Raw genomic sequence first — 57671 nt, 5'->3', positions numbered from 1 at the left:
TGCCGAGCAATAATAACTGGTTTTCCTTTTAAATCTGGATTCTCACGTTCTTCTACTGAGGCAAAAAAGGCATCCATATCAATGTGTATGATCTTCCTCGTCGTATCTCTTTTCGGTTCATCAAATCTTAATACACCAATATTCATCCTTTTCCACCTCCTTCAACTCTATTATAAGGGAACGTACATTCTTTATCAAGATTCCTTGATGGCGAAAAAAAAGACTCCCTCTAATGAGTTCGTCTTTAAAATGCTAATTTAATTGGTTTTCCAGGGCTTTTTTCAAACTTTTTTGCTGTTTCTTTCTACGTTGCAACATATGAATCAATCCTTTTTTAGGTGAGAATACAAAAACAACTAAAAAGGTCAATCCTGTTACAACTGCAATCATACCGGCTATTGATGCATCAAAATACATAGACAATTGAAAACCAATAATACTGTTCAGCGCACCCAAACCAGCACTGATTCCTAACATGTAACTTAAGCGATTAGTTAATAGGTAAGCTGAAACGGGCGGACCTACCATAAACGCTACCACCAATATCGAACCAACTGCCTCAAATGCTCCAACTGCTGTAACCGATACTAATGACATCAATGCATAGTGCAGCAAGACAGGAGAAAAACCTAGTGAGGCAGCAAGCATGGCATCAAATGAAGTCAATTTCAGTTCTTTGTAAAATAGACCAATAAAGAGTAAGAGAACAACTAAAATAATCGACATGGAATACATAGCTTGTGTACCGATATCGTGTCCGAATAAAATGACCCGATCAAAAGGCGCAAAGGCTAATTCTCCTAATAATACTGAATCTGTATCTAAATGAACATCTCCAGCATAACGAGTAATTAAAATAATTGCGATGCTAAATAATAATGGAAAAATAATTCCGATAGAAGCATCTTTATCTAACAACTTTGTTTGATGAACTAATTCAGTCAGCCAGACTGTAAGAATACCTACCAAAGCAGCACCTAAAATTAATAGAGGCGAATTTAGATCTTGGGTAACAAAGAAAGCTAATACAATTCCCAATAAAATCGTATGTGTGATAGCATCTGTCATCATAGCCATTCCTCGAATCACAAGAAAGACCCCTGGTAAGGCACAAGCAACAGACACTAAAACGGCAATAAGTTGTATTTCAATAACTGGATTCATAATTACCTACCTTTCTTCAATTGAGTTGCAAAATGATTCTTTTGCTGTTTATTTTTAATTAGTTTCCAAACGATTCCTCTATGTGGAGAGAACAAGATACTAATCAATACAATCAAACTGATAACCAATACAATCGTTGGTCCTGTAGGAATCTGTTGGCCCAATGAGCTGATAACTGTTCCAATTATTCCAGCCAAACAACCAAAAAATGCAGCTAAACCTACCATGATCGATAAATGATTAGTCCACTGTCTCGCCGCCACAGCAGGTCCGATCAAAAGAGAACTCATTAGAATAACACCTACTGATTGTAATCCTAATACGATAACAATCACTGTTAATGTTGCTAATAAACTATTCATCCAATAAACAGGTAATCCAATACTACTTGCAAATGATTGGTCAAATGCTAATAACTTAAATTCTTTCCAAAATATACTAACGATTAGCAATAATATAATTCCAGTAATAAACATAATTCGAACATCACGTACCAGCAAAGTGGATGATTGTCCAAAAATAAAACTTTCCAAACCAGCTTGGTTAGAATTAGGCTTCTTTTGAATAAAAGTCATTAGAACTAAACCAAAACCAAAGAAAACAGCTGTTGTCAGGGCCAATGCACTATCAAACTTAACTTTGGAATGTTTTACAATCACCGTAATCAACCATGTCGCTAGTAAACCGGAAATAAGTGCTCCAAGTAAAAGAATTTCCATTTGTTTACTAGACGTAAGAATAAATGCTAGACAAATTCCAGGCAACGCTGCATGACTAACGGCATCTCCTAATAGGCTTTGTTTTCTTAGCACAGCAAAACTACCAATTACACCACTTAATAAGCCTAATATACTAGAACCAAAAACAACTACTTGAAATGTATAATCAAAGAAAAGAGCACTTATTCCACTCATTTACTCTTCCTCCCAAGGTTTAGCTTGATTTTGACGATAAGTTTTAGCAATTAATTCCTTAGTAAAGGTTGTCTCGATTGGACCATTTCCAATCAACTCACGATTGATTAACACAACTTCATCAAAATATTCTGGAACGGTTTGAAGATCATGATGGACTACAACAATCGTTTTTCCTTCAGACTTTAATTCTTTCAATAATTGAATAATAATTTTTTCGGTTTGAGCATCAACACCTTGGAACGGTTCATCCATTAAGTAAATTTCTGCTTCTTGAACTAATGCTCGAGCTAAAAACACGCGTTGCCTTTGTCCACCAGATAATTGACTGATTTGTCTATCTTTGAAATCAGCCATACCTACTTTAGCCAGCATTTCATTTGCCAATGATTTATCCTTCTTTTTAGGTCTCTTAAACCAACCTATGTGACCATATCTTCCCATTACCACAACATCTAATACAGTGGTAGGAAAATCCCAATCCACACTTCCATTTTGCGGTACATATGCTACTAAATTTTTATTTTTTCTATAGTCCTCTTCTGTTGATTGATCAAAAGTGAATTCTACTTCTCCAGCAATGGGTTTGATCAAATTAATTAACGATTTAATCAGAGTAGATTTACCAGCGCCATTTGGTCCAACAACAGCGGTTAAGGTTCCTTTAGGGATGCTAAAAGAAATATCCCACAAAACCGGTTGTGCTTCATAAGCTACAGTTAATTGGTTTAAACGTATGGCTGTAGCTTTTTCACTTATTTCGTTTTCCATAATTGATGCACTCCAGTCTTTTCAATTTATTTCAATGCGTCTACAATTGTATCCACATTAGATTTCACTGTTTTTATATACGTTTCTGTATTTGCTTCACTGTCTCCAAGAGAATCGGAATACAATTCTCCACCGATTTCAACTTCAAAACCCTTTGCTTTTGTAGCTGCTTGTAGAGACTCAATCGTTCTAGTTGGAACGGATGATTCAATAAAAATAGCTTTTATCTTGTTCTCAATAATATAATCAGCTAATTGACTGATATCTCCTGTACCGGCTTCAGCATTTGTATTTAATCCTTGAAGTCCGATGACATTTACTCCATAGCCTTCTCCAAAATAACTAAAAGCATCATGTGCTGTCACTAACATACGATCTTTTTCTGGGATTTCATTTACTCGATCAATAACATATTGATCCAACTCTTCTAGTTCAAGCAGATACAGTTCTAAATTTTCTTGGTAGCTTACTTCATTATCAGGATCTGCCAAAGTAAGTCCTTTGGCTACTTCAACAGCAGCTTTTTGCCATAACTCTACATCAAACCAAATATGCGGGTCCATCGATGTACTGCTATCTTCGCTATAAAGAATATCTTCTTCATCTAAACCATTTTCTAAAGAAATCACTATTTTTTCTTGATTTTCTAATCCTTGAAAAATTTCACCCATTTTTCCTTCTAAATGCAATCCATTATAAGCTACTACATCAGAAGATTGCATAAAAATAACATCTCTTGCACTTGCTTTATATAAATGTGGATCTACCCCGGCAGACATAAGGCCCGTCACTTGGACATGATCGCCACCGATTTCTTTCATTAAATCTGTTAGCATAGTAGTTGTGGTCACTACTTTTAATTTATCAGCGTCTTGACCTGCATTAAAATCATAACACCCTGTCAAAAAAATAAGTGCTGTAACGATTAATCCAAAAAGAGAGTACTTAACTTTTTTCATTTTTCTCCTACTTTCTATGCCTATTCAATAAAAATACTAGTTGCAGCTTTGTAACTTAGAGCTACTTGTTTCCCTTCTGCCTCGAGCGTTATTGGCCCTTCATAAGCACCGATATCTATTATTTTATACACATCACCTATAGCTAGCTCTAGTGAAGCTAAGTAATCTAGTAATTCTTTTTCATCTACTACTCTTTTTATTTTGATCACATCATACACTTGCTTATCCACTAAAGTTGGCAATACCTTTTCATTAATGACGCCAGTCTCAGTAGGGATCATTCCTCCATGAGGACAGACTTTGGGGAAATCAAGATATTTATCTAAACGCCTAGCTAGTTCAATGGAGGTTACATGCTCTAATACTTCAGCTTCTTCATGAACTTCATTCCATGCATAACCTAGATAATTTACTAAAAAAACTTCCCATAAACGATGTTTTCGTACCAAAGCACTTGCTTTTTGAAGACCAGCTTGCGTTAATTGGATGCCTTGATAAGGAACGTGTTCAACGAATCCTTCTTTTAATAACTTCGTAACCATTTCACTTACCGAAGCAGCAGAAACCATAAGTCGTGTAACAAGTTGTTTGTTGCTTACTTTTTTATTGTTTCCACCAAGTTCATAAATCATTTTTAAATAATCTTCTTTATTTGGTGTCATAAAATACCCCTATCTTATTTTTTAGGCAAACCTAACTTCTAATAAAAGTATACCTTGATTTTTTTAAATTGCAAGCCTAAAATACAAAAAAAAGAAGCTAAGATAATCAACTTAACTTCTTTCTTCACATATTTTATTTTAATACTTCAAAAGCATCAATAATGATTTGTTTCAACTCACTGATTAAGGGTTGTTTTGGATTAGCCGTCGTACATTGATCTTGAAATGCTAACTCTGCCAATTCATCAACTGTATCATGTAACCATACAGTCGTTACTCCTTGACCTCTCAAACTCATTTCAATACCGACATCTTTACCTAATTTATTGATTTCTTGGACCAAAGATTCCACTAACTCTTCTGTAGTATTTCCCTTGAATCCCATAAAGCGAGCAATTTCCGCATAATCTTCATGTGCATGGAAATATTCATATTTTGGAAATAAAGCATGCTTTGCAGGATCTTTTGCATTGTAACGTATAACATGAGGCATCAAAATTGCATTAGTACGTCCGTGAGGAATATCATAGGCTGCCCCAATTTTATGAGCGATAGAATGATTGATCCCTAAAAATGCATTTGCAAATGCCATTCCAGCCATGGTTGAAGCATTATGCATTTTTTCTCGTGCTTCTTCTGTCGCATATTCGTAGGAATTACGCAAATTTTCAAACACTAGTTTAATTGCTTGAAGACTTAGTCCTTTAGTATAATCACTGGCCATTACAGAAACATAAGATTCGATGGCATGTGTCAACACATCCATCCCTGTATCAGCTGTAACAGATTTAGGAACACTCATTACAAATTGCGGATCTATAATCGCTACGTCTGGAGTTAGAGAATAGTCAGCTAACGGATACTTCACATGTGTTTCGCTATCCGTTATTACTGCAAAAGGTGTTACTTCTGAGCCTGTACCAGAAGTTGTCGGTATGCAGACAAACTGTGTCTTTGTTAAATCAGGAATTTTGTACGTTCTTTTTCGAATATCTAAAAACTTTTGCTTAGCTCCAAAGAAGATTGTTTCAGGTTTTTCATAAAACAACCACATTCCTTTTGCAGCATCCATTGCTGAGCCTCCGCCAATAGCAATGATCGTATCTGGTTGAAAATGGTTCATCGCTTCTGTTCCGGCTTTTACAGTATCAGTAGATGGATTGGGTTCCACATCTGAAAAAATTTCAATACTTACTTTATTTTTTCGTTGCATCAACATTTGCACTACTTTGTCAGCATAACCAAATTGCACCATTCCTGGATCACATACTAGAAAAACGCGTTCAATTCCTTCCATATCTTGTAGATAAGCAAGAGAATTTTTTTCAAAATAAACTTTTGATGGTAATTTAAACCATTGCATATTGTTTCTCCGTTTCGCTATTGTTTTAACATTCATTAAGTTAACTGCCGTAACATTTTTAGAGATTGAATTTTTTCCATAAGAACCGCAGCCTAATGTTAATGAAGGAATCATGTTATTGTATAAATCTCCAATTCCACCTTGAGCTGTTGGTGAATTCACTAATATACGACAAGCTTTCATTGCTTCGCCAAATTTTTCAGCAAGAGAATCATTTTGAGTATGGATAGCTGCTGAATGACCTAGTCCTCCTAATTCTAACATTTGTTGAGAAAGTTCAAAGGCATGGTCCGTTGTTTCAGCTTTCACCATTGCAAGTACTGGAGATAACTTTTCACGAGATAATGGGTAATCTTTACCTACTCCATTTAGTTCTACAACAATCAATTTGGTTTCTTTGGGTATGCTAACACCTGCTAATTCAGCAATCGTGTACGGAGCTTGTCCAACAATATCGGGATTAACTGCCACTTTTGCCTCATTCATCACGGATTTTTCAAATTTTTCTACTTCGTTTGGTTTTGCAAAATAAACTGAGTGTTTTTGGAATTCATTTTTTACTTCTTGATAGACTTCTTTGTCTACAATAATAGCTTGTTCTGAAGCACATATCATGCCATTATCAAATGTTTTCGAAGCAATAACATCATTAACTGCACGTTTGATTTTTGCAGATTTTTCAATATAACTTGGAACATTTCCTGGCCCAACTCCTAAAGCAGGTTTACCAGTTGAATAGGCTGATTTCACCATGGCAGCTCCACCAGTTGCTAATACGATAGCAACACCTGGATGTTGCATTAAGCTATTTGTAGCTTCTAACGAAGGTTTTTCGATCCATTGAATACAATTTTCTGGTGCCCCTGCTTTTATAGCTGCCTCTTTCAAAACAGTAGCTGCAGCTACTGAACATTTTTGAGCACTAGGATGAAAAGAAAAAATAATAGGATTACGCGTTTTTAAAGAGATAAGTGCTTTAAACATTGTTGTTGAAGTAGGGTTAGTAACAGGCGTTACCCCACAGACTACTCCGACTGGTGTGGCTACTTCTATGAGCTCAGTTTGGCTGTCTTTACTAATGATTCCAACTGTTTTATTATCTTTTATTGAATTCCAGATTGATTCTGTTGCAAACATATTTTTAATACATTTATCTTCATAGATTCCTCTGCCTGTTTCTTCAACAGCCATTTTAGCTAAAGGCATGTGTTCATTTAAACCAGCCATTGCCATTTCGTGAACAATAAAATCTACTTTTTCTTGATCAAATGTTTCTAAAACCGCTAATGCTTTTCGACCTTGATCTACTAATTGATCAATATCCATTGCTACACTATTTGAGTTATTTAACTCACTTTTTTTATTTACTTTCGTTTTTTCTTTCGTATTAGCTTCCATCATTTTAAAACCTCCATTTATTGTTATCAATTTCACAATAATCATACTTTATTTCTTTTTATTTGTAAAGAAAAGATTATGATTTCTTTTTCCAATGAACGAAAACCCTTTTAAAATGTCTATTTTAAAGTATTTATCACAAAATATAATTATTATACATCCAACAAAATACATAATTTCACTAAATTAAAACATTCACAAAAAAAACGAATAAAAAGGAAATCAGCATAATTATCCTGATCTCCTTTAAAATAAATCTTCTAAATCCATCTCATCAAGTGAAGTAACTTTGTAAACTTGAGCTTCTACAGCAGCGTAATCTAAATAATGATTAGGAGTAATTTTCATGATATCATTGATTTGTTGATAGTAATGGGTTGGAATCTTTTTTTTCCAACAGAAGCTTGCAATATAATTCCATAAATCTTCTTCACTTATTTGATGATATCCTAATTGATTAAATTCCCGGATCTTTAACTTTAACCACGGCTCGTACTTTGTAGAGTAAGTAAAGAATTCATTGATCAATAGCATACACTCCTTTTTTAAACCATCTGTTCTTATTTTTTATGTATTCTCACTGTCAGACTTTAAATCAAAGTACCATATTTTTTTTTAAAATACAACTTTTGCATCAAAAAAGAGTGCCGTCAGTTTTTCCTGACAACACCCTTTCAACTTACTTTAGTGCTAAAGATTAAAGCTCTTCATCATTAGTTTCTTCTAATGTGTTTTGTGGTGTATTTGTACCAAGATCTTCTACTGAAGTAGTCACTTCACTACTTGATACACGAGCAATAGCTTTCTTTTCGAATGTTAAGAATATACCATCGCAGTCAAGAACTACAGTGTTATTCGTTGTATTTACTTCATCAATAACTCCATGTAATCCGCCTATTGTAACAGCTGAGTCACCTTTTTTCATAGCACTTAGCATATTTTGTGTTTTTGTAGCAGCTTTTTTTTGCGGACGAATCATCAAAAAGTACATCAAACCCATAATCGCAATAAAAGGTACAAAATTAAGAATTAATTCCATTTTTTTCCCACTCCATTCTTCATTTCAACAACTTAACATACTATACTTTACCAAACATCTAGTCTTTTTACTATCACTTAAATAAGTTTCTTATAAAACCTTTAGAAATTTCTAGCGTTTGGTTTATTATAACCATATTCTTCAAAAAAGCTTTCTCTATATTCCAGTAGATTATCATCCATAATTGCTTGTCTAACGTCTTTCATTACATTTAATAAGAAATACAGATTGTGGTAACTAGTCAAACGTAATCCGAATGTTTCATCTGCTTTGATCAAATGACGAATATAAGCTCTTGTATAATTACGACAAGTATAGCAATCACATTTATCATCCAAAGGCCCAAAATCGCGTTCATATTGTGCATTTTTGATAACCACTCGACCTTTACTGGTCATACATGTCCCATTACGAGCAATACGAGTTGGCAACACGCAATCAAACATATCGACTCCCCTCATAACACCATCGATCAATGAATCGGCAGTTCCTACACCCATCAAGTAACGAGGTTTATCTTCAGGAATAAAAGGAGTAGTGTATTCTAATACTTTATTCATACTTTCTTTTGGTTCCCCAACAGAAAGTCCTCCTATTGAATATCCAGGAAAATCCATGGATACTAAGTCACGCGCACTCTGTTGACGAAGTTCTTTAAACCCAGCACCTTGGATAATACCAAATAAGCCTTGACTGTCTGGTTTTGCATGAGCTTTTAATCCTCGTTCAGCCCAACGACTTGTTCGTTCAACAGATTTTTTTACGTAATCAAAACTTTCGTCAAAAGGCGGACACTCATCAAAACTCATCATAATATCTGGTCCTAATTTATTTTGAATATTGATCGCTTTTTCAGGTGACAAAAACATTTTAGAACCATTTAAATGATTTCTAAAGTGAACACCTTCTTCTTCAATTCTTCGCAGATCACTTAATGAAAATACTTGGAATCCGCCTGAATCGGTCAAAATACCTTTGTCCCAATTCATAAACTTATGCAGTCCACCGGCTTCTTCTACGATATCTTCACCTGGGCGTAACCATAAATGATACGTATTGCTTAAAATAATGCTGGCTCCCATTGACTCTAGTTCTTCAGGTGCAAGACTTTTAACACTTGCTAGTGTTCCAACTGGCATAAACATTGGTGTTGGAAATGTTCCGTGCGGTGTAATAATTTCTCCAAGTCTTGCTCCTGTATGTTTTTCTTTTTTTATTAATCGGTATTTAATTGCTGGCTCTGGCATGTTTCTATTCCTACTTTCATTTTTCTGAAAAATTTTAGTTATTTATCTGTTAAACATTAGAAGTACGATCTATCTTAATGTTTTTAAGATCAACTCAATGACGTCATCTAAGTGGACGGTCATTTCTTGTTCATCATCAGAATATTCTTGTCTAGCTTTATCAACTAACAGACTCATAATGGCACTATTGAAAATATAAATTACCGTTTCATATTGTTGATTCGTTAATAAATGTTCATGTGAAAATTCTTTTAATTTAATGCATAATAATTGTTGAATATATTCTTGCTTATAATTAAAGATTGTTTTTGTTTGTTCATTTCCCACTTCTTTAATGGCACCAATGACGATTTGCCTATGTTTATCAAATATATCCGCAATAAAACGTCCTGATTGTTTCATTAAATCAGTTGTATCCTTAAAACTTTGACAAAAAAACTCATCTACTTCTTTAGTAATTTGCTTAGTATGTTGCTTAAATGCTGTATCTAACAAAACTTGTTTCGATTGAAAATTTTTAAATATAGTGGTTTCATTAACTCCAGCTTTTTGTGCAATCATTTTTGTAGTGGTACTTTTGTATCCTACATGTGAAACTAAATCTAATGCTGCATCAATAATACGTTGCTGAGTATTTGTTAATGCTTCTGCGTTTACATTTACCAATTGACCTTGACCTCCAAATTCAACATACTTTTTAAATCAAGTATGTACTCACTCAATATACTAGTCTATCACATTAGTTTTAGAAAATAAACAATTTTTAAACTTCGAGCCACTTGATTGGTAACCGCTTTCTATTTGTGGTATATTATAAATAGATAGAGAGATGAACATATGAGTGGATCAATTAAATTTCTTTAGTGTTTAGAAGTACAAGAAACAATTAGAATCAACATTCCGTTTTGAGTTACCAGATTCACTGTCCCATACAATTGAATAGAGTTATACCATTTAGTAAGATGTATACCCTAAAAAAGCTAGGCAGTTAAACAAAGTAGTATAGAAACTGTATGTCGTTTTGAAAAGAAGTTCAGTTTAACCAATTACGGGTTCACTCATATCCTCTCTAAAAACCAATAGAAGTTGGCATAAAAGCCGACTTCTATTTTTTTAGTTTTTATTTATTTGACAAACATGGCATCTCCAAAGCTAAAGAATCGATATCTTTCATCCACGGCATGCTGATAAGCTGCTAAAACATTTTCTCTTCCTGCAAAAGCGCTGACTAACATCACCAATGTTGATTTTGGCAAATGAAAATTAGTTGAAAAAGCATCGACAACTTTAAATGTATAACCTGGAGAAATGAAAATATCTGTCCAGCCACTATCGGCTTTTAATTCACCATTAAATTTTGTACCGATTGTTTCTAAAGTACGAATAGAGGTTGTTCCTACAGCAACAATTCTGCCGCCATTTTTTCGAACAGTCGTTAATTCTGCGGCAGATTCTTCTGTTAAACGATAAAATTCTGAATGCATTTCATGATCTTCAATCGAATCAACACTAACGGGTCTGAAAGTACCCAAGCCTACATGCAATGTCAAAAAGACGAGCTGTACGCCCTTTGCTTTAATCTGTTCTAATAGTTCTTGCGTGAAGTGTAGCCCTGCTGTTGGGGCTGCTGCAGAACCATTTTCTTTTGCATAGACAGTTTGGTAGCGCTCGCTATCTTCCAATCTTTCTTTGATGTAAGGAGGAAGCGGCATTTCGCCTAAAGATTCTAAAACTTCTAAGAAGATACCATCGTAAGAAAAGTCAATGATTCTTCCTCCATGGTTTAGTTCTTCTATTACAGTCGCAGTCAGTCTTCCATCTCCAAAAGAAATGACATCACCTACTCTAGCTTTCTTAGCTGGTTTAACAAGCGTTTCCCATTGATCTTTTTCTGTGTTTTTTAATAATAATATTTCAAGATGTGCGCCTGTTGCTGGTTTTATTCCATATAACCGTGCAGGCAATACACGTGTATCATTCATTACTAATGCATCACCTTCATGCAATTCATCAAGAATATCGGTGAAGTGCTTGTCTTCTACTTTACCGGTTTCTTTGTCCAAAATTAATAATTTTGAACTTGAACGGTTTTCTAAAGGTGTTTGAGCAATCAATTCTTCTGGTAAATCAAAATCAAAATCTTTCGTTGTTAACATATTCATACTCCTAATCTGTATAAGTAATAGGGTAACCTAAATGAGTATAGCCCAAATGAGTTACGATTCTTCCACGAGGGGTCCGTTGAAGGAAGCCAGCTTGCAGCAAATAAGGCTCAACCATATCTTCAATTGTTTCAATTTCTTCGCCAATGTTAGCTGCAATCGTAGACAATCCGACCGGACCACCATGATAATTTTCAATCATCGTTTTTAATAATTTTTGATCAACAAAATCTAACCCTTCTTTGTCGATCCGCAACATAGCTAATGCCTCATCTGCTATTTCTTTTTTGATCACGCCATTAGATTGTACTTGTGCATAGTCTCTTACACGTTTTAATAAGCGATTGGCTACACGAGGAGTTCCTCTTGAACGCCTAGCAATTTCGACTGCACCTGATTCGATTATTTCAGTATTAAAGATATCAGCAGAACGCAAAACAATATCGCTCAACTCTTCTACTGTATAATATTCCATGTGTGACACGATACCAAAACGGTCACGCAATGGTGCAGATAAAAGCCCTGCTCTTGTAGTTGCACCCACAAGGGTAAATGGCGGCAAAGGAAAATGAACCGGATGCGCTGTTGGCCCTTGTCCTACAATGATATCTACAAAATAATCTTCCATAGCCGAATACAACATCTCTTCAACTAGCCTTGGCATCCGGTGGATCTCATCAATAAAAAGGACATCTCCAGCTTCTAATTCATTCAAAAGAGCAACTAGATCTCCTGCTTTCTCGATTGCAGGTCCACTAGTCGTTCGTATAGCTACATCCATTTCATTTGAAATGACCATTGCCATAGTTGTTTTCCCTAGCCCAGGAGGACCATAAAGTAAAACGTGATCTAACGCTTCTTCACGATTTTTCGCTGCTTCTATATAAATAGATAATTCTCTTTTTACTTTTTCTTGGCCAATATATTCTTCTAGATAATGTGGCCGTAATGATTTTTCTAACGAAATTTCTTCTGTCGTACTGCTATCGCCTGAAATGATTCGTTCTTCTGGATTCAATTTTTTTCACCACTTTTCTCATTTGCTTATCGCTTATTTCTTCATCAATAGTCGTAAAGCTTCTCGTAAATAAGCATCTGTCGATTCTTTATTTAATTTGCGAATTTGTGGTTCAATTTTTTTGATTTCTTTCGCACTGTATCCTAATGCCTCTAACGCTTCAACGGCTTCAGTAACATGGTTATAATTAGTTGTCAAAACTAATTCCTGCTGATAGTCAGCCGTATTTTCTGCTTGAGTAAGGGTCAAATCAGCTAACTTACCTTTTAAATCTAATACAATTTGTGAAGCAGTCTTTTTTCCTACTCCAGGAAATTTAGTTAAATACGCTGCATCTTCATTTTCAATTGCTTGTACTAGACCTTGGTGATCATCATTTGCTAAAATAGCTAATCCACTTTTTGGACCTATTCCTGAAACACTAAGCAATTTTAAATACAATTGTTTTTCAGTATAATCCTTGAAACCATATAAAGTAATAGCATCTTCTCGAACTGCTTGATGAACATAAATTGTTGCTTCCTCGTTTAATTTACTTGAGAAACGAAACGGGTTAGCAATAAATAGTTGGTATCCTATTCCATTCGTTTCAAGGACAATATAAGCAGGGTTAACAAACGTTATAGTACCTTTAATGTATTCATACATATTATTTCTCCATTCACTCATTCTATCATTTTTCTAGATGTAAAAAGGCACACCTGTTCGCTATTTATTTTACCACATTTGCTTCCATAAAAGGAGCTGCTGCCAAAAAAAGCCTTTGTAAAAAAACATAAGCACCCTCTAAACTGTTGAAACAGTCAGAGAGTGCTTCTTAAATTTTACAGAATTGATTAAGCAAATAATTTACGGTAACTGCTGTATCCTTCTTCATCTAACTTATCAACAGGTACAAATCTTAAAGCTGCTGAATTGATACAGTAACGTAATCCGCCTTTGTCTTGAGGACCATCTGTAAAAATATGGCCTAGGTGAGAGTTTGCTTCTGAACTTCTTACTTCAGTACGACGCATGCCAAATTTTGTATCCATTTTTTCAATAACTTCTTTTTCTTCTATCGGTTTTGTGAAAGATGGCCAACCGCATCCAGCATCGTATTTATCATTTGAAGAAAATAACGGTTTTCCACTTACAACGTCTACAAAAATACCATCTTCATAAAAATCATCATACTCTCCAGTAAATGGACGTTCAGTAGCTTCATTTTGAGTTACTTCAAATTGAATATCTGTAAGTTTATCTTTCAATTCATTTTTATCATAGCTATTCATGAAAATCCTCCTTTTTGTTTCTATTTTTATTTTACACTTTTTAGGGACTTGCTACAATTTATTGAATTTGATTAAGTGATTCAATGAGGATCTTGAATCCGTTTGAACATTTTTTCCATATCTTTATTGGTAAAATGGATCAACACTGGTCTTCCGTGTGGGCAATTATAAGGATTTTCAGTTACCTTTAAATCTCTCAGCAAAGCTCTAGCTTCAGCATCACTTAAATAATGATTAGCTTTAATTGAACCTTTACAACTCATCATTATAGCTGTTGCTTCTCTAAATTTAGCAACACTTATGCTTCCTTGTTCCAAAAGTAAATCAATCAATTCCTTTACGATTGATTCTTCTTCACCATGATTAAACCATACAGGATGACTTCTCAATAAAAAACTATTTTGACCAAAAGGTTCTAAAAAGATACCAATTGTTTCTAAAGCTTCAATATTCTCTTTGATCTTTATTGCATCACTGTTTGGATAGTCCAACATAATAGGCACTAATAAATCTTGTAAATCATTGCTGACTTCGCCAATTTTTTTTCTGAAATATTCGTATTTGATTCTTTCTTGAGCAGCATGTTGATCTAAAATATACAGCCCTTTTTCATTTTGTGCAAATAAATAAGTTCCGTGCATTTGACCAACATATTCAAGTGTAGGGAATTGATTAAGAGAATCAGCCGTTTGTACTTTTTTCTCCATTAATTTTTCAGCTGTTTTTAAAGGAGATTCTTGATGGAAATCCATCAATTCACTTACTATTTCTGTAGATGATTCATTGTTGCTATTTTCTTCTGGTATTTCATTCAAAATTGGATCGTAATCTTTCTCATTTAGAGAGAATTGACCAGTTTCAGTATCTTGGTCTCTTTCTTCTTCAAATGGTCCAGCTTGCTGTTCTGAAAAATAAGAAGATAATGATTGTTTTTGTTCATACACTTGTTTTTCATTATTTCTGCTTAGTCTTTCTTGACTAAACTCAAAAGCTATTTGTTCATTCTTTTCTACTGGAACATTGTTTTTATTTTTAAAAGACAAGTTTCCTAGAGCATCTGGAATCAACTGTTCTTTGCTTAAAGTCTCATAAATAGCTGATTCAATCAGCTTCATTAACTCATTTTCTTTACTGATACGAACTTCTTGTTTGGTAGGATGGACATTTACATCCACTAATAAAGGATCCATTTCAATTTCAATAGCTACAATTGGGTAACGTCCAACCATTAGTTTCGAACGATAACCCGAGATAATAGCTTTATTTAATAAATAATTTTTAATATATCGTCCATTAATGATAATAGACATATAGTTCCGACTGGCTCTTGTAAGTTCTGGTAAAGAAACGTATCCCGACAGTCTAAAATCCAAATCTTCTTTTTTTATTTCTCTCATTTTCTTAGCTGTAGCTACTCCATATATGCCTGCCAATGTTTGTTTTAGATCTCCATTGCCAGCTGTCCTTAACAATTGATTTCCATCATGGACTAAACGAAAAGCAATATTTGGATGACTGATAGCCAAGCGATTCACGATATCTGTTACATTAGATAATTCGGTTTGCAAACTTTTTACATACTTTAACCGTGCAGGTGTATTGAAAAAAAGGTTCTCAACAGTGATTTTACTTCCTTTTCTTGCTTCGTTTGATCTTTCCTCAATAATTTTTCCACCTTTTAAAGAAAGATATGTTCCTCGTTCTATACCCGTCGATGTTTCCAATGTCACTTCTGAAACTGAAGCGATACTTGGCAAAGCTTCTCCACGAAAACCTAACGTTCGAATCCGAAAAAGATCATCTCTTGAGTAAATTTTACTAGTGGCATGCCGCTTAAATGCATTTTCAACTTCTTCTGGTTCAATACCTATTCCATTATCGATAACTTGTATTTTTTTTAATCCAGCTTCTTCAATAAGAATGTCAATTTGGCTACTACCTGCATCCATTGCATTTTCAACAAGTTCTTTTACTACCGAAGCAGGTCGTTCAATTACTTCACCAGCGGCAATTTGATTAGCCAACACATCTGAAAGTTCTTGTATTTTTGCCATCTCCAACATTCCTTTCCACTAACTAAAATCAATTCAATTTTTGTTGCCATTCACTAATACAATTTAAGGCTTCCAAAGGAGTCATTGTAAGTAAATTTGTTTTTCTAACCGCTCTAACAATTTCAGCCTCAGACCCCTCAAGCATGCCAAATAAAGACAGTTGTCCATCATCTGTAAGTTCTTTTGTATTTTCTAATGTAGGTATCTCAGAAGTTACTGAATGATTCATAACTACTGCTTCTTTTTGTTCCAATTGTTCTAAAATGACTGTTGCACGTGAAAGCAATGCATCAGGCAGCCCTGCAAGTTTAGCTACTTGGATACCATAACTTTTATCTGCTGGCCCAGGAAGCATCTTGTGTAAGAAGACCAATTCTCCTTCTTCTTCAACTGCTCCAACATGGATATTTTTTAATCCTGACAACCGCTCATCTAAAACTGTTAACTCATGATAATGAGTTGAGAATAACGTTTTAGCATGGACTTCTTCATGAATATATTCAATGATGGCTTCAGCTAAAGCCATACCATCATAAGTTGCTGTCCCACGACCAATTTCATCAAATAAAATCAAGCTGTTTTTAGAAGCATATCGCAATGCCTCATTGGCTTCCATCATTTCGACCATAAATGTACTTTGCCCTGCAATTAAATCATCAGCTGCACCAATACGTGTGAATATTTGATCGAATATAGGCATTGTTGCTTTGTCTGCAGGTACGAAGCATCCCATTTGTGCCATGATTACTGTCAATGCTAATTGTCTCATATAGGTACTCTTACCTGACATATTTGGTCCAGTGATGAGTAAAATTTCATTATCTTGAGTCATTTCGACACTGTTAGGTACATAGGTCTGTTGTCCCAATACTTTTTCTACAACTGGATGGCGACCTTCTATCAAATGGATTTCTTGGCTATTGGCTACCATTAAAGGACGAGTATAATGATATTTTTCGCTTACTGTTGCAAAACTTTGTAAAACATCAATAGCTGCTACTGTTTTTGCCAACTTTTGTAGTCTTTCAATGTACTGTTTGATTGTTTCTCTTACCTCTGTAAATAAGTTGTATTCTAATGTCATTGATTTTTCTTCAGCTTCTAAAATCAGCGTTTCTTTTTCTTTTAATGCAGGAGTTATAAATCGTTCTGCATTAGCTAATGTTTGTTTCCGCTCGTACCGGCCTTCTGGCAAAATAGCAAGATTCGCTTTAGTGATTTCAATATAATAGCCAAAAATACGGTTGTACCCAATTTTCAGATTTTTGATCCCAGTAGCTGCTTTTTCTTCAGCTTCCAACTGTGTGATCCACTTTTTCCCATTACGCATGGCATCGCGGTAGGTATCCAATTGTTCATTGAAGCCATCTTTAATAATCCCACCTTCCTTTATGGAAAGAGGAGTATCATCATGAATGGCTTGGTCGATCAATTCTACTACTTCAGGAACTTGGTCTAATTCAGTAAGGAGTTGATCCCACTCACCCTTATTCATTAATTGAATAATGTCAATTAGTTGTGGAATTTGAAGCAAAGAGGTTTTCAACTGAATCAGGTCTCGGCCATTAACATTGCCAAAAGCTACTCTTCCAGCTAACCTTTCTAAATCATACACTCTTGTCAATGCTTCATTTAAGTCGGTTCGTTCAAAGAAATGATTAATTAAACTTTCAACTATATTTTGTCTCATGATAATGGCTTGTTCTTTAATCAATGGTTTATCGATCCATTGCTTTAAAAGTCTTCCACCCATGGCAGTTTTGGTTTCATCCAATAGCCACAATAATGTTCCTTTTTTTTGTCCCGTACGAATTGAAGAAACCAATTCCAAATTATGTTTAGAATAATGGTCCATTTTTAAATAATTAGTAGGCAAGTATACTTCTACTTTCTGTAAATGCCCCAGATTTCTTTTTTGAGTAACATATAAATAAGATAATAATAATTTTACAACACCAATCAAATCTTTATTGCCGATATCATCCGTTAAGTAAGAAAATTCTGCACTTTCAATACTATCATTTTGTGTTGAAACCATTATACCTAATGTTGTTTTTAATTTTTCTTGAATTTCTAAGTCCATCGCTTCTTTGAAGACAACTTCTTTTGTTTTCAAGCTCATTAATTCATTCATCACTTCTTCTAATGAAGTTAATTCTGTTGTTTTCAGTTCTCCAGTACTTAGATCAACATAGGCTAAATGAAATTGATTGGTCGGTGTAGTCATTAAAGCAGCTAAGTAATTATTTGTCTTAGCATCGATTGATTTACTGTCCATAGCTGTTCCGGGTGTAATCAGCTGAACAACTTCTCTTTTGACCATGCCTACTGCTTTTTTCGGATCCTCTACTTGCTCACAGATAGCTACTTTATATCCTTTTTCAATCAATGTATCGATATATCCTTTAGCGGCATGATAAGGTACGCCACACATTGGGATAGGCTCATCTGCATTACGATTTCGACTAGTTAATGTTACTTCTAAAAGCTGAGATGCTTTGATTGCATCATCATTAAATAATTCATAAAAATCTCCCAAGCGATAAAACAAAAAAGCATCTGGGTAATTTGCCTTTATTCCTAGATACTGTTCCATCATAGGCGTTTGTTTTGTTTTTTGTGGCACTTTTCCCGCCTCCTTGTGATTAATCTGTCGTTCACTAGTGATATTTATTCAAAACCGCCATTGAACGGTCGGTCATCATTGATGACAATATTTTCAATAGTTTTAGCTTCCCCTGTATTATCATCGATATCAATAAAACAACCTGAAAGAATCTTACGTCCTTCTTTTGGTACTTCAAAACGTGTCGGCATTTGCGTTAAGAATTTTCTTAAAACTGCATCACGATCCATGCCTAACGCACCATCATAAGGACCAGTCATTCCAGCGTCTGTTAAATAAGCTGTTCCATTTGGCAATATGCGTGCGTCGTTTGTTTGCACATGAGTGTGTGTGCCTACTACTGCTGATACTCTACCATCTAAATACCATCCCATTGATTGTTTTTCACTGGTTGTTTCGGCGTGAAAATCTACAAAGATTAACGGTGTTCGTTTTAACGCTTCTTCTACTAGTTCATCTGCTTTTCTAAAAGGATCATCGACATCCGTCATGAAAACACGTCCATGTAAATTGATGACAGCTAATTCAAGCTGATTGACTTTTATATATGAAATACCTTTGCCTGGTGTTCCTTCAGGGTAGTTAGCAGGACGAATCATTTTTTTTGCATCATCAATAAATTCAAATATATCACGATTGTCCCATGTATGGTTTCCCATTGTGACAATATCTACACCATCTTGTAAAAAGCCTTTATAAATTTTCTCTGTAATACCACGCCCTGCTGCTGCATTTTCTCCATTTAAGATAGTGACTTGCGGTTTATACATCTTTTTCAATTTCGGTAAGTAATCATGAACCATTTCGCGACCCATCGAACCTACAACATCTCCAATAAATAATAATTTCATTCAATTATTCCTCTTCTCTTTATCATCTTTTATATTTTAACAATAAACGACCTGAAATAAAAGCTGGCCTTTTCATTTTATTTACCCACTCACTTGTTTAACGTCAATTTTTAGTGGCTTGCAACAGAAAAACCGATACAAGTCAGATTTATCATCGACTCATATCGGCTACTACACTACTATTTATTTAGCGTATTCTATTGTTCTTGTTTCGCGAATAACCGTGATTTTAATATGTCCTGGATAATCCAGTTCGCTTTCAATACGGTTTCTAACGTCACGAGCTAGTTTACTTGCTTCTAGATCATCAAGTTTTTCAGGTTTGACCATAATGCGAATTTCACGACCAGCTTGTATTGCAAAACTTTGTTCCACTCCCTCGAAATCATTAGAAATACTTTCTAATTTTTCAAGTCGGTGAATATAATTTTCAAGCGATTCGCTTCTTGCGCCTGGACGAGCCGCAGATATTGCGTCAGCTGAAGCCACTAAAACAGAAATGACAGATGTCGCTTCAACATCACCATGATGTGAGGCAATTGCATTAACGACTGTTTCATTCTCTTTATACTTCATCCCAATTTCTGCACCGATTTCAACATGTGATCCTTCAACTTCATGATCTAGTGCTTTACCAATATCGTGAAGTAGACCTGCTCGCTTAGCTAATGTAACGTCTTCTCCTAGTTCGGCAGCCATCACACCAGCTAATTTAGCCACTTCAATAGAGTGACTTAAAACATTTTGACCATAACTTGTTCTAAATTTCAGACGTCCTAAAATTTTGATCAAATCTGGGTGTAATGAATGTACTCCTACATCAAAAGTAGCTTGTTCTCCAATTTCTCTGATTCTTTCATCCATTTCCTTACGCGATTTTTCTACCATCTCTTCAATACGAGCTGGATGAATCCGTCCATCTTGGATCAATTTTTCAAGAGTCATTCGAGCAATTTCACGGCGTATTGGATCGAAGCCGCTAAGTACCACTGCTTCTGGTGTATCATCTATAATTAGATCCATACCAGTCAGGGTCTCTAGTGCTCTGATGTTGCGTCCTTCACGACCAATAATACGACCTTTCATTTCATCGTTAGGCAATGTTACAACGGATACTGTCGTTTCTGAAACTTGATCAGCTGCAGAACGTTGAATGGCTAACGCAATTAAATTCTTAGCTTTCCGATCTGCTTCTTCTTTTGCTTTTTGTTCAGAATCTTTTACCATTACAGCTAATTCATGAGACAATTCATTTTCTGTTTCTTTTAAAATTAATTGTCTTGCTTCTTCGCGTGATAAAGCCGCAACTCGTTCCAATTCATTTTCTTGTTGTTCAACCAACTCAATGGCTTTCTTCTCTAAATCGTTAACATGTAGTTGTCTAGAACTTAATTTCTCTTCATTCGCCTCGAGTGTGTGTTCACGCTTTTCTAAGCTGTCGTTTTTGCGATCAATATTATCTTCGCGTTGCAACAAACGATTTTCTTGTCTTAGAACTTCATTTCTTCTCTCTTTCAGCTCTGCTTCAATTTCAGTTCGATATTTGTGGCTTTCATCCTTCGCTTCTAACATCGCTTCCTTTTTCATGGTTTCTGCTTCTCTTTTTGCTTCTTCCAATATTCCAGTTGCAGTGTTTCTAGCACCAGCTAGCTCTTTTTCATGGGTTGCTTTGCGGACGAGATATCCAACAAAAAGACCGACAACTAAAGTAACGATAGCGAAGGCAACACTTGTAAAATCCATTCTTCCACCTCCGTATCATTTATTTAATTTGTCATTTATTATTTATCCATTATTTGGTAGAACATGAATAGTTTTATACCAATAAAACCTACCCTATATCTAATTATAAATTAATAGATAACTTAATTTTAATTGTAGTGAAGAGACATGTCAACTTAAATAATGGTTTTGTAACCCTTTCATAAACTTTCATAACATTAAGTATACCTATATAAGGTTCCTTTTTCCTTCATTAATTGTAGTATTCGATTAAAAACAGTTTATAAAAAAAACCAATAAGACTAATACTTATTGGTTTTCTTATGATCTTATTTTTCTAATAAATCAATTTCAGAAGAGTCTGCTGTTGCTTCTTCAGTGCCAGGTTCACCAAATCCATAAGCTGCACGAACTTTTTGTTCTACTTCAGCTCTTAATTCAGGATTTTCCTTAAAGAATTTTTTGACGTTTTCTCGGCCTTGACCAATTCGTTCGCCATTATAAGAGTACCACGCTCCAGATTTATCAATAATATCTTTGTCAGAACCCATATCTACCAGTTCTCCAACTTGAGATATACCTTCTCCATACATGATATCTACTTCAGCTACTCTAAAAGGAGGAGCAACTTTGTTTTTTACAACTTTGATTTTTGTACGGTTACCCATAATATCTGTACCTTGTTTGATTTGTTCAGCTCTTCTAACTTCTAATCGGATCGTAGCGTAGAATTTCAGTGCACGACCACCCGGGGTAATTTCTGGATTACCAAACATCACGCCGACTTTTTCACGAATTTGGTTGATAAATAGAGCGATTGTTTTTGTCTTATTAATTGATCCAGATAATTTACGCAAAGCTTGAGACATCAAACGGGCTTGTAGACCTACATGAGAGTCTCCCATTTCTCCTTCGATTTCTGCACGTGGTACTAAAGCAGCAACTGAGTCAATAACTACAATATCTACTGCTCCACTGGAAACTAAAGCATCTGCAATTTCTAATCCTTGTTCACCTGTATCTGGTTGAGATAAAAGTAATTCATCTATGTCTACACCTAAAGCAGCTGCATATTTTGGATCTAATGCATTTTCTGCATCAATAAAAGCAGCAATTCCGCCTTGTTTTTGAACTTCAGCAACAGCATGTAAAGCTACTGTAGTTTTACCTGAACTTTCAGGACCATATACTTCGATGATTCTTCCACGCGGAAAACCACCTACACCTAAAGCTACGTCTAATGCTAGTGAACCACTAGGAACAGTTGAAATACGTGTATCAACTTTTTCGCCTAGTTTCATAACAGAACCTTTTCCAAAATTCTTTTCAATCTTTTTTAACGCTGCGTCTAATGCTTGTTTACGATCGTCTGCCATTAAATAAATCCTCCTCAAATCTTCTTTTATCTATTCGTTACTCATTCATATTTTCATCTGCTACATCCATTATTATACCTTTTTTTTATAAACAAAGCAAGAAAAAAGCGAACAAACATTCGGTGTCCATTATTTAATTCATTCGACTTTTTTTCCAGAAAAAACCTTTTGATGAATAGGTAAATTCAATAAAGTTCTCCGAATCAACTCTAACCCAGACATTACTGATCTATCCCTATTGTTCTCACGCCCTTTACCTAAATGGTATTCCTTAGCGAATGTTGGTTGTCCCTTAACAGAAAGGCCAATCCACACTGTACCCACTTCTTGGTTTTCTAACTTATCTGGGCCTGCAACACCAGTAAAGGATAACCCTAAGTCTACATTAAACATCTCTCTTGCGTTTTGTGCCATCTCGATGGCACATTGAGCGCTAACTGCTCCTTCGTTTTTAATGGTTTCTTTAGACACACCCAAGATTTCTTTTTTGCTTTCATTACTATAGGTTACGATTCCACCTTTAAAATATTGGCTAGCACCTGAAATACTGGTTAGTTGACTTTGAAAGGCTCCACCCGTTAAACTTTCTGCAGCTGTCAATGTCAATTTTCTTTCTTTCAGCAAATCAGCCACTACATTTTCTAGCCTATTGTCCTCTCCATACCCGTAAAAATAGCTTCCTATACGTTTTTGGATACTCACTTCCATATTATCCAATAATAAATAACAAGCTTCCTCAGAGCTTCCATTGGCTGTTAAACGCAAAGTTACTTCGTGTTTCCCAGCATATGTAGCAAGAGTTGGATTTTCCTGGTGTTCAATCAAATCATCCAGTTCAGCAGCTAACTGGGATTCTCCTATATCAAAAAAGCGCATCACTCTTGATACGATATACGTTTCATTCTGATTTTTTTTCATCAATAAAGGTTTTACTTCTTTTATAAACATGGGTTCTAACTCACTAGGAGGGCCAGGCAACAACACATAGAATTGATTATTTTGGGTTAAAAACATACCAGCAGCAAGACCCGTTTCATTTTTCAAGATAGTTGATTCTTCAATAACCATAGCTTGCAAGCGATTATTTTCTGTCATTAATCGTTTTCTACTTTCGTGATACATAGTAATTTTTTCCATCGTACTTTTATCCAAAATTAATTTTTTGTTTAAATGCTCAGCTAATACTTGCTTTGTAATATCATCTTTTGTTGGACCCAAACCTCCTGATAGTATGATTAAATCACTTCGTTGTTCAGCAGCTTCTATCACTTCCGCCATTCTTGTGGGATTATCTCCCACAACGATTTGATGATAGACATTTATTCCTAATGATGACAACTCGCGAGACAAAAAAGAAGCATTTGTATTTACTACTTGCCCCATCAATAACTCGGTACCAATTGCTATGATTTCTGCATTCATTTCTACTCACTCCTACTTCTATAATACGCGAACACTATGATACAACTTTAATTTGGCCCTTCTTAAACTCTTAAGATAAAAGGCTTCCATTCTTTAATGTTCTTATTTTACCATACTTTTCTAGGTGACAAAAAAGAAGACCATTGAAATACTCATTTCAAATGATCTTCTCTTCTTGATAGTATTCTGTTCTTATTTAGGACCGTTGAATACGGAGCTGTTTTTTACAAAGTAGTCTACCCCAGAATAAATTGTAAAGAATAAACAAATATACAACATAATAGATGCCATAGGCAATCCGATTCCTTCAAAAGGTAAATTATCAATAAGCAATAAGATAATAGCAACCATTTGAGTAGCTGTTTTTATTTTTCCAGGCCATGCAGCTGCTAAGACTGTGCCACCTTGTTCTACTAATAGTAATCTTAGTCCTGTAACAGCTAATTCCCTACATACAATAATAGAAACGACCCATGAAGGAGCTAAGTTTTGCCCAACTAAAACAATTAGAGCTGTCATAACTAACATCTTATCAGCTAAAGGATCCGCAAATTTACCAAAATTCGTTACTAATCCTTGGTTACGTGCGATTTTTCCATCTAACCAGTCTGTGAAACTTGCTAAAGCAAATAAACCAGCTCCTACCAATTGTGTCACTTCCACTGTAGATCCTAAAAGATGAACTACACCCCAATCAAAAGGTGCTAATACGATAATAACAAATATCGGAATCATAAAAATTCTCAATACAGTAAGTTTATTTGGTAAGTTCAATTTTGTGCTTCCTCTCTTTATCAAGATACATCTACTAATTTTAAGAAGACTTCAATAAAAAAAGTATTACAAGTCTTTCCTCTCACTATCTATTCGAATTGAAATTCAATTTCTTGACGAACAGAATTTTCTGCTTCTGGAGCATACGGAATATCCTCACCATTAAGATTTACTTTCGTAGCAGGAGCATTCCCAATAATGACCACTAAAGATGACGTACCCTCTGGAACTTCTGACTCTAAATTAGAGCCGTCTGTAATCAACTGAGCATCAATGGTTGTTCCATCAGCCTCAACACTAATCCATGAATCTCCACCTGAAGCAGTCAATGTTAAACTGCTGCCTTCTGAAACCCCGGTAACAGAATAAGTCGTTGTTGAACCAGTAGAAGATTGCATCTCAATTCCTTGAGTCTCTTCTTCACTTTCTTGCGATTCTGAAGATTCTGCTACTGACTCTTCACTTGAAATTGATTCAGCGCTTGAGACAGAAATCTCTTCTGATTCCTTTGTAATCATATCTTCATCGCCTTGATTGTTTGTTTTTATTACAGCAAAATAGATAGCTGCTACAATAGCTACTGCTAAGATGCCGATTAGAATTGTAGGTAAATAATCTTGGGCTTTTGTCAAAAAGATATTTTCCGGGTTTTTTCCAGACCGAGTTTGATCTGTAGAGACTTTTTCAACGTATTCTTCATCATGGGTATGAGGGACTGCATCAGTGTATTCTTCTAATAACTGATCTCCATTCAAGCCTACAGTATCTGCATATTGTTTGATAAAAGCACGTGCATAAAACTTCCCTGGCATAACATCATAATTGCCTTCTTCAATAGCAATTAAATATCTTTTTTGAATTTTAGTCATTTGTTGCAAATCATCTAGTGTATATCCTTTTGCTTTTCTTGCTTCTTTTAATTTTTCACCAATTTCATTCAACTGTCTCACCTACCTATTCTCTTGTTTAGAGAGAAAATCTCATATCATTTGCATTATAACATAACTACTACTCTAGAAACATTAATTTTTCTTTATACTATAAAGTGATGATGCTTTTCTATTTTAACCAGCCACCGCTAATCACAATAGATTGACCAGTCATATACGCGCTGCGTTTTTCCAATAATTGAGCAACCCAAAAACTAACTTCTGACACACTTCCTAAACGCCCTACCGGAATCTCACTTTCCAACTCTTTCAGTTCTGCTGCTGTAAAATCTTGATTCATTTTAGTAGCAATTGCACCTGGAGAAATTGCGTTTACAGTTATCCCCAGACTAGCTACTTCTTTACTATAAGCTTTAATAAAAGCTAGCTGGGCGCCTTTTGTAGTACTATAAAATACTTCCATTGCACTACCCATTTCTCCATAAATAGAACTAATAAAAATAATTCTTCCCTGTCTAGAACGAGCTAATTTATCTTGTAAGTGTTGGATCAATAAAATGGGTGTCTTAACATGCACTGACCACATGTGATCCATGTCGATAGAAGTAACTTCAGTTAGCAACTGATAAGTCGTAAACCCACTAGCAAAAATAACCGCATCCAACTGGTAGATAGAACGAAGAAAAAGAGGAATATCCTCTTCTTTCGTCATATCTAAAGTTAAAGCGTAAAAATCTTGTTTTGGATAAAGGACTTGAAAACTTCGCAGTTGATTGTCAACGCTCTTTGGATTTGAGTGAGCGTGCAAGTACAATGACCATCCTTTTTCTGCTAATTCTTGCGCGATTTCTTTTCCAATATCACCGCTAGCTCCCATAATTAAAGCAAATTTCACGCTTCATTCGCTCCTTTTGGTAAAATATGGAATGTCGTCATATGATCTTCAATCATAAATTCTGCAGCAGCATCTTTTATCTCTGCTAATGTAATGTTTTCAATAATAGGAACGATATCAAATAACGTTGCTTCTCCATAAATAGGTTGGCTAAATTGATTAGCTATATATTCTAACGAGTTTAATGCTTGCAATTCTTGGCCAATCATTCGTTTCTTAACCGTTGTTAAATTTTCTTCTGTTAATTCTAAGCTATCTTTTGCACTAAGCAACAGTTTTTTAATTTCTTCACTAAAAGCAGCTGAATCTTTTGTGTCTCCACTGACATCTACAAAATGGAACGTACGGTCCAAATTAAACTCATAAGAGAAACTATCATCTATGATTCCTTTGTCATATAAATTTAAATAATTTGCCGATGTAGGACCAAATAACAACGTTAGCAGTAAATCCATTGTTGTTTTATACTCTAGAGCCTTTATGCCAGTTGGGACCTCGTTTAAACCTTTTACTCCGACAATACTTTTTGGTCGGTTAACAGACATCTTGATAAAATCGTAAGGTTTGATATCATGAATGGTTTCTTCTGGAAAAATACGTTGAATTGTTTCAGCAGGTACGAAGTCTTTTTTTGCTTGATTGTCTCGAATCAACTGCATGGTTTCTTTTGGATCTAATTTTCCAACAATAAATAGATTCATATTACTCGGGTGATAAAAAGTCTCATGATTCTCATATAGTAATTCAGGAGTAATGTCCATAATACTATCTACCGTTCCAGCAATATCGATGTGCAAGGGATGTTTAGGATACATATTACCTAAGATACCAAAAAACAAACGCCAGTCCGGTTCATCTTCATACATTTGAATCTCTTGAGCAATGATCCCTTTTTCTTTATTTACCGTTGATTCAGTAAAATAAGGTTCTTGAACAAAATCCAGAAGTGTAGTCAAACTCTCTGGAACATTGCTCGTACTGGAAAAAAGATACGCTGTACGAGTAAAACTTGTAAAAGCATTTGCAGAAGCACCTAAGCGCCCAAATGTATTGAAAACATCTCCATCTTCTTTTTCAAATAATTTATGTTCTAAAAAGTGAGCAATGCCATCTGGTACAGTAGTTGCTTCTGTTTTCCCACGAGGGACAAATTGATTATCAATAGAACCAAAATTAGTTGAAAATAAGCCATAAGTTTTATGAAAATCATTTTTAGGCAATAAGATCACTTGTAGCCCATTATCTAGTGTCTCTCTATATATTATTTCTTGTAATTGTTCATAGACTTTTTTTTCCATTATTTCGCCTCCGCTGTCAAAAAGAATGTTGCATTTAATTTCACTTGGTTGGCCACTTCAATGATGTCCTCTTTAGTAACCTTTTCAATTCTACGTACCCACTCATCAATTGAAAGTTCATTCCCATTACCTCTAGCTAATTGCATAGCATAAATACGCTCAATAACAGATCCTGAGTTATCTTCAGATTGAAAAAGTTGATTTTTCAACATTTCTTTCGTTTGAGAAACAGCTTCTTGAGTAAAATTGCCTGATTGCATCTCTTTTAACTGTAATGCGATGATTTCTCTAACTTGTTCTACCTTTTGACCATCAATACCAGTTTGAACAGTCATCATCCCTCTAAACGTATCCATTGAACTAGAAGCATAATAAGCTAAACTTTCCTTCTCACGAACATTCATAAACAATTTAGAATGCGGGAATCCGCCGAATAAACCATTGAATACTTGTGCTGCATAATAAGACGGATCATGATAAAAAACAGACGTTGTATAACCGAGGTTAAACTTCGCTTGTATAACATCTTGGTATTCAGTTTTACTTTTTATTTTCTTAGCTGCTGGTTCTTTATAGAAACTATTTGTTTCTTCTAATTGTCGAGGAGCAAAGTTGAACTGCTCAAATGCTGACTGAATCTCACCTGTACTCACATCACCCATTACGTAAATGTCTACCTTATCTTGATTTAAAATTTCTTGATAATACTCATACAAAGAGCTAGAAGTTATTTCTTTCAAATCTTCTTTTGAACCAACACTTGGTGTTTTTTGATTATCATCTTCAAAAAAGAGCTCTTGTAAAGATAGACTCGCATAAGTTTGTTTATCATCAAATAACGAATCATAATAATCTTCTAAATTTTCTTTTTCTCTTTTAAAAGTCTTTTCATGAAATTGACCTTGCTCAACATTTGGAGAGAAAATAACTTCTTTTAGAAAATCAATGCCTTCTTGTAATACGTTATCTCCTTTTGATAAGTATTTCTCATTCACTAAATTCAAACTAAAAGTCAATACATGAGTATTCCCTTTTTTAGTTACAGCGGTTCCAAAACTAGCTCCATACATAGTTGAAAGAGCACTTCTTAATGCTGTTTGTGTAGGGTATTTTTTACTGTTTGTCTCCAATAAATTTGCTAGCATAGCTCGTTTGGTAATCGTATGTTTATTTAATGGTGCACGAAATTTCAACATAATACGAATAGTTTTATATTTTTTAGTGGGGAGTACATGCAAATGAACTCCTTCATTTAACTGAATAGACATATCTTTATTCCTCCTCTAACTTGGAAAAGCGTTCATTGTCTATCTTAAAATAAAAACTAAAAAAAAGAAAGCAACAACAGACATGAACGTCCGTTGTTGCTTAAAAAGTATCTTATTTTGATTTAATATATGTTTTACCACCAGCTGCTGGTCCTTCGGATTTACCGATAACACCAACCAACACAATAATAGTGATAACATATGGCGCGATTTGCAACCACACACTTGGGATGTCTTGAATAATAGGAATGTAATTTCCAATAACACCTAGACTTTGAGCAAAACCAAAGAATATAGCTGCACCCATTGCACCAAGAGGGTTCCATTTACCAAATATCATTGCTGCCATAGCAATAAATCCTTGCCCAGCAATTGTTGAAGCTTGAAAACTCAATGAAATAGATTGCGCTTGAATTGCGCCACCCATACCACCGAGTAAACCAGACAACATTACACCAGCATATTTCATTAAGTAAACATTGATCCCTAACGTATCAGCTGCTTGAGGGTGTTCCCCAACAGATCTTAAACGTAAACCAAATCTTGTCTTAAAGAGTACTACCCAGCAAATGATAGCAATTAGAATACCTGCAAAAGCGGGTGCTGAAGTTCCTTTAAAGAAAATATCGCCGATAATTGGAATACGGTTCAGTAATGGAATAGTTACTTTACCAAAACTTTCAGTGATACGATCCGTTTGTCCAGCTCCATTATACAATACACGAGTAAAGAAGATTGCTAATGCTGGAGCCATTAAGTTGATAACAGTACCAGAAATAATGTGGTCTGCTCTTAGATTGACTGTAGCTACTGCGTGGATCAGTGAAAAAACCACACCAATCAATCCACCAACTAAAGCGGATATCCAAGGAGTCATGTCGCCAAAAGTACTTGCAAAAGTTAAATTAAATACAATTGAACTAAAGGCTCCCATAACCATTATTCCTTCTAGACCTACGTTAACAATACCACTACGTTCAGAAAATGTTCCACCTAGGGCTGTTAATACAAGAGGAGCTGAATACACAAGTGATGATGAAACAATGAGTTGAAGCAATTGTACGATATCCATCTTATTTCACTCCTCCTTTATTTACTCTAGCTCGTTTATCGATAAAATAGCGAATCAAGTAGTTAGCCCCTACGAAGAAAATAATAGAAGCTATTACAATATCTACAACTTCGGTTGGGACACCTGAAATCATCGGCATGCTGTTTCCACCAATTTTCAATGCTCCAAACAGAATAGCTGAGAAAATAATACCTACGGGGTTGCTTAACCCTAACAAAGCTACTGCCATACCATCAAATCCTATAGTTGGCATTGCTCCTTGGGTAAAGATATTTTGGAAGTTTCCTAGACCTTCCATTACTCCACCTAAACCAGCCAAACCACCACTGATTAACATTGAAATAATGATATTACGTTTAGAACTCATACCAGCATATTCAGAAGCACTAGGATTTAGCCCTACAGTTCTAATTTCAAATCCAGTAGTTGTCTTTTTCATTAAGAACCAAACGACTACAGCCATAATTAAAGAAATAAATATACCCGTATGAAGAGTAGAATTACTTGTTAATTCAGTTATCCATCCAGCTCGTAAACTCGCTCCTTCTGGAATACGTGCTGTTGCATCTGCTGATTCTGTTAAAACATTACGAATCAAATAATTTGTTGTATAAAGAGCAGTATAGTTCAACATGATCGTAACAATAACTTCACTAGTGTTAAAGTAAGCTCTTAAAAATCCAGCAATTCCAGCCCAAATAGCTCCAGCCAAAGCACCACCAAGAATGCTTAAGGGAAGTAAAATGATACCCGGTAAGCTTGCAAAAGAAGTAGCTACCCATACAGAACATAACCAACCAAGCAAAGCCTGTCCAGCAACCCCAATGTTAAAGAATCCTGCATTGTAAGCTACAGAAAAACCTAATGCTGTTAGAATAAGCGGTGTAGCTTGTCTTAATGTTTCACCAATATAAAAGGATGAACCAAAAGCACCATTAATCATTGCTGTATATCCAGTAATTGGATCGTACCCAAAAATAACCATAATAATTGCACCCAGAACAAATCCCATTAATACAGAAAGTAATGGCACAAGTAAATTGTTCAATGTATCTTTTTTATGATTCACTTTGAACACCCTCCTTTCCATTTCCTTGTTTGATCAGAGAACGAGCTTTTTCGAGAGAAGTCCCTGCCATTAACAAACCAAGCTCTTGTTCAGTTGTTTCTTTAGGATTCACAATTGCAACGATATTGCCTTCATACATAACAGCGATTCGATCAGAAACATTTAAAATCTCATCTAGTTCAAAACTCATTAGCAAGACGGCTTTTCCATTATCTCGTTGCTCAATCAAACGTGAATGAATGTATTCAATCGCTCCTACATCAAGTCCTCGTGTCGGTTGTGCAGCTATCAATAATGATGGGTTACGATTAATTTCTCTAGCAATAATAGCTTTTTGTTGGTTCCCACCTGATAATGATCCAGCAGGTGTTGTTTCATTTTGTGTGCGCACGTCAAATTCTTCGATTAATTTTATTGCAAAGTTCTTTATTTCTTTTTGATTTAAAATACCATGATTACTTAAAGGTTTTTTATAATACGTTTGTAATGCTATATTTTCTTCTAATGACATCGGCAACACTAAGCCATATTTATGACGGTCTTCAGGGATATGTCCTAACCCTAATTCTGTAATTTTACGTGGTGTTTTATTTTGGATTTCTTCACCGTTTAGCGTGATTTTCCCACTTTCAGTCTTTGTTAATCCGGTAATTGCATGAATCAATTCACTTTGTCCATTTCCATCGATTCCGGCTATTCCCACAACTTCTCCAGCTCGAACTTCTAAACTTAATCCTTTAACTGCATCTAATCCACGGTTTTCTTTGACTGTAAGATTTTCGATAGACAAAACAGTTTCTTTTGGTTGCGAAGCCTTTTTTTGTGTTTTGAAGGAAACTGAACGTCCAACCATCATATCTGCTAATTCTTGAGGAGAAGTAGTTGAAACATCCACCGTATCAATACTTTGTCCACGACGGATAACCGTACAACGGTCAGCAACAGCTTTAATTTCATCAAGTTTATGTGTAATTAAGATGATCGACTTGCCTTCTTTTGTTAGGGCTCTCATAATATTTATCAATTCATCGATTTCTTGAGGAGTCAACACTGCAGTCGGTTCATCAAATATTAAGATATCTGCTCCGCGATAAAGAGTTTTTAAAATCTCTACCCTTTGCTCCATTCCTACTGAAATAGATTCAACTTTTGCACTAGGATCAACTAATAAACCGTATTTTTCAGACAATTCTTTTATTTCATTTTTAGCCGAATGTCTATCTAAAAAACCATTTTTAGTTTTTTCCATTCCCAAAATAATATTTTCAGTAACGGTAAACTTTTTCACTAACATAAAATGTTGATGAACCATTCCAATACCTAATTTGTTTGCTGCACTAGGTGAACTTATATTTACCACCTGTCCATTTACCAGAATTTCTCCAGAAGTAGGTTCTAATAACCCTGAAAGAATATTCATTAAAGTGGATTTACCTGCACCATTTTCTCCTAAAAGAGCATGAATTTCTCCCTTTTTAAGCTGCAAATTAATATTGTCATTCGCTTTGAAAGTACCAAACTGCTTCGTAATACCCTTCATTTCAATGACATTTACTGATTCTGACACGATGGTTTCACTCCTTTTCTCTTGCTCAATCTATTATCCATTATAGTTGTTTTACAGACAAGTAGTTATCAAATTTTCTTTTTTAATTTTAATAGAAAATATAGTTTTGATCATACTGATCTTGATAACTCAAAAGAGAGGAAAAGACCGGAATATAAGTATCCGGTCTTTTGATCTTTATTCATTCCTTAAACTAGTTGTTTGGTATAAATTAAATTATGGTGCTTCTGGAACTGTAATTGTTCCATCAATAATTTGTTGTTTGTAATCTTCAACTGTTTTGATTACGTCTTCAGATAATGCCCCTTCAGTAATGCCTACGCTATCTTCAGCTAAACCAAAGTTACTGATTTCTCCACCTGGGAAGTTGCCTTCCATTGATGCATTTGCGATATCTTGAACAGCTTGTCCTACACCTTTAAGTGTTGAAGTAAGTGTTAAGTTTCCGCCATCGTATTCACCTTCAGCAGTTTGATCACGGTCAACTCCGATTACCCAAAGTTTTTGATCTGGATTAGAATTCATGCGGTCGATAGCTTCTGAGAACACACCATTACCTGTATCTCCAGATGCATGATAAATAATATCTGCTCCTGAACTATACATTGCAGCTGCTAATTGTTTTCCAAGAGCAGCATCTCCGAATGATCCAGCATACTCAACATCAATTTTAATATCTGGATTAACATCTTGTACACCAGCTACAAAACCAGCTTCAAAACGGTCAATAACAGCACTTTGTTGTCCACCGATGAACCCAACATGGTCTGTTTCAGTTGTTTCAGCGGCAGCAACCCCAGCTAAAAATGCAGCTTCATGGTCTTTAAACAATACAGAAGAAACGTTGTCAGCTTCAATTGTTTCATCAATAATAACAAAGTTTTGATCTGGATTTTGTTCAGCAACGTCTATCATTGCTGGTTTTAATTTAAATCCAATCCCAAAAATCAAATCAAAATTATTATTTACAGCAGTATTTAAATTTGTAACAAATTGAGAATCTTCATCTGATTGAATGTAGTTGTATCCATCAGGTCCTTTTTCAAGTTTGTGCTCTTCTCCCCAAGCTTCCATACCTTCCCAAGCAGATTGGTTAAATGATTTATCATCTACTCCACCTACGTCGGTAACCATAACAATTGAATAATCTTCTCCTGAACCTGAAGATGAAGCATTATCACTTCCTTCATCAGCTCCACATGCAGCCAATGTTAAACTTGATAATAGACCCAGAGTCAATAGACTCTTAAAATTTCTACTCTTCACTCAAAAAACCCCCAATAATTTTTTAGTATGAATCAAATTCTCATTAATTCATCCTCGCATTTATAGTACCATCTTTATTTTAAAAAATAAACAACAAAAATGATTGTTGAAAACGTTTTAGCTAAAAAATGTTCAGTTTTTAATTGATTTCTAATGTATTAAAACTATTTTCGTATGTCTTTAGGTCTAATTACTGACAAAAAGTACCTATGCCAAAAAAAACATCTGCTAAATGAGTAGCTCATTAACAGATGTTCTTTATTAATATTGTTCTATTTCTGATTCATTTAACTGCTCGTCGCCAGGAACGTGAGTGATATTCACCTTACGAGGCTTACTGCCTTCTGAAGGGCCAACTATGCCTCGCATCTCCATTTCATCGATCAGACGAGCTGCTCGATTATAGCCGATTCTAAAACGTCGTTGCAATAAAGAGATGCTTGCCGTCTGCATTTCAACGATCAAAGCCACTGCGTCCTCATATACTTCATCTTCGACATCACTTTCTGCAGCTTTAGTTTCCTCTGTAGGCATCATCTCTTCAACATAATTTGCGCCTTGTTGATCAGTTACAAATGTCACAATATGTTCAACCTCTTCATCAGAAATAAATGCACCCTGTACACGAACCGGTTTATTTTCGCCCATTGGCAAGAATAACATGTCTCCTCTACCTAATAATTTTTCTGCTCCACTGCCGTCAATTATCGTTCTCGAATCAACACCGCTGGAAACTGCAAAAGCAATCCGTGAAGGAACATTTGCTTTAATAATGCCCGTGATAACGTCTACACTTGGCCTTTGAGTTGCTAAGATCATATGAATTCCAGCAGCCCGAGCCATTTGCGCTAAACGAATGATCGCATCTTCGACTTCGTTACTAGCTACCATCATTAAGTCAGCTAGCTCATCAACAATCACCACGATAAATGGTAATGTTGGATAATTTTCGCCATTTTCTTGATTATGTGTTTGTAAGTATTGATTGTATCCAGTAATATTTCGCATCCCGCTAGCAGCAAATAGTTCGTATCTTCTTTCCATTTCCGCAACGACTTTTTGCAAAGCTTGTGCTGCTTTTTTGGGATTAGTCACGACAGGTGTTAGTAGATGTGGAATTCCATTATAGACATTTAATTCCACCATCTTAGGGTCTATCATCATCAATTTTACTTCGTTCGGTTTAGCTTTCATCAACAAACTAGTAATGATTCCATTGATACAAACTGATTTTCCACTTCCTGTAGATCCCGCTACAAGTAAATGAGGCATTTTAGCTAAATCAGCCATAGCAATACTGCCGGTTATATCTCTTCCAAGTGGTACTTCTAACAGCTTTTCTTTATTATGGACCTGACCTTCGATAACATCTCTAAAGGAAACTAAACTCACTTCACTATTTGGAACTTCTATTCCAATAAAAGACTTGCCGGGTATCGGAGCTTCTATCCGAATATCTTTTGCCGCTAATGCCAATGCAATATCATCGCTGAGACTAACGATCTTACTTACTTTCACCCCAATTGCTGGTTGGACTTCATATTTTGTTACGGCGGGTCCTAAATTTGCTTTGATAACTTTTGCATCTACCCCAAAACTTTGAAAAGTATCTTCTAATTTCTTAACATTTTTTTGGATAATCGCGTATTCATTTGTTTGGTCATTTTGGGGGATTTCGTTTAATAAATGAGAAGGTGGTAATTGATAATCCTTATTTTCTTTCTCAGCTCCTATCTCAAAATCAATAGGTTCTCCATCATGGTCATCTGTCTCTGCACTAATTGCTTTCGCTTCATCGACAGCAGGTTTCTTAACACGGTTTTGGTAATTCTCAATTTCCAATTGCAATTGCTCATTCTTCTCTTTTTGAGTAGTTTGTTCTTCTTTAACATTGGGTACAGCTTTAACAGTATTTATTTTTTCTTTCTTAACCTTTTTTTGAGGTTCATTTTTAGTAGATTCTTTTGACTCGCTTCGTTTTTTCAAGATAATTGTTTTCAATTCCGATAAGTGTATTTTGATTTTTTGCCAACCAATCATAAGTCCATTCCCTATTTTTTTTAGGAATGTTTTAAAGGATAATTGAAATAATAAAAAGATTCCAAAAAAACAACTAAGCCCTGCTATAAAATAAGTTCCCCATTGAGAAAATAAAAAATAACTAGCTGCGTAAAAAACAGCTCCAATCATTCCTCCACCAAGAGATTGTGTAATCTCATTATTCACCATATCGATCATAAAGAAACGGAAAGTAGCAGAAATAACGTTCATATCCGCATGAATAATAGGTGCAAATAAACGAGCATGCTGGACTAATAACAAACTGCTGTAAATGAGTAAAAAACCTGCAATTCGTTTATTTTTAAAAGGAGGTTCTTTCCCTTTAAATATAAGGTAAAGCCCATAGATTCCAATCAAGATTGCTGCAATAGTAAATGTATTCCCTACAAAAAAACGAAATAAATTCGCACTAAAAATACCCGCAAAACCTGTTTGCGAAACTGAAAAAATACTTAAAATAATAAAAATCAATCCAATAATTTCAAATGAATGACGATAATTTGCGTTCTTTTTAGCTGTAGTATTCTTTTTTTTACTTGCCACGGTTTTCTTTCCTCCTTATAATTCCTTTTAATTATACACAAAATAAGCTGTAAACGAAATGCAGTAAAAGGATGAGGCAGACATTCTTTATTGCCTTCCCTCATCCTTTTTCACATGGAATATTTTAGTTATCCTTTTTTCTCCAACGCTGCTTTCATCGCTAAAGCCAAAGGACTTTCCGCTTCTTCCTCTTGCTGATTAATTTTTTTCATTAATTTTTTTGTTTCATGTTTACTTGGTTTCTTACTGTTTTTCCCTTCAATCTTTTCAGTCACATTACAATATTTGCATTTGAAGTATTTCCCAGTTTTACCTTCATGAATCTCCATTTTACGGTGGCACTGTGCACATCGATGATTGGATAGTTTTGGATCTTTTCTGCGTCTGTAAGAACAAGTAGAACTACTGCAAACCAACACTTTCCCATCACGTCCATTACGTTCTTTCAATAATTCACCACAATCTGGGCAAATTTTACTGGTTAGAGAATGATCTTTATAGGTTTGCGTGCTGTTTTTGATCTCAGTTACTAATCGAGCTGTTTCTTTTTTTATTTGTGTTAAAAATTCTTCTTTTCTCAAGATGCCTTTTGCAATTTCTTCTAAAGATTTTTCCCATTTACTTGTCAGTTCTGGAGTCACTAATGCTGGATTGACTAATGTTAGTAGTTGCTGGCCTTTAGGAGTTGTACTCAATTTATTTTGAGTACGTTCCATTAAATCACTACTAATGAGTTTTTCAATGATTTCTGCACGAGTAGCAGGTGTACCTAATCCATTATTTTCCATATTTTGTAGAAGAGCACCTTCTGAAAGACGAGCTGGGGCTTCTGTGAGTTGTTTTTGGATGGTATAAACCGGACTGTTGAATTGTTCATTTAACTGATAATCATTTCCTTCTAGTTTCTGAATGTCTTTCTTCCATCCTTTTTCCAGCACAACTTCTTGTTGCAAATGAAATAAAATATCTTCAGCTGAAAATACAATGGTTGTCTTAGATACTTTATAAGCTGGTAAAAACAACCCAATAAACCGTTCAACAACCATCCGATATATTTTCAGTTCATCTGCTTCCATTTTTTCTGGTCGCGGACGTTCTTCAGTTGGAATGATGCCGTGATGATCTGTCACTTTTGAAGTATTAAAAATACTTTTCAAAGTTACTTGAGCACCATTTTTAAGAATTTTTTTTACATCATCCGGAGCAAATCCTTGAATTGCCATTACTCTTTCTTTCATTGTTCCTAACATATCTTGAGTTAAGTATTTAGAATCTGTCCTTGGATAAGACAGCACTTTATGACGTTCGTATAAAGTTTGCATCAAGCTCAATGTTTTCTTTGCTGAAAACTGATAGCGTTGGTTGGCTTCACGTTGAAGTTCAGTTAAATCATATGGCAATGGCGCTTGCTGTATGGATTGCTTTTCTTTTACATCTACTACAACTATCGGCTTGTTTTTTAGCGAAGCTACTAAATTTTCAGCTTCTTCGCGTTTAGTATATTTATGAGGAGCTCCGCTTTTTAATGAGGCTCTTTTTCCATCCATCATCAATTGGACCGTATAATACGTTTCTGGAACAAAAGATGCAATTTTTGCTTCTTGCTTTCTTACCATAGCCAATGTTGGCGTTTGAACTCTTCCAGCCGATAAATTATCTTGATACTTGACTGTCAATGCTCTCGTGACATTTAAACCAATTAACCAATCTGCTTCAGAACGAGCAACAGCGGATTCATATAAGTTAGTATACTTTTCACTAGGTTGAAGGTTCTTAAAACCATCCTTAATGGCCTTATCAGTTTGCGAAGAAATCCAAAGTCTTTTTACTGGTTTATTAAAATGAACATACTCTAATATCCATCGTGCAACCAATTCCCCTTCGCGTCCAGCATCCGTAGCAATCACTGCTGACCCAACATCTTTTCGATTAGCCAGCTGCTTGATTGCTTTTAACTGACCACTTGTATTTTTTAAAGGCTTAGTCAGCATTTTTTCTGGAACTAATGGCAAAGTGTTCAAATCCCATGTTGCCCATTCACTTTTATATTCTTCAGGCATTTTTAATCCTAATAGATGACCTAACGCCCAGGTAACAATGACGTCTTTTCCTTCAATAAATGTTTTACTTTTTTGTGTTGCACCTAATACCCTTGCAATCTCTTTACCTACACTCGGTTTTTCAGCGATAATTAATGTCTTCATGGTAATTCCTTTCTTTACTTAAAACAGCTTATAATTTCTTATTATCCTACTAAATACTGTACAATCATTGTAAGTTATCTCTATACTCAATGCAACAAAACCAAAAGTATGTTCTCCTATTTTTATAAAATTCAGACTAAAGAATGATTGACCAAGTTTAGTGCAATCGTTAAAATAAACTAAACAGGCATAATGATTTGGAAATGAGGAGGAATAGTATGAACTCGTTCTTATCAACAGTCAAAAAGTTTCTTTTTCCAATCAATAATTCATTAGAGCCGTTAAATGATAACACCCAAAATGGAGGGATAGATATGAAAAAAGTTTCTATACAAGTAACCGGACTTGTACAAGGTGTTGGCTTTCGCTATATGACAAAATTGACAGCTGATCAAATAGGCGTTTATGGCATTGTCCGTAATGAATCAGATGGAAGTGTATATATAGAAGCTAATGGTGAACCAGAAAAAATCGACCAATTTATAGAAAAAATAAGAAATTCGCCTTCACCAAGCGGCAGAGTTGATTCTATAACTATTGAGGAGCTCACTTCAATACCGAATAGAGATAAGTTTACAATAAGCAATTGAAAACCCTACACTAATCCTGTATAGTAGGTAACGTTACTTAATTTAATAAAAATGAAGGATTGTGAACAATGAAGAATTTAAAGAAATTATTTTTATCAGGAGCGCTTTTAAGCGTTGTGGTATTTTTGTCAGGGTGTATGGCACATGACTCAGATGGAAACCCCAGTGGTTTGATTTATGAATTTTTAGTGGTTCCTACTCAACAGATAATCATACAGCTTGCTAATTTGTTTAATGGTAGTTATGGATTAGCTATTATTGCTATCACATTGATCGTTCGTTTGATTATTTTACCATTAAATCTAAACCAATCTAAAAAATCAATTATTCAACAAGAAAAAATGGCTTTAATCAAACCAGAAATGGAAGAAGTTCAGAAAAAACAAAAAGCAGCTGTTACACCTGAAGAAAAAGCTGCTGCACAACAAGAATTAATGAGCTTATATAAAGACAATAACATGAGTATGTTAGGTGGCATTGGATGCTTGCCATTGTTGATTCAAATGCCTATCTTTACTGCTATGTTCCAAGCAATCAATTTATCTGGAGAAATCAGTAACAGTACTTTCTTAGGTTTTAGCTTGGGTAATCAAAATATAGCTCTTGCTATTGCAGCTGGTGCAGTTTACTTTGTTCAATCATATGTTTCTATGATTGGTCTTCCAGAAGAACAAAAGAAACAAATGCGTACAATGATGTATGTCAGTCCAATCATGATTTTAATGGTCTCATTCACATCTCCTGCTGGTTTAGGATTGTACTGGTTCGTTGGAGGAATCTTCGCTGTTTTCCAAACAATTATTACAAACTTTATCTTTAAACCAAGAATAAAAGCACAAGTTGAAGCAGAAGCTAAAAAACGCCCGGTAAAACCAAAACGGACAATTAAACAAGCTGAACCTGTTAACCAACAATCTACCGCTTTAACAGGATCTTCAGTTAAAACAAATGCTCGTGGCAGAAATGCTGGGAAACAACAAAAAAATCGTTAACTAAAAAGACCTACTCAAACGAGCAGGTCTTTTTTTTACACCTCATCTTTGTAAATAGGCAAAGTTATTCTAAAAATTGTTCCATAATCTAGGACACTCTCTACCGTAATGCTTCCGTTGTACCCAATTAACAATTCTTTTGCAATTGCTAAACCAAGTCCATTTCCACCTTTATGTCGGCTACGAGCTTTGTCAATGCGATAGAAACGATTAAAAATCTTCTCTGCATCTTCAGGAGTCATCCCTTCACCAAAATCTTGAATAGCAATTTGAACTTCTCTATCATCAGTTGCAACTGAGATGTGCACTTCTTTACGATCAGTAGAATATTTTACTGCATTATCCAATAAAATAACTAAAATCTGTTCAAGATGATTGCGATAAATCGATACATAAAGCTCTTCAAAAATGTCATCATCTAGATTGAACACAAAGTCAGGATGAATCATTTTAAAATTGTTGTAGGTTTGCTGAATAATCGGCTTAATAGCTGTTTTTTCATTCTTATAATGAATTTCTACTTGTTCAGCTCTAGACAAGTCTAACATCTCTTGAACTAGACTTTTCATTCTTGTAATTTCTTGTAGCGATGCAGAAAGAGATTCATCTAATATCTCAGGATCATCTTTTCCCCATCGGTCTAATAACTTTAAGTGTCCTTCCATAACTGCGACAGGAGTCCTTAATTCATGTGAAACATCTTCTACAAATTGTTTTTGCTGTTCTATATATTTTTGCATTTTATCTAACATATCGTTAAATACAATGGAAAGATGGTCTAATTCATCGTTGCCTTCATCAACTTCAATTCGAGAGGTGGATGAAGTATCTTGTCGAAGATCATTCATTGTATTTGTAATATTTTTTATTGGTTTCAAAAAATTTAATGCCAATAAATAACCTAAAATTCCACTAAATATCAGCGCAGCAAAACCCATAGCTACCAAACTAATAATGGTAACTTCAATCATATTATGGTAATCAGCCATTCCGTCAATCACTTGGACATAACCAATGATTTGTTTTGTTTCATCGGAAATAACAGGCGTAACTCCATAATAACCTTCTTCACCATTTACATTTATCATTTTTATAACTGGTTCCGAGCTTACTTCAAAAGGAAAATCCCCTAATTTTGACTCAAAAAGTAATCGTGATGACGGAGTATAGACTCGTACGATTACATCTTCTTCATTCATTTTAGCGTACAAAGAATCTTCGTAATTTCCAGAATCTTCAAAAGTTGCATTTCGTTGATCATATTCTCCTATTAATTCCATAGCATCCGGAAAGTATGAAGGATGGAAAGCAGAATATACCGTTGACTTTGATAATGAGGTTGAATCACTATCCTTTATCTTATTCTCATCTGCCAAACGGGTGGAAGATCCAAATAAAATTTCTCTGAAATTTTCTTCTTCTTGTGTAAACATAATTTGTCTGAAACCTACAAAAATAGCAACAGAAAAAATAGAAAATGTTAAAAAAATGGCTAGAGTGGCTCCAATTGTCCACTTCCATTTTAATGAAAGCCGTCTTCTTTTTCTTCTTTCCTTTTTTCTGTTATAAAATGAGAGTTTCACGAACGCATCACATATCCTGTACCGCGAACAGTTTGAATATAACTGTCAACATTTGGAACATCAATTTTATTTCTTAAGTAACGGATATAAACATCTACTACGTTTGTTTCAACTTCTGTTTCATATCCCCATACTTTATTCAATAAAACATCACGTGCTAATACAACATTCACGTTTTCCATTAATTCTAATAACAATTCGTATTCACGTTTTGTTAATTCAATAACTTCGTCACCACGACGGACAACTCTGTTTTCTTTTTCAACTGTTAAATCTCTATACGTTACAGTCGTTTGTTTTGTAATGTTTTGTTCACTTTCAATTTCTATCCGACGGAACAAAGCGCGCAAGCGTGCTAATAATTCTTCAATGGCAAATGGTTTAACAATATAATCATCTGCACCATGGTCTAAACCAGATACCCGATCAATAACTGAATCTCTCGCAGTCATCATAATAATAGGTACATTGCTAACTTGTCTAATACGACGACAAACATCTATTCCATTTAATTCCGGTAACATTAAATCTAATAAAACTACATCCCAATGTGCATCTTCTGCAACTGCTGCTTCTAATCCTGTACGCCCATTGTAACGAACTTCTGTTTCATATCCTTCATGTTTTAATTCAAGTTCTACAAAACGAGCCAGATTTTTTTCATCTTCAATAATTAAAATTTTATTCATTATATTGTACACCTGCTCCTTTAAAATCGCTATTTTTATCTTTTTCGCTCTTGTTAAGATACCATGATAAAAGGTTTTTCACAATCAATTTTTAATGTGTCCGTTATCATTTTACCATAAATTAGAATTAAATGAGAACTTTGAAACTTGGATTTTAGAATTTCTTAAGCAAATAAACAGTTGTCTATTATCTTTATTACGTTACTATTTTTATTCCTTTGATACAAAAAAAATAGAGGCTGGACAACAATCGTCTCAACCTCTATTTTTTATTTAAAAGAATAACCGACTAAAGTTGTTCTTCTCCTTCGTTACCGTACCAGTCAAAATGGAACGTTCCAGCTTTATCTGTTCTTTCATAAGTGTGTGCTCCGAAATAATCACGTTGAGCTTGAATGATATTTGCAGGCAAATCAGCTGTACGATATGAATCATAATAAGCTATTGCAGAAGAGAACGTTGGGATAGGCACACCTGATTTGACAGCGATACCAATAATATCACGAACAGAGTCTTGGTAATTTTTTGTGATATCCATAAAGTACTCATCTAACATTAAGTTTTTAAGATCTGCATTGCGATCATAAGCATCTGTAATTTTTTGTAAGAAGCGAGCACGAATAATACATCCGGCGCGGAAAATTTTTGCGATTTCCCCATATTGTAAATTCCAGTCATATTCTTCACTAGCTGTGCGCATTTGGGCGAACCCTTGAGCATAACTCATGATTTTACTAAAGTATAAAGCTTGTCTGATTTTTTCAACCAATTCAGCTTTATCTCCATCAAATGAATAACTAGCTGGTTTCGGCAAAACCTTGCTTGCTTCAACACGTTCTTCTTTTAATGCTGAGATATAACGTGCAAAAACAGATTCTGTAATCAATGGTAGTGGTACACCTAAATCTAATGCACTTTGTGATGTCCATTTACCTGTACCTTTATTTCCAGCACGATCTAAAATGATGTCGACCATTGGTTTTCCAGTTTCAGGATCTTTTTTAGTTAAAGCTGTTGCTGTGATTTCAATTAAGAAACTATCTAATTCGCCTTTGTTCCATTCAGCAAATACTTCAGCTATTTCTTCAACTGATAAACCTGCAACATTACGTAACAAGTGATAAGATTCAGCAATCAATTGCATATCGCCATATTCGATACCATTGTGGACCATTTTAACGTAATGACCTGCTCCATTTGGTCCGATATAAGTAACACAAGCTTCACCGTCTTCAGCTACAGCAGCAATTTGTTCAAGGATAGGTGCAACTAAGTCATATGCTTCCTTTTGTCCCCCAGGCATAATAGCTGGTCCTTTTAATGCGCCTTCTTCTCCACCGGAAACTCCTGTTCCAATAAAGTTCACACCTGATTCAGCCAATTCTTCACTACGACGAATCGTATCTTTAAAGAAGGTATTTCCTCCGTCAATCAATACATCGCCCTTATCAAGATGCGGCAATAAAGATTGGATGGTTGCATCCGTTCCTTTACCTGCTTGTACCATTAATAAAATACGTCTTGGTTTTTCAAGAGAATCTACAAACTCTTCAACTGTACGAGTCAATACTAATTTTTTACCTGGGTTTTCTGCAATAACGGCTTCTGTTTTAGAAGTAGTTCGATTATAAACGGATACAGTATAACCTCTGCTTTCAATGTTTAAAGCCAAGTTTTTCCCCATAACAGCCATTCCAACTACACCAATTTGTTGCTTACTCATATTTATTTAAACTCCCTTCAATTAAAACTGATTTTATTTAAATAGTATTTCTTCGTTCTTTACTATCCTAGCAAAAAAAGGAAGAAATTAAAAGTTGTTTCCTTTAATATACCTACTTAAAAAAATATTTTATATACTGTTTAACTAAACTACCTCGCTTTCCCTTTAATTAACCTCTCTTTTTATCTTTTTCATTCCAAATTAGTGTACACTAGGTAATAAGGTGGTCTTTACTTCTTAGTTGTATTTTCTATTAATTTTATTTTAAGGAGCGTTTGCTATGATTCAGTCCTATTACACTACAAAACAAGGTAAAATTACTCATGACATCGATTTTACTCATGCGGAATGGTTACACCTTTCTGATCCAACAGATAATGAAATTGATGGAGTTGTTAAACATTTCGGTTTTCCAAAAGATTATCTTTCAAGTGTGCTAGATCCAGATGAAGTTTCAAGATACGAAAATTTAGAAATGAAAGAAAGTGAAAGTTCTTCGTTAGCCATGTTTCTTTATCCATTAAAGGTAGATGATGGCTTAAGCGACAGCGAATACATTACGAGGCCTTTAGCTGTAATCTTAACAGCTAATACTATTATTACAGCAACTGTCCAAACACCCGATTTCATTTCAAATATGATTACAAATAAACCTAACTATCCAAGTGATAGTACTAACCAAGAACGCTTTTTACTAGATATAGCTTGGCATATTTCTTCTGATTACATTTCTTATTTAAAAGAAATCAATTATAAAATCGAAAAATTAGAAGATACTTTAACAAAAACAACAAATAATCGACAACTTTTTTCTTTAATGGCTCTACAAAAAAGTTTAGTTTATTTTGATACTGCGATTGAAAGCAATCATCCAATCTTTAAACGGCTAAAAAATATTGAGCGTTTCAATCAAAATAAAAAAAGTCTTTCTTTTTTACACGATGTAGTTGTAGAAAATCAACAAGCCGAAGCTATGATTAAACAATCCAATCAAATGCTTGAACAAATCAGTGCTATTTTCTCTTCTGTGATTTCTAATAACTTAAACAACATTATGAAAGTTTTAACTTCAATCACAATTGTTTTAACGATTCCCAATATTATTGGAGCACTTTGGGGGATGAATGTTTCTTTACCATTTGAAGATACACCGGGAGCTTTTTGGATACTTTGTTTGATTAGCCTTATTATCTGCTTAGTAACGGTATGGATGTTACGAAAAAAAGACTATTTTTAATCCCCTATTGATTCTTTTGTATTATTTGGTGTAAAATGTAAGAAATATGCGTACGAAAGTGGGGGATCACATCGTGGCTTCAAAAAATAAAAAATCAGTTTCTAAAACACAACGCTTTACAAAAGTTTTTGTTTGGATCATGCTAATAGCAATGTTAGGCTCTGGATTTATAACTGTCCTCTATACATTAGTTACTATGAATTAAAGTTCACCACATTAAACGAGTATGCAAATCGTTTAATGTGGTTTTTATTTTTAAATTTGGAGGTTTACTGTTATGACAAATTTTAATAGACAATCAAACACTATTCAAACTGCTACATTTAGTATGGGCTGTTTTTGGGGGCCAGATAGTCGATTTGGTCAATTACCAGGAGTGATACGAACTCGTGTGGGATATGCAGGTGGAACCACGCCTGACCCTATCTATAAATCCATGGGAGACCATACCGAAACTTTAGAAATTGATTTTGATCCTGAGGTTATTCATTACTCAGATATTTTGACTTTGTTTTGGGATAGTCATGACGCTGCTAAAGATCGCAATTATAAAGGACGACAGTATCTTTCTTTGCTTTTCTATCATGACACTGAACAACAAAAGGTTGCTAATCAAGTCAGAGAAGACTGGGAAAAGAATCACAGTAAAAAAATACAAACCGAAATTCTTCCATATACTCATTTTTATCGAGCCGAAGATCGTCACCAAAAATATTTTTTGAAACGTTACCCTAAAGCTCTCGAAGCAGTATCTGCTCTTTTTCCAACGTATACTGATTATATTGATTCTACTATTGCTGCACGTCTAAATGGTTTTGTTCGAGAATACGGTCTATTAGCAGATATCAAAAAAGAATTGGACTTTTGGGGATTAAATGAAAATGAAAAGTACATTTTAAAGGACTTGCTTCATACCATTCGGTGGTAAGACTAATTATGGATAGATCTCACATAAAAATGATCCTGCAATCGATCAGACTAAAAGTCCAATCGATTGCAGGATCATTTATTTTCAACTAATTTGTTTCTGTTTTTGTCTTTCTGTTTTAGCTAACACGGTTAATTCCTTCGCATGCTCTAAAGTCAGTTTTGTAATTTCAGTTCCAGCTAACATTCGCGCAATTTCTTCTATCTTTTCTGCAGTTTCCAAAGCATTTACATGCGTTTTTGTTCGATCATTTTCAATGCTTTTAGAAATGTATAAATGATTATCTGCCATCGCTGCCACTTGAGGCAAGTGTGTAATACATAGAACTTGTGAATGGACTGCAACCATATAGATCTTGTTTGCAATAGCTTGTGCAACTCGTCCACTAACCCCTGTATCCACTTCATCAAATATAATGCTGGTAATGCCTTGTGATTTTGAAAAAATAGTCTTCATGGCTAGCATCATTCGAGACAATTCTCCTCCAGATGCCACTTTAGCTAATGGTTTTAACGGTTCACCCATATTTGTAGCAATATAAAATTCTACTTCATCAAAACCAGATTCATGTGCTCCTTCACTCGAAAAAGTTGCTACTGTTTTGAAAAACTGAACTTCAAATACAACTTTTTCCATATACAATTCTTTAAGCTGTTCATGAATGGATTGTTCTATGTCTTTAGCTACTTTTCGACGCTTTTTAGAGAGTTGACTGCCTCGTTTGACCAATTCTTCCGATAAACGAGCTAACTCATCCGTCATATTCGTCAAATGGTTTTCCCGATTCAAGATTTGTTCTAGTTCTGCCGCGATTTTTTCATAATAACTTTTAATTTCTCCGATGGAATCACCATATTTTCGTTTCAATTGTTTAATGATCTCTAATCTTTTTTCAATTTCATTTAACCGATCTTCATCATAAGCCATTTGATCGAGTTCTCTTAAAATATCGCTAGCTGCTTCTTGAAGTTGAAAATAGCTGCTTGATATGGCTTCTGATAAGTTTTTAAATTTATCATCTATGTCTTCCAAAGAACTCATTTCAGTCATAGCATTTCCAATCAAATCGATTCCATTTACGTCATCACCTTGCAATACGTCATAACTGATAGACAACGCTGACATAATTTTTTGGTAATTTAATAACAAGTTCTTTTCTTCAAGTAATTCTTCTTCTTCTCCATCGAGAAGTTCAGCCATTTCAATTTCATTTGTTTGATATTGCAGCATATCTAACCGTTGAGCTAATTCTTGTTCTCCATTTTGCCACTTATCATAAGCTTTTTTTACCTGTCTATAGCGCGTATAGGTTTCCTGATAACTTTTCTTTAGCAAGAATAGTTCTTTATCGCCAAATTGATCTAACATACTCAAATGGCGTTCTGGATTCATTAATTCTTGGTGCTCATTTTGACCATGAATATCAATAATCGATTCTCCAATCAAACGCAAAATGGCTATTGTTACTAGACGACCATTAATGCGACAAACACTTTTTCCACTGCGATGGATATCTCGTTGGATAATTACCGTATCTTCATCGCTGTCGATGCCATAAGTTTTTAGCAATTCATATGTTCCGGGATTTCCATCTAATGAAAATAAGGCTTCTAATACACATTTAGTTGCACCATGGCGGATAAATTCACTAGATCCTCTTCCTCCAGCAAGTAATCCAACAGCATCAATAATAATCGATTTTCCTGCTCCTGTTTCACCAGTTAAAACAGTCATACCACGGTTAAAACTAAGATTTAAATCCTGGATGATAGCAAAATCCTTAATGGTTAATTCTTGAAGCACTGTTTTTCACCTCCAATACTTCTTTCTTCATACCTTAAATTAATTGTATAAAATGATTTTTCAACTGTAGAGCTTCTTCATGTGAGCGACAAATAATAAGCACTGTATCATCTCCTGATATAGCTCCAAAGACACTATCAAAATTAGATGTGTCTATCAAACTTCCAAGTGCAAAAGCATTTCCAGGAATGGTTCGAATGAGCAGAAAACAATCTTGCGTGTCCATTGAAACAAAGGCATCTTTAAATAAACGTTCCAACTTTTTAGATGTATCGTACTGTATATCAGGGGGCAAACTATATTGGTAGCCTCCTGATTGTGAAGGAACTTTAACCAATTGAAGTTCTTTGATGTCCCGTGAAATCGTTGCTTGGGTTACCTCTATACCTCTTTCTTCTAATATACGTACAAAATCTTCTTGTTTTTCAATAACATTTTCTTTAATCAACTCTTGTAGTAAATGGTGACGTTCTCTCTTTTTCATGTTTCCACCTCATTTTCATAACCACTATTATTCATTTAATACTCTTATCATAGCGTACTTATTTCAGATAGAAAAGAAAAAAGTAAAAGAATTTAGAACAAAAAAAACACTAGAAATTTAAAAAAATACGAATGCACCCTATTTAACAGGTACATTCGTTGATGTTATTTTTTTTCGGTTTTTAATGTTGCATAAGCTTCGGTTAAAACCATTTGTATGTCTACGGCTTTAGACAAATCACCAGTCGTTTTATCGTTCCATTTTAAATGGGCTAGGAACTCGATATTCCCTTCTCCACCTGTTATAGGAGAAAAAGTCAAATTCAAAACATCGTAACCAATACTTGTAGCAAAAGAAAGCATATCGGTCAGCACTTGTTCATGAACCGACTTATCGCTCACGATTCCTTTTTCGCCTACGTCATCGCGATGTGCTTCAAACTGAGGTTTGATTAAAGCCAAAATATCTCCATCTGAAGCAATAATGTTTTTTAAAACTGGCAGAATCACTCGTAACGAGATAAACGACACATCAATTGAGGATAAATTAGGTCTACCTTTTGAAAAATCTTCTGGTTTGCAATACCTGAAATTCGTCTGTTCCATTACAACTACTCTTGGATCTTGGCGAAGTTTCCAAGCCAATTGATTCGTACCGACATCCAAAGCATAACTTAGTTTGGCACCATGCTGCAATGCTGCATCTGTAAATCCGCCAGTAGAAGAACCAATATCTAACATAATTTTATCTGTTATAACTACATCAAAAACTTCCATTGCTTTTTCTAATTTGAATCCTCCACGACTTACATAACGAGAATGTTTTCCTTTTAATTGTAATTGCGTGTCAAATGCTATTTTTTCTCCTGCTGTATCAATTCGTTCCTCTTTTGTGTTGTACACTTGGCCAGCCATAATCATGCTTCTTGCTTTCTCAACAGACTCTGCAAGGCCTTGTTTGACTAAGAGAGTATCTACTCGCTCTTTTTTCATGTAACGGCTCCTATCTTCTTAATCGATTACCAAAAGATCAATCATTTCTACTAATAAGTTAATTTGAACTGGCTTATCTGAATTTTTGCTGATTTGCTCTACATTTTTCAACTTATCTTTTGCAGCTGCCAATTCATGATTTAAAGCAGCTTTAGCTCCTTCAAGTGTCAATAAACCAGGGTAAGTACTTTTATTATGCTCTTCATCCATACCAGTATTTTTACCTAATTCTTCTACATGTCCAACAACATCTAAAATATCGTCACGAATTTGATAAGCCAATCCTAGATGTTCAGCATACTCCATCAATTGTTCTTCTATTTCAGGTAATGCTTCAGCAATGACGCATGCTGCGTAAATAGGAAATTTTAACAATTCACCCGTTTTGTTTTTATGAATGAATTGAAGTTCTTCTAAACTTAATTCTTTTTCCTCACCTTGAATGTCTGCCATTTGTCCCAAAATCATACCATCTGGACCTGCTGATTTGGCTAAAGCTAAAATTAATTTCACTTTTTTCTCTGGTTCATCATCTGAAGCGGCAATAATTTCAAAAGCTTGTGTTAACAAAGCATCTCCCGCTAAAATCGCGATATCTTCACCATAAACAATATGATTGGTTGGTTTTCCTCTACGTAAATCATCATCATCCATAGCTGGAAGATCGTCATGGATCAAAGAATACGTATGAATGAACTCTAAAGCAGCACTAACAGCATACCCTTTTTTCTGATTGCCTCCCAGTGAATGGATCGTAGCTAAAAGAAGCAACGGCCGTATTCTTTTTCCACCTGCAGCTAAAGAATAAGACATAGCTTCATGTATTTGTTCTTTTTTAGTTAAATCTTTTCCAATGTAATCCAACATTTCTTTTTCAAATGAAGGGATTTCTTTTTCTCTAAATGACTGCAAATCCATCATTGACCTTCTTTCTTAATCCAACTCACTATTTTCTTCAAATAATTTTTCATTTCCATTTTCGTCTACGATCTTAGTTAGTGTTTGCTCAGCATTTTGTAAAGTTTCTTTACAAAATTTGCTTAAACTTACCCCTTTTTGGAATTGATCTAAAGCCTCTTCTAATGGAACATCTCCACGTTCTAAATTGGTTACGATCTCTTCTAATTGTTGCATAGCTTCTTCAAATTTCAATTTTTTCTCTGTACTCATTTGGATTCCTCATCTTTCTTTATCACTTTTGCTTCAAAATTTCCTTTGTGTAAGTGGATGTGTATCTTGTCTTCTACTACAACTTGATTGCTGTTTTTGATAACTTTTCCATCTTTTGTTGCATAACTGTAGCCCCGGTTCATGATTTTTAACGGACTTAAATAATCCAGCGACTGGACAGCGTAGTGAAATCGTTTGTTTTGATTTTCCATATACCATTCCATTTGTGTCGTTAATTGTCGGCTCAATCCATTTAAGTCGTTGTATTTTTGTTTGACCAGTTGTGTTGGGTTTTGTGCATTTAACTGCAGCATGTGTACGTTAAGATCATTTTTTAATTGCTGTTTTTTTTCTTCCATTGCTCGAACGAGTCTTTCAGTTAAAAGATCCAATTTTTGGGCATATCCTTCATACAGTCTTTGTGGCTGATTGAATATATAAGAATTTAATTGGCTACTTAAACGTTGATTCAATATTTCGACTTTTCGAGCATAACTTTGAACAAGTCGCAACTTTAATTGATCAATTTTTATCAACTCATCGGACAATAATGGTACAGAAAGTTCAGCTGCTGCAGTAGGAGTTGCTGCACGCACATCTGCTACTAAGTCAGCAATAGTTGTATCCGTTTCATGGCCCACAGAAGAAATGATCGGTGTTTGAGCTTCGAATATAGCTCGTGCAACTTTTTCCTCGTTGAATGGCCACAGGTCTTCAATCGAACCTCCACCACGCGCAATAATTACAGTATCAAAGTTTCCTTTTTCTTCCACCATCCGGATACTCGATACAATTGCATCTGCAGCTTTATTTCCTTGAACAAGGGTTGGATATACCACCAATTGTACAATAGGAAAGCGTCTTTTAATTGTAGTCATAATATCTCTTACAACAGCACCACTTGGACTCGTTACAACTGCAATTCTTTTAGGAAAAGTTGGAATCAATTGCTTTGGAGCATCGAAAAGACCTTCAGCTTTTAACTTTTTCTTCATTTCTTCTAAAGCTTGATACAGAGCACCAACTCCATCAGGCTCCATATGTTCAATCGTTATTTGATAATTCCCACTTGCTTCGTATAACGAAATTCGTCCAATGACTAGTACTTTCATTCCTTCTTCAGGAGTAAACTTTAATTTTTGAAAAGCAGGCTTAAACATGATAGCAGAAATTTTTGCATGATCATCTTTTAAACTAAAATATTGATGTGCATTTGGTCTATTTCTAAAGTTAGAAATTTCTCCTGTCAAATAGATTCTTTCCAAATATGGATCACGTTCAAATTTTCGTTTAATGTATCTAGTCAATGCGGTGACCGTCAAGTAATCATTTGACACTTTATTCACTCCTCTTAGCAACATTGCATCTTTATTAATGTCTTTTACTATACCAGTTCTCTTTTCCTTTATTCTACAGTTTCTCTGTTGACAATGCAGCGAACTTTTTTGCACTTTCAATCGTTTGATACAATAGCATCGTAATGGTCATAGGACCTACACCTTTTGGCACTGGTGTTAAGTAGCCAGCAACTTCAGCTACTTCATCGCTTTTTACATCGCCAATCAGCTTTCCATTTTTATCACGATTCATTCCTACATCAATAACGGCAGCACCTGGTTTAATAAAGTCTTTCGTAACAAAGTGTCCTTTACCCATGGCTACGACTAAAATATCAGCTGTACGAGCTAATTCAGGCAAATCTTTCGTTCTAGAATGAGCAATCGTCACTGTTGCATTTCTCATCATTAAAAGCTGCGCCATGGGTTTTCCAACGATATTGCTACGTCCTATAACTACTGCTCTTTTTCCTTCAATCTCAACTTGATAACGATCCAGCATTTTTATGATTCCATAAGGTGTACATGGTATTTTATCTGGTTGTCCTATCAGTAATTTGCCCATATTTATTGGATGAAAACCATCGACATCTTTCATTGAGTCAATCGCATTTACTATTTTATCTGAATCAATTTGTTTTGGTAAGGGCAATTGAACCAGTATTCCATGAAACGAAGCATCTTCATTATACCGTTGAACTTCATTTAACAATTCTTCTTCTGTTATAATTGATGGATAACGTTTAATAAGCGAATGAAAGCCCAACGCTTTTGCACGCTTTTCTTTATTTCTTACATAAGTTTGACTTGCAGGATCTTCACCAACTAATAGTACAACTAAACCTGGAGTTAGCCCTTGTTCTTTTAGTTTGTTGACGTCCTCTTGCATCTGAATCGTCATTTCATCGGCTAATGTTTTGCCACTCATGATTATTGCGCTCATAAAGAATCCCGTCCTTTTCTTCTCAATTAAGGCTAGTTGATTTTACCTTATCTATCTTATCATAAGAAAACCAACAGATATACCCTCAAATCTTGATCACTTTTGTTTTTAGTAAAGCTCGTCTTAATTACAAAAAAACAGTAAAAACAAAGCTTATTCAGCTTCATTTTTACTGTTTTCGTTTACAATGTTCGCTAAAACACCATTAACAAATTTTCTAGATTTTTCATCACTATACTTTTTAGTAATTTCGAGAGCTTCATTTAGTGCAACTCTGTCCGGTACATCTGAAACGTACATCATTTCAAAGATTGCTACTCGAATGATAATTAAATCAGTTTTAGCAAGTCGATTTAATGACCAATTCTCTAAATGAGCTTTGATTTTTTCATCTATTTCATCTTGTTTTTCCAGTACACCTGTTACAAGCAGGTCCAAATAGCTTGGTACTTGAACGGTTTCCACTTCATCAACTAATTCATCTTCACTGGTTAAGGCTTGTTGCATTGCATCTTCCTTAGACAATTCATCATTAGCTGAAAGTTGGAAAAGAGACTGTAAAGCTTTTTCTCTAATATCGCGTCGTGTTAAACTCACTATTCGTCACCATCTTCTTCATCATCAAGATCTAATAATTCTTGTAATTCTGTTTTTTCTGGAACAATTCCAACAATATGAACATTTACTTCAGCTAATGTTATATCTGTCATTTGAAGTAATTGTTCTCTTACTTTCTCTTGGATCTCTAAAGCAACTTTTGGTACTGAAACGCCGTAAATAAAGTAACAATAAATGTCTACTTTTAAACCATCTTCATCAGCTGTTAAATGCACACCTTTTTTGTGGTCTACACGTCCAAACAACTCTGAAACACCAGAAGAAAGTTTTCCTTGCATTGCGTAGACGCCTTCTACTTTATTCGCAGCAATACCGGAAATAACTTCAATTACCTCAGGAGCTACTTCAATTTCTCCAAGTGTACCTTTAGTCTCATTAATTGCAACTGTTGATTCTTCAGCCATAAGGCAAACCTCCTCTATTAACTAAATTTCATTTAACTAAAAGAAATCAAATGATTATGCACGTGATACATATGATCCATCTTGAGTATTGATGATCAATTCATCATCTACATTTACAAAGAAAGGAACGTTAACGGTTGCTCCAGTTTCTAAGGTTGCTGGTTTTGTTCCGCCTGAAGAAGTATCTCCGCGAATACCTGGTTCAGTTTCAGCAACACGTAATTTAACTGTATTTGGTAATTCAACACCTAATACTTCTGTATCATACATTAAAATATGAACTTCCATATTTTCTTTTAAATATTTCAATTCTTCAACAATTGAATCTCCTGGTAATTCAATTTGTTCATACGTTTCATTATCCATGAATACATAAGAACCGGCACTTTCATATAAATATTGCATTTTATTATTATTGATTTGAGCCTTAGCTACTTTTTCGCCTGCACGGAAAGTTTTTTCTTGTACTGCACCAGAACGCAAGTTTTTAAGTTTTGAACGCACAAAGGCAGCACCTTTACCTGGTTTTACATGTTGAAAGTCCACAACACGCCAAATTGAGCCGTCAAATTCGATTGTTAATCCTGTTTTAAAATCATTTACTGAAATCATTTCATTTCCTCCTATGAGTCCGTTCCTATTTTCTGTATAAGTGTATCATTTTTTCATGATTCTGCCTAATAAATTATAGATTTAAATACTGTTATAAAATGATAAGTTCTTTTGGAGAATGAGTAATCACTTCGTTCCCTGTTTCAGTGATAATCAAATCGTCTTCGATTCTTACTCCACCAAATCCTGGAAGGTAAATTCCGGGTTCATTCGTAATCACATTCCCTGGCACAAATAATTTTTCTGCTAGTCTAGAAACATTTGGTCCTTCATGGATTTCTAATCCAATTCCGTGACCAGTTGAATGTCCAAAAGCTTCTCCATAACCATAACTTGCAATATGATCCCGTGCAATAGCATCTAATTGAACACCTGACATTCCTGGTTTAGCTGCGTCAATCACTTTTAATTGTGCTTCAAGTGTAATAGCATAGATTTCTTTCAACTTTTCACTTGGTTCCCCTACAGCAATTGTTCTAGTCATATCAGAAACATAGCCTTCATAATAGCAACCGAAATCAATCGTTACAAAGTCTCCAGTTTCAATTTTTTTAGGACTAGCAACTCCATGAGGCATTGCTGAACGGACTCCACTAGCTACAATTGTTTCAAAAGAAACACCGGTTGCTCCTAAGCCACGCATATGAAAATCTAATAAGTTAGCTACTTCGATTTCTGTCATTCCAGGTTTTATTTCACCTAAGATAAAATTGAATGCTGCATCAGAAATAGAACAAGCTTTTTTGATTATTTTGATTTCTGCTTCCGTTTTAACTTCTCTAAGCTCTTCCATCAGTCCTCTTATTGGAATCAATTCACTAGAAATAATTTGTTCCAATAATTCATAAGTACTAAAAGTTACAAAATCTTGTTCAAAACCTAATGCTTCAATACTATTTCCATCTACTATTTTAGCTACTTCATCGAAAATAGGTCCTGCATTTGTAACAATTTCAAATCCTACTGCTTGAGTTGCCACTTGTTCAGTGTATCTAAAATCCGTTACAAAGTATGCTTTATCTAGCGTAATCACACTCAAACCAGTTGTTCCCGTAAAATTGGATATATAACGTAAATTATAAGGGCTAGTCACTAATAATGCATCTATCCCTCTTTTTTTCATGCCTTCGCGTAACTTACTTAGTTTAGTCACTATTCTTCGCCCCTTCTCTTATATGTACCTGCGCACTAGTTATTTAGCTGCTACTGTTTCAATTATTATATCAAATAGAACCATAAAAAGAAATAACCCCACTTAAGACGCCGTGAAGTTATTCCTTATTTATTTTACTAAATAGATTACAGATGTGGGCAATCCAGTATATTTCCATCTATTCATCTGTATTTTCTATACTTTCAGTAGACTTTTTTTCCAGTTGAACTGTTAGCTGTTTTGAAAAAATATTTTTAAGTTTCCCTTCCAAATTGAATGTATTATCTCCTTTTTTTTGAATAGTTACCGTTCCATCAGTAAATAATACGGTCCCTTTTTCTAAATTTTTATTTAAATCAAGTTGGCTATTGAGTTCCATTTTTGAAAGGATCAGCATACTCTCAACTTCATAATAGTGTTTTGTCATTCTTAATTGGTTCATTTGATTCTTGAAAATTTGATTAGTTCCTAAAAGGGCAACACTCATAAGCAATACAAAAATCATTACTGACGGCAGTACAGCTCCTTTTTCATTCATTTTGAACACCTTCTAAGTTATTCTCGATAGATATTTGTGCATGATAGGTTTCTTGGTTCAAAAAGGTTACGGTTATTTCTACAAATGAATCGTTTTGGCTAAAATCAATGGATTTGACTTTCATCAACATAGGATGGTGCCCCCCAGATCCAGTTCGACGTCTGACCATTTCATAGTACCGTTCATAATAAATCGTTTCTTTGAGTTCTCCTTTTTCATCTAGCACTTTAAACTGAAGCTCATTAGATTTTGCTTTCACAAAAATTAAACCTTCAAAACTATAGTCCAGTTGATTCAAAAACATATGCCACTCAAGCTGTCGATCTTCAAAAGTTTGCTTGCGTATGGAATGGTATTGTGTCGTTACAAAGCTTAAAAGAGAAATACATAGCATTAAAATAAATAAAGCTGCTAAAGCTTCTAATAGCGTAAAACCTTTTTGATTAAGGATTGGATTTTTGAAAAGAAAGGATTTCAGTAAAAATTTCTTCTTCTCCATATTTTATCCTTACTCCCTTTTGAGTAGTAGTGGTTGCTTGTTCAATCGTAAATACTTTTCCTCCGGTCTCCCATATTTTATCAATCGGTTGTTGCTGTTCGATTTTTTGTAGTTGTTCATACTGGATACGGTACATTTCAACAGCTGTTTTTTCAGCATCAACTTTTTTTAACATACCTACTACAAATGGAAGATAAATAACAATGCATATACTTAAAATAGAAAATGCTACTAAACTTTCAATCAACAAATATCCTTTTTGGTTTATTTTTTTTATTGCCATTTATAACGGCCACTTCCTAACTGAAATGTCATAGTGTGTCTTTCATTATTTATAAAAAAAACTAATGTATCAAAATTACGTAAATTCCCACTATACGCATTAAAATGATAAACTTTATATGTAGGAGTGGTGACTGTCTCAGGTAAGTAAATCACTCCATTCAG

The 57671-nt window shown here is 34.8% G+C and carries 55 protein-coding genes (2 of these 55 cut by a window edge); 5 read left to right on the top strand and 50 right to left on the bottom strand.

Annotated features, from left to right (window positions below; all coding sequences use genetic code 11):
• From dinB to BR65_RS12590, 32 genes are all read right to left on the bottom strand, one after another.
• On the bottom strand, positions 1-146 hold the 5' portion of the coding sequence (dinB, locus tag BR65_RS12745; protein ID WP_023177238.1) for a DNA polymerase IV. It extends 988 nt beyond the left edge of the window; 146 of the gene's 1134 nt are visible here — the first part of the coding sequence; it begins with the start codon at positions 144-146; its stop codon lies beyond the left edge, outside the window.
• Positions 147-252: 106 nt separating this feature from the next.
• Positions 253-1164: a metal ABC transporter permease gene (locus BR65_RS12740; protein ID WP_023177236.1), complete on the bottom strand. Its 912-nt coding sequence runs from the start codon at positions 1162-1164 to the stop codon at positions 253-255.
• Positions 1165-1166: 2 nt separating this feature from the next.
• Positions 1167-2078: a metal ABC transporter permease gene (locus BR65_RS12735; RefSeq protein ID WP_023177234.1), complete on the bottom strand. Its 912-nt coding sequence runs from the start codon at positions 2076-2078 to the stop codon at positions 1167-1169.
• Positions 2079-2849 carry a metal ABC transporter ATP-binding protein gene (locus tag BR65_RS12730; protein WP_023177232.1) on the bottom strand — a complete coding sequence of 257 codons (771 nt, stop codon included), beginning with the start codon at positions 2847-2849 and terminating at the stop codon, positions 2079-2081.
• Positions 2850-2875: 26 nt separating this feature from the next.
• Positions 2876-3808: a metal ABC transporter solute-binding protein, Zn/Mn family gene (locus BR65_RS12725; RefSeq protein WP_034538479.1), complete on the bottom strand. Its 933-nt coding sequence runs from the start codon at positions 3806-3808 to the stop codon at positions 2876-2878.
• A gap of 20 nt (positions 3809-3828) precedes the next feature.
• Positions 3829-4470 (bottom strand): metal-dependent transcriptional regulator, encoded by a 642-nt coding sequence (locus BR65_RS12720; protein ID WP_023177229.1) that lies wholly within the window; start codon positions 4468-4470, stop codon positions 3829-3831.
• A gap of 133 nt (positions 4471-4603) precedes the next feature.
• Positions 4604-7234, bottom strand: coding sequence for a bifunctional acetaldehyde-CoA/alcohol dehydrogenase (adhE, locus tag BR65_RS12715; RefSeq protein WP_034538478.1), 2631 nt, complete (start codon positions 7232-7234; stop codon positions 4604-4606).
• A gap of 243 nt (positions 7235-7477) precedes the next feature.
• The gene (locus tag BR65_RS12710) at positions 7478-7765 is read right to left on the bottom strand and encodes a post-transcriptional regulator (RefSeq protein ID WP_034538477.1); all 288 of its coding nucleotides are present in this window, start codon (positions 7763-7765) and stop codon (positions 7478-7480) included.
• A 163-nt stretch (positions 7766-7928) separates the two neighbouring features.
• Positions 7929-8270, bottom strand: coding sequence for a preprotein translocase subunit YajC (gene yajC / locus BR65_RS12705; RefSeq protein ID WP_034538475.1), 342 nt, complete (start codon positions 8268-8270; stop codon positions 7929-7931).
• Positions 8271-8371: 101 nt separating this feature from the next.
• Positions 8372-9517: a tRNA guanosine(34) transglycosylase Tgt gene (gene tgt, locus BR65_RS12700; protein ID WP_023177222.1), complete on the bottom strand. Its 1146-nt coding sequence runs from the start codon at positions 9515-9517 to the stop codon at positions 8372-8374.
• A 69-nt stretch (positions 9518-9586) separates the two neighbouring features.
• Positions 9587-10183 carry a TetR/AcrR family transcriptional regulator gene (locus tag BR65_RS12695; protein WP_023177220.1) on the bottom strand — a complete coding sequence of 199 codons (597 nt, stop codon included), beginning with the start codon at positions 10181-10183 and terminating at the stop codon, positions 9587-9589.
• Between the two features lie 458 nt (positions 10184-10641).
• The gene (gene queA, locus BR65_RS12690; RefSeq protein ID WP_034538474.1) at positions 10642-11673 is read right to left on the bottom strand and encodes a tRNA preQ1(34) S-adenosylmethionine ribosyltransferase-isomerase QueA; all 1032 of its coding nucleotides are present in this window, start codon (positions 11671-11673) and stop codon (positions 10642-10644) included.
• A gap of 10 nt (positions 11674-11683) precedes the next feature.
• Complete coding sequence (gene ruvB / locus BR65_RS12685; protein WP_023177218.1) at positions 11684-12697, bottom strand: Holliday junction branch migration DNA helicase RuvB; 1014 nt, start codon at positions 12695-12697, stop codon at positions 11684-11686.
• A gap of 33 nt (positions 12698-12730) precedes the next feature.
• Positions 12731-13345: a Holliday junction branch migration protein RuvA gene (gene ruvA, locus BR65_RS12680; RefSeq protein WP_023177217.1), complete on the bottom strand. Its 615-nt coding sequence runs from the start codon at positions 13343-13345 to the stop codon at positions 12731-12733.
• 188 nt (positions 13346-13533) lie between these two features.
• A complete protein-coding gene (msrB, locus tag BR65_RS12675) occupies positions 13534-13971 on the bottom strand; it encodes a peptide-methionine (R)-S-oxide reductase MsrB (RefSeq protein ID WP_023177215.1) in 438 nt (145 codons plus the stop codon).
• 80 nt (positions 13972-14051) lie between these two features.
• Positions 14052-16025 carry a DNA mismatch repair endonuclease MutL gene (gene mutL, locus BR65_RS12670; RefSeq protein ID WP_034538473.1) on the bottom strand — a complete coding sequence of 658 codons (1974 nt, stop codon included), beginning with the start codon at positions 16023-16025 and terminating at the stop codon, positions 14052-14054.
• A gap of 28 nt (positions 16026-16053) precedes the next feature.
• Positions 16054-18651 (bottom strand): DNA mismatch repair protein MutS, encoded by a 2598-nt coding sequence (gene mutS, locus BR65_RS12665; protein ID WP_034538472.1) that lies wholly within the window; start codon positions 18649-18651, stop codon positions 16054-16056.
• Between the two features lie 44 nt (positions 18652-18695).
• The gene (locus BR65_RS12660) at positions 18696-19502 is read right to left on the bottom strand and encodes a TIGR00282 family metallophosphoesterase (protein WP_023177210.1); all 807 of its coding nucleotides are present in this window, start codon (positions 19500-19502) and stop codon (positions 18696-18698) included.
• Positions 19503-19685: 183 nt separating this feature from the next.
• A complete protein-coding gene (rny, locus tag BR65_RS12655) occupies positions 19686-21245 on the bottom strand; it encodes a ribonuclease Y (RefSeq protein WP_023177208.1) in 1560 nt (519 codons plus the stop codon).
• Between the two features lie 308 nt (positions 21246-21553).
• A complete protein-coding gene (recA, locus tag BR65_RS12650) occupies positions 21554-22600 on the bottom strand; it encodes a recombinase RecA (RefSeq protein WP_023177207.1) in 1047 nt (348 codons plus the stop codon).
• Positions 22601-22738: 138 nt separating this feature from the next.
• A complete protein-coding gene (locus tag BR65_RS12645; RefSeq protein ID WP_034538471.1) occupies positions 22739-24022 on the bottom strand; it encodes a competence/damage-inducible protein A in 1284 nt (427 codons plus the stop codon).
• 192 nt (positions 24023-24214) lie between these two features.
• A complete protein-coding gene (gene pgsA, locus BR65_RS12640) occupies positions 24215-24796 on the bottom strand; it encodes a CDP-diacylglycerol--glycerol-3-phosphate 3-phosphatidyltransferase (protein ID WP_023177203.1) in 582 nt (193 codons plus the stop codon).
• 89 nt (positions 24797-24885) lie between these two features.
• Positions 24886-25746 (bottom strand): helix-turn-helix domain-containing protein, encoded by an 861-nt coding sequence (locus BR65_RS12635; protein WP_023177201.1) that lies wholly within the window; start codon positions 25744-25746, stop codon positions 24886-24888.
• 109 nt (positions 25747-25855) lie between these two features.
• Positions 25856-26581 (bottom strand): elongation factor P 5-aminopentanone reductase, encoded by a 726-nt coding sequence (ymfI, locus tag BR65_RS12630; RefSeq protein ID WP_023177200.1) that lies wholly within the window; start codon positions 26579-26581, stop codon positions 25856-25858.
• Positions 26578-27879, bottom strand: coding sequence for an EF-P 5-aminopentanol modification-associated protein YfmH (yfmH, locus tag BR65_RS12625; protein ID WP_034538468.1), 1302 nt, complete (start codon positions 27877-27879; stop codon positions 26578-26580). The genes ymfI and yfmH overlap by 4 nt, the downstream gene beginning before the upstream one ends.
• Positions 27879-29147, bottom strand: coding sequence for an EF-P 5-aminopentanol modification-associated protein YfmF (gene yfmF / locus BR65_RS12620; protein WP_023177197.1), 1269 nt, complete (start codon positions 29145-29147; stop codon positions 27879-27881). Before yfmF ends, yfmH begins: the two co-directional genes overlap by 1 nt.
• A gap of 112 nt (positions 29148-29259) precedes the next feature.
• Positions 29260-30219, bottom strand: a complete 960-nt coding sequence (locus tag BR65_RS12615) for an ABC transporter permease (protein WP_023177196.1) — start codon at positions 30217-30219, stop codon at positions 29260-29262.
• 1 nt (position 30220) lies between these two features.
• Positions 30221-31288, bottom strand: a complete 1068-nt coding sequence (locus BR65_RS12610) for an ABC transporter permease (protein WP_023177195.1) — start codon at positions 31286-31288, stop codon at positions 30221-30223.
• Positions 31278-32828 (bottom strand): ABC transporter ATP-binding protein, encoded by a 1551-nt coding sequence (locus BR65_RS12605; RefSeq protein WP_051932861.1) that lies wholly within the window; start codon positions 32826-32828, stop codon positions 31278-31280. Before BR65_RS12605 ends, BR65_RS12610 begins: the two co-directional genes overlap by 11 nt.
• Positions 32829-33071: 243 nt before the next feature.
• The gene (locus BR65_RS12600; protein ID WP_034538464.1) at positions 33072-34121 is read right to left on the bottom strand and encodes a BMP family lipoprotein; all 1050 of its coding nucleotides are present in this window, start codon (positions 34119-34121) and stop codon (positions 33072-33074) included.
• Positions 34122-34382: 261 nt separating this feature from the next.
• Positions 34383-36725, bottom strand: coding sequence for an FtsK/SpoIIIE family DNA translocase (locus BR65_RS12595; protein WP_023177192.1), 2343 nt, complete (start codon positions 36723-36725; stop codon positions 34383-34385).
• A 128-nt stretch (positions 36726-36853) separates the two neighbouring features.
• Positions 36854-38929: a DNA topoisomerase 3 gene (locus BR65_RS12590; RefSeq protein WP_034538462.1), complete on the bottom strand. Its 2076-nt coding sequence runs from the start codon at positions 38927-38929 to the stop codon at positions 36854-36856.
• A 218-nt stretch (positions 38930-39147) separates the two neighbouring features.
• Here BR65_RS12590 and BR65_RS12585 point away from each other — a divergent pair, with 218 nt between their 5' ends.
• Both BR65_RS12585 and yidC read left to right on the top strand, forming a co-directional pair.
• Entirely contained in the window at positions 39148-39519 is a 372-nt protein-coding gene (locus BR65_RS12585; RefSeq protein WP_023177190.1) for an acylphosphatase, read from the top strand.
• 68 nt (positions 39520-39587) lie between these two features.
• Entirely contained in the window at positions 39588-40511 is a 924-nt protein-coding gene (yidC, locus tag BR65_RS12580) for a membrane protein insertase YidC (protein ID WP_023177188.1), read from the top strand.
• Positions 40512-40546: 35 nt separating this feature from the next.
• On the opposite strand, the gene BR65_RS12575 is transcribed toward yidC, so the two are convergent.
• The 3 genes from BR65_RS12575 to gndA form a co-directional block, all read right to left on the bottom strand.
• Positions 40547-41944: a sensor histidine kinase gene (locus BR65_RS12575; RefSeq protein WP_051932858.1), complete on the bottom strand. Its 1398-nt coding sequence runs from the start codon at positions 41942-41944 to the stop codon at positions 40547-40549.
• Positions 41945-42090: 146 nt separating this feature from the next.
• Positions 42091-42783, bottom strand: a complete 693-nt coding sequence (locus BR65_RS12570) for a response regulator transcription factor (RefSeq protein WP_023177185.1) — start codon at positions 42781-42783, stop codon at positions 42091-42093.
• Between the two features lie 289 nt (positions 42784-43072).
• Positions 43073-44506 (bottom strand): NADP-dependent phosphogluconate dehydrogenase, encoded by a 1434-nt coding sequence (gndA, locus tag BR65_RS12565; RefSeq protein WP_023177183.1) that lies wholly within the window; start codon positions 44504-44506, stop codon positions 43073-43075.
• A 280-nt stretch (positions 44507-44786) separates the two neighbouring features.
• Between gndA and BR65_RS12560 the strand changes: the two genes are divergently transcribed.
• The 3 genes from BR65_RS12560 (at position 44787) to msrA (ending at position 46671) form a co-directional block, all read left to right on the top strand.
• Positions 44787-45743, top strand: coding sequence for a magnesium transporter CorA family protein (locus BR65_RS12560; protein ID WP_034538456.1), 957 nt, complete (start codon positions 44787-44789; stop codon positions 45741-45743).
• A gap of 73 nt (positions 45744-45816) precedes the next feature.
• Entirely contained in the window at positions 45817-45948 is a 132-nt protein-coding gene (locus BR65_RS13680; RefSeq protein ID WP_023177180.1) for a DUF4044 domain-containing protein, read from the top strand.
• A 72-nt stretch (positions 45949-46020) separates the two neighbouring features.
• Positions 46021-46671, top strand: a complete 651-nt coding sequence (gene msrA, locus BR65_RS12555; protein ID WP_023177178.1) for a peptide-methionine (S)-S-oxide reductase MsrA — start codon at positions 46021-46023, stop codon at positions 46669-46671.
• A gap of 84 nt (positions 46672-46755) precedes the next feature.
• On the opposite strand, the gene recN is transcribed toward msrA, so the two are convergent.
• The 15 genes from recN to comGD form a co-directional block, all read right to left on the bottom strand.
• Complete coding sequence (recN, locus tag BR65_RS12550) at positions 46756-48474, bottom strand: DNA repair protein RecN (RefSeq protein WP_023177176.1); 1719 nt, start codon at positions 48472-48474, stop codon at positions 46756-46758.
• A gap of 34 nt (positions 48475-48508) precedes the next feature.
• Positions 48509-48958, bottom strand: coding sequence for an arginine repressor (gene argR / locus BR65_RS12545; protein WP_023177174.1), 450 nt, complete (start codon positions 48956-48958; stop codon positions 48509-48511).
• Between the two features lie 164 nt (positions 48959-49122).
• Positions 49123-49950 (bottom strand): TlyA family RNA methyltransferase, encoded by an 828-nt coding sequence (locus BR65_RS12540; RefSeq protein WP_023177173.1) that lies wholly within the window; start codon positions 49948-49950, stop codon positions 49123-49125.
• Positions 49951-49968: 18 nt separating this feature from the next.
• The gene (locus BR65_RS12535; protein ID WP_023177172.1) at positions 49969-50868 is read right to left on the bottom strand and encodes a polyprenyl synthetase family protein; all 900 of its coding nucleotides are present in this window, start codon (positions 50866-50868) and stop codon (positions 49969-49971) included.
• 15 nt (positions 50869-50883) lie between these two features.
• Positions 50884-51120, bottom strand: a complete 237-nt coding sequence (locus BR65_RS12530; RefSeq protein ID WP_023177171.1) for an exodeoxyribonuclease VII small subunit — start codon at positions 51118-51120, stop codon at positions 50884-50886.
• Positions 51117-52457 (bottom strand): exodeoxyribonuclease VII large subunit, encoded by a 1341-nt coding sequence (gene xseA / locus BR65_RS12525; protein ID WP_034538455.1) that lies wholly within the window; start codon positions 52455-52457, stop codon positions 51117-51119. Before xseA ends, BR65_RS12530 begins: the two co-directional genes overlap by 4 nt.
• Before the next feature lie 73 nt (positions 52458-52530).
• Positions 52531-53400 (bottom strand): bifunctional methylenetetrahydrofolate dehydrogenase/methenyltetrahydrofolate cyclohydrolase FolD, encoded by an 870-nt coding sequence (folD, locus tag BR65_RS12520; RefSeq protein WP_034538452.1) that lies wholly within the window; start codon positions 53398-53400, stop codon positions 52531-52533.
• Positions 53401-53553: 153 nt separating this feature from the next.
• The gene (gene nusB, locus BR65_RS12515; RefSeq protein WP_023177168.1) at positions 53554-53997 is read right to left on the bottom strand and encodes a transcription antitermination factor NusB; all 444 of its coding nucleotides are present in this window, start codon (positions 53995-53997) and stop codon (positions 53554-53556) included.
• Positions 53997-54422, bottom strand: coding sequence for an Asp23/Gls24 family envelope stress response protein (locus tag BR65_RS12510; protein ID WP_023177167.1), 426 nt, complete (start codon positions 54420-54422; stop codon positions 53997-53999). Before BR65_RS12510 ends, nusB begins: the two co-directional genes overlap by 1 nt.
• A 54-nt stretch (positions 54423-54476) precedes the next feature.
• Positions 54477-55034 carry an elongation factor P gene (efp, locus tag BR65_RS12505; protein ID WP_023177166.1) on the bottom strand — a complete coding sequence of 186 codons (558 nt, stop codon included), beginning with the start codon at positions 55032-55034 and terminating at the stop codon, positions 54477-54479.
• A gap of 91 nt (positions 55035-55125) precedes the next feature.
• On the bottom strand, positions 55126-56190 hold the full coding sequence (locus BR65_RS12500; protein ID WP_187948708.1) for a M24 family metallopeptidase: 1065 nt from the start codon (positions 56188-56190) through the stop codon (positions 55126-55128).
• Positions 56191-56365: 175 nt separating this feature from the next.
• Entirely contained in the window at positions 56366-56725 is a 360-nt protein-coding gene (locus BR65_RS12495) for a hypothetical protein (RefSeq protein ID WP_023177164.1), read from the bottom strand.
• Positions 56718-57224, bottom strand: a complete 507-nt coding sequence (gene comGF, locus BR65_RS12490; protein ID WP_023177163.1) for a competence type IV pilus minor pilin ComGF — start codon at positions 57222-57224, stop codon at positions 56718-56720. Before comGF ends, BR65_RS12495 begins: the two co-directional genes overlap by 8 nt.
• Positions 57169-57507 (bottom strand): type II secretion system protein, encoded by a 339-nt coding sequence (locus BR65_RS12485; RefSeq protein ID WP_023177162.1) that lies wholly within the window; start codon positions 57505-57507, stop codon positions 57169-57171. The genes comGF and BR65_RS12485 overlap by 56 nt, the downstream gene beginning before the upstream one ends.
• On the bottom strand, positions 57498-57671 hold the end of the coding sequence (comGD, locus tag BR65_RS12480; RefSeq protein ID WP_023177161.1) for a competence type IV pilus minor pilin ComGD. Its footprint extends 264 nt past the window's final position; the window shows 174 of its 438 coding nt (coding positions 265-438); its start codon lies beyond the right edge, outside the window; it ends in the stop codon at positions 57498-57500. The genes BR65_RS12485 and comGD overlap by 10 nt, the downstream gene beginning before the upstream one ends.

Source organism: Carnobacterium inhibens subsp. inhibens DSM 13024, assembly GCF_000746825.1.
Taxonomy (GTDB): domain Bacteria; phylum Bacillota; class Bacilli; order Lactobacillales; family Carnobacteriaceae; genus Carnobacterium_B; species Carnobacterium_B inhibens.
The sequence above is the reverse complement of the archived record's forward strand: the minus strand, read 5'-3'. Positions and strand labels throughout refer to the sequence as shown.

What these genes read in the sequence shown, in the direction of transcription:
- BR65_RS12740 (WP_023177236.1), bottom strand. Translation starts at nt 1,164, where the DNA reads ATGAATCCAGTTATTGAAATACAACTTATTGCCGTTTTAGTGTCTGTT.
- BR65_RS12735 (WP_023177234.1), bottom strand. Translation starts at nt 2,078, where the DNA reads ATGAGTGGAATAAGTGCTCTTTTCTTTGATTATACATTTCAAGTAGTT.
- BR65_RS12730 (WP_023177232.1), bottom strand. Translation starts at nt 2,849, where the DNA reads ATGGAAAACGAAATAAGTGAAAAAGCTACAGCCATACGTTTAAACCAA.
- BR65_RS12725 (WP_034538479.1), bottom strand. Translation starts at nt 3,808, where the DNA reads ATGAAAAAAGTTAAGTACTCTCTTTTTGGATTAATCGTTACAGCACTT.
- BR65_RS12720 (WP_023177229.1), bottom strand. Translation starts at nt 4,470, where the DNA reads ATGACACCAAATAAAGAAGATTATTTAAAAATGATTTATGAACTTGGT.
- adhE (WP_034538478.1), bottom strand. Translation starts at nt 7,234, where the DNA reads ATGATGGAAGCTAATACGAAAGAAAAAACGAAAGTAAATAAAAAAAGT.
- BR65_RS12710 (WP_034538477.1), bottom strand. Translation starts at nt 7,765, where the DNA reads ATGCTATTGATCAATGAATTCTTTACTTACTCTACAAAGTACGAGCCG.
- yajC (WP_034538475.1), bottom strand. Translation starts at nt 8,270, where the DNA reads ATGGAATTAATTCTTAATTTTGTACCTTTTATTGCGATTATGGGTTTG.
- tgt (WP_023177222.1), bottom strand. Translation starts at nt 9,517, where the DNA reads ATGCCAGAGCCAGCAATTAAATACCGATTAATAAAAAAAGAAAAACAT.
- queA (WP_034538474.1), bottom strand. Translation starts at nt 11,673, where the DNA reads ATGTTAACAACGAAAGATTTTGATTTTGATTTACCAGAAGAATTGATT.
- ruvA (WP_023177217.1), bottom strand. Translation starts at nt 13,345, where the DNA reads ATGTATGAATACATTAAAGGTACTATAACGTTTGTTAACCCTGCTTAT.
- msrB (WP_023177215.1), bottom strand. Translation starts at nt 13,971, where the DNA reads ATGAATAGCTATGATAAAAATGAATTGAAAGATAAACTTACAGATATT.
- mutL (WP_034538473.1), bottom strand. Translation starts at nt 16,025, where the DNA reads ATGGCAAAAATACAAGAACTTTCAGATGTGTTGGCTAATCAAATTGCC.
- BR65_RS12660 (WP_023177210.1), bottom strand. Translation starts at nt 19,502, where the DNA reads ATGAAATTATTATTTATTGGAGATGTTGTAGGTTCGATGGGTCGCGAA.
- rny (WP_023177208.1), bottom strand. Translation starts at nt 21,245, where the DNA reads ATGGATTTTACAAGTGTTGCCTTCGCTATCGTTACTTTAGTTGTCGGT.
- recA (WP_023177207.1), bottom strand. Translation starts at nt 22,600, where the DNA reads ATGGCAGACGATCGTAAACAAGCATTAGACGCAGCGTTAAAAAAGATT.
- BR65_RS12645 (WP_034538471.1), bottom strand. Translation starts at nt 24,022, where the DNA reads ATGAATGCAGAAATCATAGCAATTGGTACCGAGTTATTGATGGGGCAA.
- yfmH (WP_034538468.1), bottom strand. Translation starts at nt 27,879, where the DNA reads ATGGAAAAAAAAGTCTATGAACAATTACAAGAAATAATATATAGAGAG.
- yfmF (WP_023177197.1), bottom strand. Translation starts at nt 29,147, where the DNA reads ATGTCTATTCAGTTAAATGAAGGAGTTCATTTGCATGTACTCCCCACT.
- BR65_RS12615 (WP_023177196.1), bottom strand. Translation starts at nt 30,219, where the DNA reads ATGGATATCGTACAATTGCTTCAACTCATTGTTTCATCATCACTTGTG.
- BR65_RS12605 (WP_051932861.1), bottom strand. Translation starts at nt 32,828, where the DNA reads ATGAAGGGTATTACGAAGCAGTTTGGTACTTTCAAAGCGAATGACAAT.
- BR65_RS12590 (WP_034538462.1), bottom strand. Translation starts at nt 38,929, where the DNA reads ATGAAGACATTAATTATCGCTGAAAAACCGAGTGTAGGTAAAGAGATT.
- BR65_RS12585 (WP_023177190.1), top strand. Translation starts at nt 39,148, where the DNA reads ATGAACTCGTTCTTATCAACAGTCAAAAAGTTTCTTTTTCCAATCAAT.
- yidC (WP_023177188.1), top strand. Translation starts at nt 39,588, where the DNA reads ATGAAGAATTTAAAGAAATTATTTTTATCAGGAGCGCTTTTAAGCGTT.
- BR65_RS12575 (WP_051932858.1), bottom strand. Translation starts at nt 41,944, where the DNA reads ATGTTTACACAAGAAGAAGAAAATTTCAGAGAAATTTTATTTGGATCT.
- BR65_RS12570 (WP_023177185.1), bottom strand. Translation starts at nt 42,783, where the DNA reads ATGAATAAAATTTTAATTATTGAAGATGAAAAAAATCTGGCTCGTTTT.
- gndA (WP_023177183.1), bottom strand. Translation starts at nt 44,506, where the DNA reads ATGAGTAAGCAACAAATTGGTGTAGTTGGAATGGCTGTTATGGGGAAA.
- BR65_RS12560 (WP_034538456.1), top strand. Translation starts at nt 44,787, where the DNA reads ATGATTCAGTCCTATTACACTACAAAACAAGGTAAAATTACTCATGAC.
- msrA (WP_023177178.1), top strand. Translation starts at nt 46,021, where the DNA reads ATGACAAATTTTAATAGACAATCAAACACTATTCAAACTGCTACATTT.
- argR (WP_023177174.1), bottom strand. Translation starts at nt 48,958, where the DNA reads ATGAAAAAGAGAGAACGTCACCATTTACTACAAGAGTTGATTAAAGAA.
- BR65_RS12540 (WP_023177173.1), bottom strand. Translation starts at nt 49,950, where the DNA reads ATGAAAAAAGAGCGAGTAGATACTCTCTTAGTCAAACAAGGCCTTGCA.
- BR65_RS12535 (WP_023177172.1), bottom strand. Translation starts at nt 50,868, where the DNA reads ATGGATTTGCAGTCATTTAGAGAAAAAGAAATCCCTTCATTTGAAAAA.
- BR65_RS12530 (WP_023177171.1), bottom strand. Translation starts at nt 51,120, where the DNA reads ATGAGTACAGAGAAAAAATTGAAATTTGAAGAAGCTATGCAACAATTA.
- folD (WP_034538452.1), bottom strand. Translation starts at nt 53,400, where the DNA reads ATGAGCGCAATAATCATGAGTGGCAAAACATTAGCCGATGAAATGACG.
- BR65_RS12510 (WP_023177167.1), bottom strand. Translation starts at nt 54,422, where the DNA reads ATGGCTGAAGAATCAACAGTTGCAATTAATGAGACTAAAGGTACACTT.
- efp (WP_023177166.1), bottom strand. Translation starts at nt 55,034, where the DNA reads ATGATTTCAGTAAATGATTTTAAAACAGGATTAACAATCGAATTTGAC.
- BR65_RS12495 (WP_023177164.1), bottom strand. Translation starts at nt 56,725, where the DNA reads ATGAATGAAAAAGGAGCTGTACTGCCGTCAGTAATGATTTTTGTATTG.
- comGF (WP_023177163.1), bottom strand. Translation starts at nt 57,224, where the DNA reads ATGGAGAAGAAGAAATTTTTACTGAAATCCTTTCTTTTCAAAAATCCA.
- BR65_RS12485 (WP_023177162.1), bottom strand. Translation starts at nt 57,507, where the DNA reads ATGGCAATAAAAAAAATAAACCAAAAAGGATATTTGTTGATTGAAAGT.